We start from the raw sequence: 56,703 nt of genomic DNA on the forward strand, positions 1-56,703 counted from the left end.
CGCTGGAGCGAACCAGGGAACTGCAGGCCGCCGCGGCGGAGGATGTCGCGGAGGCGGTCGACGCGGGGGACGGCCCGGGCGCGGCCGCGAGCACCGGCGCCGACCGGCCGGTGTAGGTGGCACACTTTCCGGTCATGGGCTACCCGGACGATGCGCTCGCCGCCGACGAGGAACTGCTGCTGCACCGGCATCCGCACTGGAAGATGCTGGTGCTCCCGGCGGTCACGCTGGTCGTCGCGACGGCCGTCGCCGGCTTCGTCGGCGGGATGGCGCAGGACCGGCTCGACGGCACCGCCCGCACCGTGGTGCTGCTGCTCGTCCTGGTGGCGTGGCTGGCCGTGCTCGGTTGGCGGTGCGCCGCGCCGCTGATCCGGTGGAAGTCCACCCATTTCATCGTCACCGACCGGCGGGTGCTGATCCGGCAGGGCGTGTTCACGCACAGCGGCATCGACATCCCGATGGGCCGGATCAGCAACGTGCAGTTCCGGCACGGGCTGATCGACCGGATGATGCGCACCGGGACGCTGGTGATCGCGTCGGCCGCCGACGATCCGCTCGAATTCGACGACATCCCCGACGTGCAACGCGTCCATTCCCTGCTGTACCACCAGGTGTTCGACGCGATGCAGCTGCACCGCGACGGTGGCGCCGTCGACTTCGGCGGGAACCCGGGCCCGGGCGGCCGGGACGACAGGCGACCACGCCGCGGCTGGCGGCACTGATCGCCGCGGCGCGGCGGGGGATTCACCGCGTGCCGCGGCGCACCCACCCGCGGGTCGCTCCGTACTGTGGTGACGTGACTGCCGTACTTCTCGCCGAGGACGATGAGGCCATCGCCGCGCCGCTGTCGCGGGCACTGAGCCGCGAGGGCTACGAGGTGACCGTCGAGGAGGCGGGCCCGTCGACCCTCGAGCTGGCGCTGAGCGGTTCGTTCGACCTGCTGATCCTCGACCTCGGTCTGCCGGGGATGGACGGGCTGGAGGTGTGCAGGCAACTGCGCGCCAGCGGATCCGAACTCGCGGTCCTGATGCTCACCGCCCGCACCGACGAGGTGGACTTCGTGGTCGGCCTCGACGCGGGCGCGGACGACTACGTCGGCAAACCGTTCCGGCTCGCCGAGCTGATGGCCCGGGTCCGCGCGCTGCTGCGGCGCCGCGGCGGGCCCGAGGACTCGACCGTCGAGGTCGGCGACATCCGGCTCGAGCCCGCCGCGCGCCGGGTCCTGGTCGGCGGCAGCGAGATCTCCCTCGCCAACAAGGAATACGAACTGCTCAAGGTGCTGATGGACCGCGCGGGCGAGGTGGTCTCCCGGGACGTGATCCTGCAGGAGGTGTGGGGCGACGCCGACCTGCGCGGCTCGAAGACACTGGACATGCACATGTCGTGGCTGCGTCGGAAGATCGGCGACGAGGGCCCGGTCGGGGAGCGGCGCATCGCGACCGTGCGCGGCGTCGGGTTCCGCCTGAACACCTGACCGCGCGACCACCTGACCGGGAGGGCCGACCGTGCGCCGTCGCATCCAGCTGTCGATCATCGCGGTCGTCCTGGTCACCGGGCTGCTGCTCGGCCTGCCGCTGACCTACACGGCGTGGCTGTGGGTGGAGGACTTCACCCGGAGCGACCTGCAGGCCCGCCTCGACCGGATGTCCGCCGAGATCATCGCCCAGGAGGGGCAGACCGGGCTCGTCGAGGGCACCCTCGACGTCGGGTCGCTGCGGGTCGCGGTCCCCGACGGGGGCAGGCTGACGGTGATCTATCCGACCGCGGAGAACCCGAACGCCCGGATCGACATCGGCGCGGACCGGGTGGATGCGCCGCTCGTCGAGGCGATCTCGATGGGCCGGTCCGGGGCGCTGCGGCTGGAGACCCCGTCCGCGTCCATGCGGATCCTGCAGCAGCAGGCGATCGGTGCGGTCGTCCTCGTGGTGCTGGCCTCGCTCGCGGCGGGCACCGCGGTCGCCACGGTCACCGCCCGCAGGCTGGCCGACCCGCTGCAGGACGTCGCGGACCGCGCGGCCCGACTCGCCAAGGGCGACTTCCGGACCGATGCCCGCCGCTACGGGATCCCGGAACTGGACCGGGTGTCCGACGTCCTCGATTCGGTGACCGTCGAGATCGCGGGCAGGCTGCAGCGCGAACGCGCCCTCGTCGGTGACGTGTCCCATCAGCTGCGGAGCCGGTTGACGGCGGTGCGGCTGCGTCTCGACGAACTGTCGGTGCATCCGGATCCGGATGTCGTCGACGAGGCGAACGCGGCGATGGCGCAGGTGGACCGGCTGACCGCAGCGATCGACGACCTGGTTCGCTCCTCGCGCAGCGACGGCGCGGACCGCAGGTCGCTGGTGGTGATGCCCGAACTCGCCACCGTCGTCGCCGAATGGCAAACCCAGTACGAGCAGCTCGGGCGGTCGCTGGTGCTGCGCGGTGACCGGGAGGTGCGGACCGCGGCGACGCCGTCCCGGCTGCGGGAATCGGTCGCGGTCCTCGTCGACAACGCCTTGATGCACGGGAAGGGCACCTGCACGGTGGTGGTGCGGCTGGTGCCGGGTGTCGGCCCGCGGCGGGAGGCGATGGTCTGCGTCGAGGTGGGTGACGAGGGCGGCGTCAGCGACAAGTTGGCGCCGCACATCTTCGCCCGCGGGTTCTCGGCGGGCGGATCCACCGGTGTCGGGTTGGCGTTGGCGCGGGCGTTGGTGGAGGCCGACGGCGGCCGCCTCGACCTGCAGCGGCGTCGTCCGGCGCTGTTCGCGCTGTTCCTGCCGACCGAGCGGCACCCGGACATCGGGCGGGAGGCGGAGTCGGGGGCCGCGACCGAGCCGCGCTGATCGGGCTCGGTTGGGGCGGTCAGGAACCGCTGTGTTCGGGGTGGGCGAGTTCGTCCGGGGTCGGGTCGAAGCCGTCGTCCCCGCGGACGTTCTCCTCCGGGAAGGCGAACCGGCGCAGCGCCCAGAACCGGAACACCATCTGCATCAGATTGCCGATGATGTAGTTGAGCACGAAGTCGATGATCACGACCGTCGTCACGCTGGACTGGTCGGCACGGATGGCGAAGATGTTGTTCGCGATCCACATCGGGGCCGCGGCGATGCCGACCCCGATCAGGCTGATCGCGAAGAAGAGGAGTGCCTCGTGGTGGCGTTCGCGTCCGCCGCGGTTCTTGAACGCCCACTCGCGGTTAAGCACGTAGCTGAGGATGGTGGCCATCACGCCGGAGATGATCTTGGCGACGGTCGGCTTCTGTTCGAGCACCGTGAAGGCCAGCGAGTAGAAGATGGCGAGGTCGAAGACCATTGTGGTGCCGCCGACGATCGCGAACTTGATCAGCTCCCGATGACGCAGCACCACGTCCCGTAATCGTGTGGGTACGCGGCTCAGCGCCTGATCGACAATTGACACAGCAGACTATTCTACGAACTCCGTCGCGCGAGTCCCGACCGGACACTCCGAACGGTGTCCGCCCGCGGCTCCGCGGTGACCTGCGACACCCCGCGTCCGACGGCGGCACCTGCGGCGCGGTCGGGGTGCCGGTCGTGACACCATGGACACTCGTGAGCGTCGATTCCGGATCCCAGCCCCGCCCAACGACCCCCCGCGGCCCGAACGCCGCGATGCCGGTGGTCGCGATGATCGGCGGTGGCCAGCTGGCCAGGATGACGCACCAGGCGGCGATCGAACTCGGGCAGTGCCTTCGGGTGCTCTCCGGCGGACCGGACGAGCCCGCCGCGCAGGTCAGCGCCAACGTGGTACTCGGCAGCCACACCGACCTTGAGGCCCTGCGCGCGGCGGCCGTCGGGACCTCCGCGCTGACGTTCGACCACGAGCACGTCCCCACCGAGCACCTCGACACCCTCGTCGCCGAGGGGGTCAACGTGCAGCCGCCGCCGCAGGCGCTGATCTACGCGCAGGACAAGCTGGCGATGCGCCGCAAGCTGGCCGAGCTCGGCGCGCCGGTGCCCGCCTTCGCGGAGGTCACCTGGGCGGGTGACGTCGAGACGTTCGCGGCCGAGCACGGCTGGGACATCGTGCTCAAGGCGGTCCGCGGCGGCTACGACGGCCGCGGCGTGTGGATGCCCGCGGACGCCGAGGAGGCGGAGGCGATCGTCGCCGAGCAGCTCGACAAGGGCGTGACGCTGATGGTCGAGCAGAAGGTCCCGATGCGCCGCGAACTGTCCGCGATGGTGGCCCGCTCGCCGTTCGGGCAGGGTGCGACCTGGCCGGTCGTCGAGACCGTGCAGCGGCAGGGGCAGTGCGCGGTGGTGATCGCGCCCGCACCGGACCTGCCTGCGGACCTGGCCGCGCAGGCCGAGCAGATGGCGTTGCGGATCTCGTCGGCGCTCGGCGCGACGGGCGCGATGGCGGTCGAACTGTTCGAAACGGTCGACGGCAGGCTGATCGTCAACGAGTTGGCGATGCGCCCGCACAACTCCGGGCACTGGACGCAGGACGGCGCCCGCACCTCGCAGTTCGAACAGCACCTGCGGGCGGTGCTCGACTACCCGCTCGGCGATCCGGCGCCGATCGCGCCGGTCACCGTGATGGCGAACGTGCTCGGTGCGCTCGAGGCGCCGGAGATGAGCATGGACGAGCGGGTGCACCACCTGTTCGCGCGGATGCCCGACGCGAAGGTGCACCTGTACGGCAAGGGTGAGCGCAAGGACCGCAAGATCGGGCACGTCAACATCGTCGGCGGCGCGTCCGGTTCCCTCGACGACCCCGCATACGTTGCCGCGGTCCGGGAACGGGCGGAGCGGGCGGCGCACTGGCTCTCGCACGGGGTGTGGACTGATGGCTGGGACCCGCACGCAGGCAACTGACCGACCGACCCGACACTTTTCAGGAGAGAGATGACGCAGCAGCAGGGACCCCAGGTCGGCCTGATCATGGGCAGCGACTCGGACTGGCCGACGATGGAGGCCGCCGCGGAGGCGCTCGCCGAGTTCGGTATCCGTTTCGAGGTCGGGGTCGTGTCCGCGCACCGCACCCCGCAGCGCATGCTCGACTACGCGAACGCCGCGGCGGGGCGGGGCCTGAAGGTGATCATCGCGGGCGCCGGCGGCGCCGCGCACCTGCCCGGCATGGTCGCCGCCGCGACCCCGCTGCCGGTGATCGGGGTTCCGGTTCCGCTCAAGTACCTCGACGGGATGGACTCGCTGCTGTCGATCGTGCAGATGCCCGCCGGGGTTCCGGTCGCGACCGTCTCGATCGGCGGCGCCCGCAACGCGGGGCTGCTCGCGGCCCGGATCATCGGCGCCGCCGACCCGGCCGTTCGGGCGGCGATGGAGAAGTTCCAGGCCGGGCTGGAGACGATGGTGTTGGAGAAGGACGCGGCGCTGCGCGCGACGCTGCTCGGCTGACCGAATCGTCGGACACGCCGGGGTGGCCGGGGCTAGATTCGCAGGGCAACCGATTGCGTAACGCCCTGTAACGGAACATGCCCTGTTGCCGTATGAGCCCCGGAGTGCCGCCATGCCAACACCGCTCGACGAGTACCCGATCCACCAGACTCCGCTGCCGATGGACCGTGTGGTCAGCAGCGACAAGAACTTCTACGATCGCTCGTACTTCAACGCCGTCGACACGGCCGGTGACCTGTTTCTGGTCACCGGGTTCGGGGTCTACCCGAACCTCGGCGTCACCGACGCCTTCGCCACCGTCCGCACCGGCGACCGGCAGGTGTCGGTGCGGTTCTCCGACGCGCTCGAGCACCGATCGCTCGACCTGGCGGTCGGCGGCTACCGGATCGAGGTGCTCGAGCCGCTGCGGCGGCTGCGGGTGGTCTGCGACGGCGACGACGCGGGCGGCCTCGGCTTCGACCTCACCTGGGAGGGCACCTGCCCCGCTGTCCAGGAGCAGCCGCACCTGCTGCTGAACGGGCTTCGGCCGCAACTGGAGTCGAGCCGGTTCGCGCAGACCGGGGCCTGGTCGGGGGTGCTGTCCGTCGACGGCCGCGACATCGCCGTCGACCCGGACCGCTGGATGGGCACCCGTGACCGGTCCTGGGGGATCCGTCCGGTCGGGGACCCGGACCCGGCTGGCCGGTTGCTCGAGCGGCCGTCCGAGGGGTTCTGGTGGTTGTACGTTCCGCTGCGGTTCGACGGGTTCTCGGTGATCGTCATCGTGCAGGAGAACCCCGACGGGTTCCGCACCCTCAACGACGCCACCCGCATCTGGGACGACGGTCGGATCGAGCAACTCGGCTGGCCGCGGGTCGAGTTCGACTACAAGTCCGGCACCCGGCAGGCGCTCGCCGCAACCCTGCACCTCACCGCGTCCGACGGCAGCCCGGTGACGATCGAGGTCACCCCGCGCACCGGGATCGCGTTGCACGTTGGCGCAGGCTACGGCGGCGACCCGGAGTGGACGCACGGGCAGTGGCGCGGCCGGAACTGGTCGGCGCGGTCGGTGTACGACCTCACCGACCCGGCGATCGCGGGCCGAATCCCGTTCGGCGTCAGTGATTTCTCCGCCTCCGCGACCTGTAACGGCCTGCCCGGTGCCGGCCTGTTCGAACACGCGAGCATGGGCAGGCACGACCCGACCGGCTTCGCGGACTGGACCGCCGTCGCGCCGTAGCGGATCGCGCGAGCCGGCTCGGAGGCCGGCTCGCATCGGCTCGGTCACCGTGTGGCTACCTCGCCGGTGCCCGGGCAACCCGTATCGTCGTTACCCGTGCGAAGTAGCCCCCGGTCCGTCGTCGATGACCGCACGCTGTCGTGGCCCGTGCTCGCCGGGGCGGCGGTCGTCGCGGTCGGCGTGGTGATCTGGCACCTGGTCGCGGTGCCGATCGGCAACCCGTTCTACGGGCTGTTCGTCAACTACGCGGATCTGGCGATCTACCGGGCGGGCGGGGACGCGATCGTGCACCGAACCGGGCTGTACGACGGCCCGATCCTGTTTGGGATGCAGTTCACCTACACCCCCTTCGCCGCCCTGGTCTTCGCGCCGTTCGCCCTGATCGGGCAGTCGCTGACCAACGTGATCTGGTGGGTGGCGACGTTTGTCGCCCTCGTCGCGATCGTGGCGCTCAGCCTGAAGAGCCTGCGCTACCGGCTCACCCCGCGGGTCTGGGTGTTCAGCGCCCTGCTCGCGGTGGTCACGACCGCCTTCGAACCGGTCCGCACCACCATCTGGCTCGGCCAGATCAACGTCTTTCTGGTGTTGCTCGTGGTGTGGGACCTGACCAGGGCCGACGGGTCGCGACTTAAGGGCCTCGGTGTGGGGATCGCCGCGGGCATCAAGCTGACCCCGGCGTTCTTCCTCGCCTACCTCGCGCTGACCCGGCAGTGGCGCACCGGTGTGACCGCGCTGTCGGTCTTCGCGGCGACGGTGGCGCTCGGCTTCGCGATCGTGCCCGCCGACGCGTGGTCGTACTGGACGCATCGGATCACCCAGGCCCAGCGGGTCGGCCCAGTCGACGCCCCCAGCAATCAGTCGGTCAACGGCTTCTTCTCGCAGCTGCTCCGCTTCTACGACATCACCCGCTACCGCGATCCGGATACCGGTGTCTTCGCGGCACCGACCTGGATGTGGCTGCTCGGCGCCGCCGTTGCCGCCGCCGTCGGCCTGTCCGCTGCGGTGCTCGCGCACCGCCGCGGACAGGAACTGCTCGCCGTCACCCTGACCGGCATGACATCGGCGGCGGTGTCCCCGTTCTCGTGGGGGCATCACTGGGTGTGGTTCGTTCCGCTGCTGGTCCTCGCCCTGCATTACGCGTTGACCGCCACCGCCCGGCTGCGCTGGCTGGTCCCGACGGCGCTGCTGATTCCGGCGTTCGCCTGGTGGTGGAACTATCCCGACGGTCCGCCGCTGCACGGGGCCGATCACCCGATCGGGATCGGCCTGTTCATGCTGCCCCGCGACGACGCCGGGTGGTCGGCGCAGATCCTGGTGCCGATCTACGCCGGCTGCTACCCGCTGGTCCTGGCGATCACCGCGGCGGGCACCGTGTGGTGTCTGCGCGGCGGCGACGCCGATCGCCGCGACCTGCCCGCCATGCCGGAGCCCGCGGTCGTTCGTGCCGTCCCGCCCCCGACGCAGGTGGTCCGCTGACGTCCCGGCGTCAACGCGCCGACGCACCGCGGGGTTCGATCGGTCCGCACCGCCCTTACGCTTGGCGCATGCCCGACGATTCAGACCGCTTCCGACTCCAGGTGGTGTCGGAGGCGCTGCGCCTGTTCTCCGAGCAGGGGTACGAGGCCACCAGCGTCGACGAGATCGCCGACGCCGCAGGCATTTCGCGCCGGACCTTCTTTCGGCAGTTCCGTTCCAAGGAGGATGTGGTCTTCGCCGACCACGAGATCCTGCTCGAGCAGGCCTCGCAGTTCCTCGGCGCCGACCACCCGGACCCGTGGGGTGCGGTGTGCGACGCCGCGACGATCGTGTTCGAGCGGTTCGCGGACTGGGAGGACGTGGCGACCCGGCGGTACGCCGTCGTGCACCGGGTGCCCGCATTGCGGGACCGGGAGATCGTCACCGGCTACCGCTACGAACGACTCTTCGTCGAGTACCTGCGACGCGCGCTGCCCGACTCGGCGGACCTGGCCCGGGTGCAGTTCGCCGCGTCGGTGATCGCGACCCACAACTATCTGCTGCGGCGGATGGTCCGGGATGGCGTCGAGACCACCTCGCAGGAACTGCGGACCGCGCTCGCCGAGATCCGGCACGGCATCGACCGGGCGGGCGTCGACGGCGGGCGGGACGAGGACGTGGTGGTCGCGGTGTTCCCGCGGGGTCTTGCGCCGCGCCGGGTGGCGGACCTGGTCCAGCGCCGGTTGGAGGCCCGCGACCACGGGCGGTGACACTCAGTGCCGCATTGGTGGCACGTGGTACCCGAGTGGGCGGTCGTCCCTGCGCTATGATGGTCGGCGAATGGCACTGAGTGCCGTGACTCGACTTCCTCTAGGAGCGACTGATGGCTGGAAACCCGGACTTCGACCTGTTCAAGCTCGCCGACGAGCACGACGAGCTGCGGGCCGCGATCCGCGCGCTGTCGGAGAAGGAGATCGCCCCCCACGCCAAGGACGTCGACGAGAAGTCGCGCTTCCCCGAGGAGGCGCTCACGGCGCTGGTGAACTCCGGCTTCAACGCCGTGCACGTCCCCGAGGAGTTCGGCGGCCAGGGTGCGGACTCGGTGGCGACCTGCATCGTCATCGAGGAGGTTGCGCGGGTGTGCGGGTCGTCCTCGCTGATCCCCGCGGTCAACAAGCTCGGCACGATGGGCATGATTCTCAACGGCTCCGAGGAGATCAAGGCGCAGGTCCTGCCGACGCTGGCCGCCGGTGAGGCGATGGCCTCGTACGCGCTGTCCGAGCGGGAGGCAGGCTCCGACGCCGCGGCCATGCGCACCCGGGCCAAGGCGGACGGCGACGACTGGATCATCAACGGCTCGAAGTGCTGGATCACCAACGGCGGCAAGTCGACCTGGTACACGGTGATGGCCGTGACGGACCCCGACAAGGGTGCCAACGGCATCTCGTCGTTCGTCGTGCACAAGGATGACCCCGGCTTCTCGGTCACCGGCCTCGAGCACAAGCTCGGCATCAAGGGCAGCCCGACCGCGGAACTCGCGTTCGAGAACTGCCGGATCCCCGGCGACCGGATCATCGGCGAGCCCGGCACCGGCTTCAAGACCGCGCTGCAGACCCTCGACCACACCCGGCCGACCATCGGCGCCCAGGCCGTCGGCCTCGCGCAGGGTGCGCTCGACGCGGCCATCGCCTACACCAAGGACCGCAAGCAGTTCGGCACCTCGATCGCGTCGTTCCAGAACACCCAGTTCATGCTCGCCGACATGGCGATGAAGATCGAGGCCGCCCGGCTGATGGTCTACACCTCGGCCGCCAAGGCGGAGCGCGGCGAGAAGAACCTCGGCTTCATCTCCGCGGCAGCCAAGTGCTTTGCCTCCGACGTCGCGATGGAGGTCACCACCAACGCGGTGCAGCTGTTCGGCGGCGCGGGCTACACCACCGACTTCCCGGTCGAGCGGATGATGCGCGACGCCAAGATCACCCAGATCTACGAGGGCACCAACCAGATTCAGCGCGTCGTGATGTCGCGCGCACTGCTCAAGTGAGCTGACGGGCGGCACCGGCCCGCGTTCCCCAATGTCACATCGGCTGTCGTGAAGTGATCCGATGTGACATTGGGGAACAGGTGTTTTCGGGGGAGGTGGCTACGCTGGTGCGCATGCCCCGATTTCCGCTGAGCGAGCGGTGGTACCGCTGGAGCGCCGAGCACGTCGCAGGCATCGACCGCGCCATCGCGGCCCCTCTCGTGCTCCTCGGTGTTGCGGCGTCGGTTGGCGTCGGGTGGGTTGACGTGGTGATCGCGCTGGGACTGACCGTGCCGCTTGCCTGGCGTCGCATCCGACCGGTCGCTGCCGCGGCGGTGGTTGCGCTGTCCTCGGTGGCGTATCTGATCGTCACGACTGACCAGACCAATCTGCTGATGCCCGGGATCTGCGTGCCGATCGCGCTGTACGCACTCGCGGCATACGGGCCGAGGTGGGCGAGCGGATGGGGTCTGGCGGCGGCCATCGTCGGGGTGACCGTGGCGGGTGTCCGGTATTTCGGCGGCGAGCAGTCCACCTGGCAGGCGCACGCGTTCCTCATCGCGTTCCTGATCGTCTATATCGTCGCGGTGTGGGCGTTCGGCGATCTCCGCAGGGTGCGTAACCAGGAGTTTGAGGGACTGACCGAACGGGCCCGGCTGCTCGAGCTCGAGCGAGCGCAGGAGGCGGAGCTGGCCGCGCTGGGGGAGCGCACCCGGATCGCCCGCGAAATGCATGACATCGTCGCGCATTCGCTCACCGTGGTGATCGCGCAGGCCGACGGCGGACGCTACGGTGCCAAGGCGGACCCGCAGGCGGCGATCGCCGCGCTGGAGACCATTGCGGAGACGGGGCGGCAGGCGCTCGCCGACATGCGTGCCCTGCTCTCGGTGCTGCGGGAGGACACGCCCCGGGAGACGCGTTCCACCCCACAGGTTTCCGACATCGAGCAGCTCGTCGAGGACCTACGGGCCGGTGGCCTGCTGGTGGACCTGCATGTCGAGGGCGAGGCACGGGACCTGTCGCCCGGTGCCGGGCTGACCGCCTACCGGATCGTGCAGGAATCGCTGACCAACGTGCTCAAGCATGCCGGGCCTGCGGCGCGGGTCGTGGTGACCGAGCGGTGGACGGAGCGCGGCCTGCTGCTCTCGATCGTCGACGACGGACGCGGCGCCGCTGGCGCGCTGGTGCCTGCCACCGGGGGCGGGCAGGGCGTGCTGGGAATGCGGGAACGGGCCGAACTGCACGGCGGAACGCTGCACGCCGGCCCGGTCGTCGGTGGCGGCTATCGGGTCCGGGCCGAACTGCCCTACGAGCGAAGGATGTGAGCGTGACGATGACGGACGACGGACGCCCGATTCGGGTGGCCCTGGTCGACGACCAGCAACTCGTTCGGGCCGGGTTCCGGATGGTGATCGACTCCCAGGACGACATGACCGTGCTGGTGGAGGCGTCCGACGGCGCGCAGGCGCTGCGGGAACTGGCCCAGGTGCCGGTCGATGTGGTGCTGATGGACGTGCAGATGCCGAACCTGGACGGCATCGAGGCCACCCGGACGCTCACCGCGCTCGACTCGGCCCCGCGGGTGGTGGTGCTGACCACGTTCGACAACGACGAGTACGTGGTCGGGGCGATCTCGGCGGGGGCCAGCGGATTCCTCCTCAAGGATGCGCAGCCGGAGGAGTTGCTGTCGGCCGTGCGGACGGTGCACCGCGGGGACGCCGTGATCGCGGCCAGGTCCACCCGGCGCCTTCTCCGGCACGTCGGCCCGATGCTGGAGGGGGCGGTGGCCCGGCCCGCGCTGCCGGATCTGACGCCCCGCGAGGTCGAGGTGCTCGAGGCGATGGCGCATGGGCTGTCCAACACCGAGATCGCAGGCAAGCTCATCGTCTCCGAGGCGACCGTGAAAACTCATGTTGGACGGGTCCTTTCGAAGACCGGGTCGCGTGACCGGGTGCAGGCGGTGGTATTCGCCTATCGGTGCGGCCTGGTGCGACCGGAGGATCTGCTCGGCGGGGAGCATCCCGGGGGATGACCGACCGTCATCCCTCAGGATGACCCGACAGCCCGCGCAGATCGCTCGCCGCTCCGATGTGCGACCCCGGCGTGATCCCTACCGTCGAAGCCATGACGAGACCGAACATTTCGGCGGCCCGTGCGGTCGCGTTGAGCAAGCGGTACGGGGACGGTGACGCGGCGGTCCGCGCGCTCGACGCCGTGGACGTCGACTTCCGCCGCGGCGCCTTCACGGCGATCATGGGGCCGTCGGGTTCCGGCAAGTCGACGCTGATGCACTGCCTGGCCGGCCTGGACACGCCGTCCGGGGGTCGCGTGTACCTCGGCGACACCGACCTGACCGGGCTCGACGACCGTGGCCTGACCGAGCTGCGCCGCGACCGGATCGGGTTCGTGTTCCAGGCGTTCAACCTGCTGCCGGTGCTCACCGCGGAGGAGAACATGCTGCTACCGCTGCGGCTCGCGGGCGTCGAGGCGGACCGGATGTGGATGCATCAGATGGTGGCCCGGCTCGGCCTCGCGGACCGGTTGGGCCACAAGCCGCATGAGCTGTCCGGCGGGCAGCAGCAGCGGGTCGCGGTGGCCCGGGCGCTGCTGCCGCGTCCCGACGTGGTGTTCGCCGACGAACCCACCGGGAACCTGGACTCCCACGCGGGCGCGGAGGTGCTGGACCTGCTGCGGGCCAGCGTGCGGGAGGTCGGCCAGACGGTGGTGATGGTGACCCACGACCCGGTCGCCGCGTCCTACGCCGACCGCGTCGTGCTGCTCGCCGACGGCCGCGTCGCCGGGGAAATCATCAGTCCGACACCGGATTCGGTGCTTGAGACGATGCGCGATCTGGTGGCGCGCGCGTGCTGAGGCTGACGCTCGCGCAGGCACGGGCACACGCGGGCCGCTACCTGGCGTCCGGCGCCGCGATCCTGATTGCGGTGGCCTTCGTGGTCGCGACCCTGGTGTTGGGCGCAACCACCTCGGCGAGCGTGACGAATTCGCTTGCCGGTCAGTACCGGTCGTCGGCGGTGGTGGTCGACGGCCTCGCCGACGACACGCAGGCGCGGACGGTTGCGGCGACCGTTGCCGGCCTTCCCGGGGTTACGGCGGTGAGTGTCGACGCCGCGGCGCCGGTGAAGGTGGCGGCCGCGGGCCGGGGCAGGCTGTTCGGCACCCTCGCCACGCTGGCCGAGCAGGCGGAGCTCCGATGGCAACGACTGGCGGAGGGCAGGTTCCCGGCCGCGCCCGGCGAGATCGCGGTTGGATCCGACGCCGGACTCGTCGTCGGGGACACGGTCGCGGTCACCGTGCGGGGCGCCCGCGACGACGAGTCGACGGAGGCGAGCACCGGCACCGCGACGGTCGTCGGTTCGATCGACCTGTCCGGCAGCGCCCAGCGACTCGGCGGCGTCTCCGTCTACACCACCGGGCCGCAGCTGCGGGCGTGGGCGGGCGCCGCCGCCGATCACGAGCTGCGGGTCGCCGGGGACGGTGATCCGGAGCTGCTGCGGCAGGCCGTCACCGCGGCGCTCGGTCCGGACCTGGGGGTGCGGACCGGCGCCGAGCAAGCCGAGCGCGTCTCGGCGAGCTACCTCGGCGACACCGACACCATCCGCAACGTGCTGCTCGCGTTCGCCGCGGTCGCGGTGGTGGTGGCCGGGCTGGTCATCGCGAACACGTTCGCGGTGCTGCTCGCCGCGCGGACCAGGGAACTGGCGCTGCTGCGGTGCGTCGGGGCCACCGCACGCCAGATCCGCCGGGGCGCCCGGATCGAGGCCCTCCTCGTCGGCGCCGCCGCATCGATCGCCGGGGTCCTCGTCGGAATCGGGTTGGCGTCGGCGGTGACCCTGGCGGCGGAGGCGGTCGACGCCCCGGTGCCGCTGGACACCCTCGCGGTCACCCCGACCGCGGTCCTCGCCGGCCTCGCGGTCGGAATGGTCGTCACCTACCTGGCCGCGGTTGCGCCGGCGCGGGCCGCGACCCGGGTGTCGCCGCTGGCCGCGCTTGCGCCCGCCGAGGCCGTCGTCGAACCCGCCGCCGCCTCGCGGGCCCGCCGCGTCGCCGGACTGACCGGGCTCGTCGGCGGGGTCTGCGTGCTTTGGTTCGGGGCGTCCGCCGAGCAGGTGCTGCTCGCCTGCGCGGGCGGGATCGTGACCGCGCTCGGCGTCGTGCTCCTCGGCCGCAGCATCGTGCCGCCGCTGGTGGCGGCGGTGGGTCGGGTGCCCGCACGGCTGATCGGGCCGCTGGGGGAGGTGGCCGTCGGTAACGCGCTGCGCAATCCGCGCCGCACGACGGCGACCGCGACGGCGCTGCTGGTCGGCGTGACGGTCACCGCGACGATGGTCGTCGGCACCGCGACGGTCGGGGCGGCGGCGCCGCGAGAGTTGAACGAGCAGTTCCCCGTCGATGTGACGATCGACGCCGATGGCGGCCTGCCGCCGGGCCTCGACGCGGGGGTGCGCGGCATCGACACGGTGACGGCCACCGCGCCGCTGCTCGGGACCGAGGTGGTCGCCGAGGAGGGCACCCGGCTCACCGTCCTCGGTGTCGACCGGGTCGACGGCGCGGCGACGCTGCGGATCCCGCTGGTGTTGCCCGCGGACGGGGAGATCTCGCTGTCGCCCGAGCAGGCGGACGCGGTGGGTGTCGTGCCCGGCGGCAGGCTGGACGTGGAGCACGCCGGTACCCGCCGCTCCCTGACCGTGGTCGCGGGCCGGGAGGGACAGCCCGCGTTGGTCGGCCCGGCCGACGCACTCGCCCTCGCCGCGGTTCCGCAGTCCCTGTGGATCCGGCTGCTCGACGGTCTCTCCGACGGCGAGCTGGCCGCGGCACAGAACGAGATTGCCGACGTGGCAGAGGAATTCGCACCAATGGCCGAGGTGAGCGGCGCGGTGTCGATGCGCGCGGCGATCGACTCGATCCTCGATGTCCTGCTATTGGTGGTGGTCGGGCTGCTGTCGGTGGCGGTGCTGATCGCGCTGATCGGGGTCGGCAACACGATGGCGCTGTCGGTGATTGAGCGTCGCCGCGAGTCGGGCCTGCTGCGGGCGCTCGGCGTCACCCGGTCCGGCCTGCGGTCCGTGCTGATCTGCGAGGCGGTGCTGGTCGCGGTCGTCGCGTCGGTGCTCGGGGTGTTGCTTGGGTCGATCCTCGGTGCGGCGGGGACTGCGTCGGTATTCGGTTGGGACGGACTGACATTCGGAGCGATCCCCTGGCTGCAGCTGATGCTGATCGTGCTGGTCGGCGGAATCGCCGGGGTGCTCGCCGCGGTCCTGCCCGCCCGGACCGCCGCTCGCGCCGTCCCGGTGGCGGCGCTGGCCGGGTGAGGTGACCGCGAGGCGGGCGGGGACCGGGACGTCGTCAGCGCAGCACGAGCAGCGTGACGACGGAGTCCTCGCCCGCCTCGAGCCGGTGCACGATCCCGGCGTCGACGTGCACGGCGGTGCCGGCAACCAGGGTGACGGTGCGGTCCGCGGTGGCGAAGGTGACGGACCCGGTCTGGCCCTGCACGAGGATCGGGAATCGTGCCTGATGGTCCTCCATGGTCTGTCCGGCGCGAAAGCTCAGCCGCACCACGGTGACTCCCGCCTGCGCGCCGAGCCGCTCGATGCGCGGTGAGGACCCGTCCTGCGGATTGCTCTGCCGCAGCCCGGTGATCTCGGTGAGGTTTCCGGTGTTCGGTTGGGTGCTCATGTTGCCCTCCTGTGGCGATCGCTGCACACGACGCGGCCCGTCACGGACGCCGCGCGGTGACCTTCTCCGACTCGACGCGTCGATCCATCCGACCGGCGTCCGGGCTGCTCACCTGAACCAGCGACGCGCCAGCGGCCAGCACCGCAAGCAGCCCGTCGACGAGTTCGCCCGCGGTGGTCCAGTCCGACGTCGACAGGACCCGATCCTCGCCGGTGAACCCCTGTGCTGCCGCGGACCCGGTGGCGGCGTCGAGCACCTCGCTGATCGTCCGTCCGTCCAGCGCCGGGGCGTCGGCGGATGCGGGGTCGGGGCGGAACTGGTCGCCGTGCACCCGCACCGACGTCGCATAGTCGGTGACCCCGACCGGGAGGTTGTCGGCGGGACGGCCGAACGCGTCGAGGGAGAGGACCGCGACCTCGGCGGCATCGGACGCCTCGTCCAGCCGGTCCGCCGTGATCAGTGCCAACTCCGCATCCGGGTCCGGCTCAAGCACCACCTCCGTGCCCGCCCACCAGCAGCCGAGCAGCACCGCAGCGGTCTGCCAGTGCGCGGGTAGCAGGACGCAGACGCGGGACCCCGGGACCAGGCCGAACTCGTCGCGAATCAGGTTGGCGGTCTTGGCCGCCCAGTTCGCGAGGGTCAGCGCGGACAGCTCGATCCGGGCGCCCGACAGGTCGTCGTACCAGGTGACGCGGGGTCCCGCCGGGTCGCGCTGCAGGATCGGGTCGAGCAGTGCCGCGGTGAGAGTGGGTGCTGCTGCCATGGTGTCGCGGTACTCCCTCGGTTCGCCTGCGCGGGTCGCGCAGGCTCCTGCTGTTGACGTGGTCGGTCGGCCCGCCCCGGTCAGTTCACGCACTGCGGTCCGGAGCGTCCCGCATCGATCGGCGGCCCGGGCGGGACCGGTGTCGGGCTGGTCCCCAGGTCGAGGATGTCGGATGTCGGCTCGGCCGAATCCCTCGTGGATTCGGACCCAGGTCCGTCGTAGTCCGCGGCGAGGACCACCCGAACCGTGTTCCGCGCCAAGGAGGAATCCTGCACCACCGGCAGTCCGCCCAGTGCGGCGGCCGCCGACGTGGCTGCGTCGGAGTCCGGGTCGGCGGCCAGCAGCTCGCTCGCCGACACCGACTCGCCGGTGTTGTTCCCCACGACACCGACCCGATACCCCTTCGCGGACACCGCGTCCGAGACCCGGCCCGCGAGACCCCCGATGGCGCTGTCGTTGACCACGTCGACGGTGACGGTGGCGGGATCCACGGTCGGCACCGGATCGGACTCTCCGGCGGATGCCTCGGTGTCGGCCTCGCCCGCGAGCTCGGCGACGTAGCGGCGGACGGCCTTCGGCTCCACCTGCACGATCGACTCGCCGTAGTCTGTCATCGCGTTGATGTCCACCACCGGGATCGTCTCGAACCTCACCTGACCACCGGCCAGGCTCTGCAGTTCCTTCGCGAAACCGATGACGTCCCAGTCCTCGTCGAGCACAACGGACCGCTGGACGGCGGACGTCAACTGCGACAGTTTGCCGGGGTTGCTCAGGGTTTTCGCGCTGATCACCTCGTGCACCAGGGAGGCCATGAACACCTGCTGTCGCACGATCCGGTCCAGGTCGCCGCGCTGCAGGCCGTGCCGTTGGCGCACGAACGACAACGCCTGCGCGCCGGACAGGGTCTGCTCGCCTGCCGGGAAGTTCGCGCCGGACAGGGGTTCGTCGACCGCCTGGTTCAGGCACACGTCGACGCCGCCGACCGCGTCGGTGAGCAGGACGAACCCGAGCAGCCCGATCTCGGCGTAGTGATCGACGGTGACCCCGGTCAGGTCGGCGACGGCGGTGATCAGCGCCTCCCGGCCTACCTGGGTGGACTCCTTCTCCGCGGTTGCGTCGTCGGTGCCCTCGTCGATGAGCTGTTGCTTCTCGGTGGCCTTCGTCGCACCGAATGCCGCGTTGATCTTCGACATCCCGACGCCGGGAACCTTGACGTACGAATCACGCGGAATGGAGATCGCGGTCGCGGACTCGCCGTTGTTGGGGATCCGCACGAGCACGATCGTGTCGGTGTTGTCGGCCTCGGCGTCACCGGCGCGCAGCGCCTCAAGTTCCTGGGTGCTGAGCGGGTTGCCGTGCGCGTCGGTCCGGCTGTCCGTGCCGACCAGCAGCAGGTCCAGCGCGCCGTCCTTGGTGCCGCCGAGACCGAGTCGGGCGGTCGCGAGGCTCGACTCCAGCGCGTCGACGCTGCGCCACGCAAAGCCCGTCACGACCAGGACCAGGGCAGCGACGATGGCGACCCCGACCTGCACCGGCCGGGCCCGGGCCGGGCCGGGGTCGGGCCGCCGCTGGTCGCCGCGCCCACCCCCGACGCTCCTCGCTCGCGGTCCGCTCGCGGCCGACCGGCGTGCCCGCCGCTCGCCCGCCGCCCTGTTGTCCGGCAACACTGCCCCTCACCGTTCTCCGTCAATCCGTCGTCCAGGCTAACGGCGAACACCCGGAGACCCGGTGACCCGAAACCGGCGTGCCAGACTTTGTGCTGTGACGAAGATCCTTGTGACCGGTGCAGGCGGGCAACTGGGCAGGCAGGTGCTGCGCCGGTGGTCCGCGGGCGCCGGGGACGGTCTCGACGTCGTCGGGGTGACCTCGCGCGAGCTGGACATCACCGATGCGGACGCGGTGCGGGACGCGGTCCGACCCGGAACCGTCGTCCTGAACTGCGCGGCCTACACCGCCGTCGACGCCGCGGAGGCCGACGAGGCGGCGGCCGCGGACGCCAACGTGACCGGCCCGCGGATCCTCGCCGAGGCCACCGCCCGCGTCGGCGCCCGACTGATCCACCTGTCGACCGACTACGTGTTCCCCGGGGACGCGTCGGAGCCGTACCAGGTGGACGACCCGACCGGCCCGCGCACCGTGTACGGGCGCACCAAACTCGCGGGGGAGCGGGCGGTGCTGGCCGCGGACCCGACCGCGGCGGTGGTGCGGACCGCGTGGGTGTACACCGGGACCGGGACCGACTTCGTGGCCACGATGCTTCGGCTGCAGCGTGAGCGCGACACCGTCGACGTGGTCGACGACCAGGTCGGGTCGCCGACCTACGCCGCGGACCTGGCGGACGCGCTGCTTGAGCTCGCGGCCCGCCCCGATGTCACCGGGCGGGTGCTGCATGCGACGAACGCCGGGCGGGCGAGCTGGTTCGAGTTGGCGCGGGCCGTGTTCGCCGCCGTCGGGGCCGATCCGGCGCGGGTCCGCCCGTGCACCAGCGCCGCGTTTCCGCGGCCTGCCGCGCGGCCCGGGTACTCGGTCCTTGCCCCCGCCGCGTGGGTCGGGGCGGGTCTGACCCCGCTCCGGCCGTGGGGTGATGCCCTGGCGTCCGCCCTGACCGAACTCCCCGACTAGGGTGGCTGGCGTGAGTTCGCAGCTGGCCGTGGTGACGGTGACCTATTCGCCAGGCATTCATCTCCAGGAGTTCCTGGACACCCTCGAGGACGCGACCGAACTGTCGACGCAGGTCATCCTCGCCGACAACGGGTCGACCGACGGTGCGCCCGAGGCAGCCGCCGAGACGCGCGAGCACGTCCGACTCCTGCGGACCGGCGGAAACATCGGCTACGGCGGTGCGATCAACCGGGCCGTCGCCGAGCTCGATCCGGCGGCCGAGTTTGTGGTGATCGCCAACCCGGACATTCGGTGGGACGCGGGGTCGATCGACGAACTGCTCAAGGCCGCGGCCCGGTGGCCGCGGGCCGGCGCGTTGGGGCCGCTGGTGCGGGAACCGGACGGCAGCGTCTACCCGTCGGCCCGGCACGTGCCTGGCCTGGTGTCCGGGGCGGGGCACGCGGTGCTCGGCACGGTGTGGCCGTCGAATCCGTGGACCACCCGCTACCGGCAGGAGGACGAGGAGATCTCGGAGCGGTCGGTCGGCTGGCTGTCGGGGTCGTGCCTGTTGGTGCGGCGGGCCGCGTTCGACTCGATCAACGGTTTCGACTCCCGCTACTTCATGTACATGGAGGACGTGGATCTCGGTGACCGCCTCGGCCGGGCGGGATGGCACAACGTGTTCGTGCCGTCGGCGGCGGTGACCCACGCGAAGGGGCACGCGGCCGGACGTCATCCGGAGCTGATGCTGCCCGCACATCATGCGAGTGCGTACCGATTCCAGGCCGATCGCCACCCGCACTGGTGGCAGGCGCCGCTGCGGTGGGCGCTCAAGGGGGGCCTTGCGGTGCGATCGAGAGTGGCCGTCTCGGCGGCCGTACGGAGCAGGGCGAAGGACGAGGGGAACTGACAGATGACGAACGACGGTGCGGTGACGGGTGATGCCGCTGTGACGCCGGACGCCGGGTCCGTGGACGCGGTGGTGCTGGTCGGGGGGAAGGGGACCCGGCTGCGGCCGCTGACCCTGTCGGCGCCGAAGCCGATGCTGCCGACGGCGGGGCTGCCGTTCCTGACCCACCTGCTGGCCAGGATCAAGGCGGCGGGCATCACCCACGTGGTGCTCGGCACCTCGTTCAAGGCGGAGGTCTTCGAGGAGCACTTCGGGGACGGGTCCGATCTTGGACTCGAGATCGAATACGTCACCGAGACCGAGCCGCTCGGCACCGGCGGCGGCATCCGCAACGTGCTGCCGAGGCTGCGTGCCGACAACGTCGTCGTCTTCAACGGCGACGTGCTGGGCGGGATGGACCTGCGGGACGTGCTCGATGCGCACCGCACCAACGAGGCCGATGTCACCCTGCACCTGGTGCGGGTGTCCGATCCGCGCGCGTTCGGCTGCGTCACCACCGACGCCGACGACCGCGTGACGCACTTCCTGGAGAAGACGCAGGACCCGCCGACCGACCAGATCAACGCCGGCTGCTACGTCTTCAAGCGCGAGATCATCGAGAAGATCCCGTCGGGCCGGCCGGTCTCGGTCGAGCGTGAGGTGTTCCCGAACCTGCTCGCCGACGGTCGCCGGGTGTTCGGATTCGTCGACAACTCGTACTGGCGGGACATGGGCACCCCCGAGGACTTCGTCCGCGGGTCCGCCGATCTGGTGCGGGGCATCGCCCCCTCGCCCGCGCTGGACGGACAGCGCGGCGAATCGCTCGTGCACCCCGGTGCCGGTGTCGCGCCCGGCGCGGTGCTGATCGGCGGCACCGTGGTCGGTCGCGGCGCCGAGGTCGGTGCCGGGGCCCGGTTGGACGGTGCGGTGCTGTTCGAGGGTGCGGTCGTCGAGGCCGGTGCGACCGTCGAGCGGTCCATCATCGGATTCGGTGCCCGGATCGGGCCGCGGGCGCTGGTGCGGGACGCGGTGATCGGTGACGGCGCCGACGTCGGCGCCCGCTGCGAGCTGCTGCGCGGGGCGCGGGTGTGGCCGGGGGTGACCCTGCCCGACGGCGGGGTGCGGTTCTCCACCGACGTCTGACGACGAGTGTTGCGGGATGCAACCCGGTCGCGTGTGACCGCCCACACGCTGGCAGGATGGCATCGCGTGACTGCGTCCGCACCCGTCTTCCATCGATACGTCGCCCTCGGTGACTCCTTCACCGAGGGGCTCGGTGACCCGGCTCCCGCACGCCCCAACGCGCTGCGGGGCTGGGCGGACCGGGTCGCCGAGCAGCTCGCCGCCCGCACCGACGACTTCGGGTACGCGAACTTGGCGATCCGGGGCAAGCTGCTCGGCCAGGTGCTCGACGATCAGCTGGACGCCGCCCTCGCGATGTCACCGGACCTGGTGACGGTGTACGCGGGCGGCAACGACATGATGCGCCCGTCCGTCGACATCGACGCGCTCGTCGCCCGCTACGACGACGCCGTCGGCAAGCTCACCGCGGCGGGCGCGACCGTGGCGATCTGGACCGCCTACGACGCGGGCTGGGACGCGGTGTTCCGGATGTTCCGCGGGCGCACCGCGATCTACAACGAACTGGTCCGTGGGGTCGCCGACCGGCACGGCGCGACGCTGATCGACTTCTGGCGGTTCGACGGCTATGACGACGACCGGATGTGGGACTGGGACCGGCTGCACATGTCCACCGCCGGGCATCAGCGGATGGCCGTCGAGGTGCTCGATGCGCTCGGGGTGCCGCACGAGCTGACGCCGCCCGACCTCGGCCCGGCGCCGGTCCGGTCCAGGGCGGAACAGAAGAAGATCGACTCGACCTGGCGGCGCGAGTTCCTGATGCCGTGGATCGGGCGCAGGCTGACCGGGAGGTCGTCGGGCGACCACGTCACCGCCCGCAGGCCCGTCCTCGCGCCGATCGCCGTCACCGACTGACGCCCCGCCGCCGCGCGCGCGGGCGGTGAACGCCCGTGTGCACACAGATGCCCGCATCGCCGTGCACGTGTGCGGTGAATGCCCGTGTGCACAGGGGTGGTGTGGTGTGCGCGGGGGTGTTCGGCGTGTAGTGGGGGTGTTGGTGCGGGATCGGGTGTGTGTACAGGGGTGTTGTTGGCGGGGTGCGGCCGGCCGTCGCGGGCCGGTCTAGGGTCGACGAGTGCAGCAGAACCCACAGCAGGACCGCTTCGACCCGATCCGGGATCCGCGTCCGGGCGACACGCCGTGGCCGCAGATGACCTGGCCGATCCCCGCCGGAACGACGCTGACCGGGCGCGTCGTCGAACTGACGCCGACGGATCCGACGGCGGACGCGGCCGAACTGTTCCGCGCGCTCGACCACGACGCCGTGTGGGCGCACGTCCCCGGCCGACCGCGCGATCCCGCGCACTTCGCGGAGATCCTGGCCGCTCGCTGCGCGCTGCCGGACTGGCAGCCGTGGACGGTCCGTGCCCGCGGGCCGCTCGGTGACCTTCCCGCCGGCGCGGCGGTCGGCGTCACCTCCTACCTCGATGTGAGTGCACACGACGCCCGAGTCGAGATCGGGTTCACCCTGTACACACCCGCGGTCTGGGCGGGCGCGGTCAACCCCGAGACGAAGCTGCTGCTGCTCGGGTACGCCTTCGACACGTTGGGGGCGGGACGGGCCCAGCTCAAGACCGACACCCGCAATCACCGCTCGCAGCAGGCGATCGCGCGCCTGGGCGCCACCTATGAGGGCACGCTGCGCCGCCACTTCCGTCGGGAGGACGGCACGATCCGGGACTCGGTCATGTTCGCCGTCACCGTCGACGACTGGCCGGACGTCCGCAGCGGACTCGAGTCGCGGCTCGGCGCCTGAACCGCTCAGCCGCGCAGGCGGGCCAGCGCGACGAGGTGGTCGACGGTCTCCCGCTCGGCGTCGGGAGGGAGGGCGTCGACCGGCCACCAGCGCAGGTCGTCCGACTCGTCACTGCGCACCGGCCGCGCGTCCACCGGTGCCCACACCAGGAATCGCAGGTCCAGATGACGGGTCGGCTTCCCGAGCGAGCAGGTGATCGGGTGGGTGTGCGCGGACAGCAGCGCCGGGTCGATGCGCAGGCCGTCGATCCCGGACTCCTCGGTCGCCTCGCGCAGTGCCGCGTCGACCACCGTCTCGTCCCCCGGCTCGCAGTGGCCACCGAGCTGAATCCACCTGCCCACCTTGGGATGCAGGGTTAGTAGCACCCGCGCGCCGTCCTCGGTCAGCACCAGCGACGACGCGGTGATGTGCCCCGGTTCGTGCTCGCGCAGGCAGCCCAGCGGCGCTGCGTCGAGGAACGCGAGCATCGTGTGCCGCAGCGACTCGTCGGCCGCGCTCGGGGTCTGCCATCCGGTCAGGGCGTCCCGCGCGGAGCGGTGTAGCGACGCCGCGCTCACAGTTCGACCAGCAGGTCGCCGGGGACGACCGGCTCGCGCGGGGACAGCGGTTCGGCAGGGTGCCCGATAGCAACCGAGCCGAGCGGGGCCCAGTCCGGCGCCAACCCGAGTTCGGCTCGCACCACGCCGGGCGCGAAGATCGTGGACCCGATCCAGCAACTCCCGACCCCCCGGGTGGCCAACGCGACCAGCAGTCCCTGCACCGCGGCACCGGCGGCGACCGTGAACATCGTCTGCTCGGCCGCGGTGCGCGCCGGGTCCGGGTAGCTGTGCGCGCCGTCCGGAACGCAGAACGGGATCACCAGTTCCGGGGCGTCGAACAGGATGGTGCCGCGGTCGAGTCGCCGGGCAATCGACTGCTCGCTCCACCCGTCGGCGGTGAGGTCTGCCCGCCACTTCTCGCGCATCGCCGTCAGCAGGCGCGTGCGTACCTCCGGGGTGCGGATCCAGACGAACCGCACCGGACGGGTGTGGTGCGGCGCAGGCGCCGTCAGGGCCTCGGAAATCGAGTCCCGGATCAAGTGGGGGGCAACGGGTTCCGGTCCGAAGGCGCGGATCGACCGCCGCAGCAGCAGCGCCTCCCCGCGGCCCCGGTCGATCGCCTCGTCGGCGCCGAGCCAGAACAGGTCCTCTTCGCCGCGCCGGATCAGATCCACTGCCCGCGACCCGTCGTCGGGCAGGGCAATGCCGCGCACGATGGCGACCGGCATGCTGCCGGTCTTACCCTTCACCAGATCGCCCGCCGCGGCGAGCTCGTCGGCGACGGCCACCGAGGTGACCATCAACTCGTTGCCCTGGGCGTCGACGGATCCCGCGTAGCCGTGCAGGACCGGGACCCCGGCCGACCCGATCGCGGCATCGGTCTGCCCGTTCCGCCAGGCGCGGCCCATCGTGTCGGTGATCACGACCGCGACCTGCACCCCCAGCAGGTCCGCGATCCGCTCCCGCAGTGCGCGGGCGCTCGCATCCGGATCCTCCGGCAGCAGCGCCAGTTCGGTCGGGTGCACGTTCGAGCCGTCGATCCCCGACGCAGCCTGCACGATGCCCAGCTTGTTCTCGGTGATCAGGGTGCGGCCCTTCCTGGCGAGCACCCGCACCGCCTCCTGGTCGACCAGCCGTCGGCGCAGGGCATCCCGTTCCTCGGGATCGGTGGGGGAGGCGACGATGCGACCCTCCACCTTCGAGACGATCTTGCTGGTGACGACGAGTACGTCGCCGTCCGTCAGCCACGGCGCCGCCGCCGCGATGGCGGCTGCGAGATCGTCCCCGGGCCGGAACTCCGGCAGGCCGGGGATCGGCAGGATCTCGATCCCGCCGACCGCGCCGTGATCGTCCACACCGGTCCCGGCGCCGGGACCGGTGGAGAAGCCTGCGCTCACAGGTCGATCCCGGCCAGGTGCAGCGCGGCGCGGGCCATCGCGGCGGTGGCGTCAGGGTCGGTCATCAGCAGCGGCACGGCGCGGACCTCCACCCCGGGTACGTCGGCGGTATCGGTGTCGTGGATCAGCCAGCCGTCCAGGATCCCGGTCGCTGAGCGCGCACCGTAGTGCCTGCCGACGGCCTCCGCCGACGTCTCGACCCCGATCACCTCGAGGCATTCGTCGGCCATGCCGCGCAACGGCTTTCCGTCGACAACCGGGGACAGCCCAATCACCTTCGCGCGTCCGGTCCGCAGGGCACCCCGCATGCCGGGCACCGCGAGGATCGCGCCGATGCTGACCACAGGATTGGATGGCGCAAGCAGGACCACGTCGGCGTCCTCGATGGCCTCCAGCACGCCGGGGGCCGGCGTCGCGGTCTCCGCGCCGACATGCGCGAAGCCGTGGGTCGGGACCTGGGCGCGATGCCGGACCCACCATTCCTGGAAGTGGATGGCGCGCTGCTCGTTGTCGGCGGGATCGGTGATCACGACGTGGGTTTCGCTGCGGTCGTCGGTCACCGGAAGCAGACGGACCCCGGGCTGCCAGCGGTTGCACAGTGCCTCGGTGACCGCGGACAGCGGATATCCGGTGCGCAGCATCTGGGAACGAATCAGATGGGTCGCGGTGTCCCGGTCTCCGAGCCCGAACCAGTCCGGCTTCGCGCCGTATGCGGCGAGTTCCTCCTTCACGTTCCAGGTCTCCCCGGCGTGGCCCCATCCGCGTTCGGGATCGATGCCGCCGCCGAGGGTGTACATGCAGGTGTCGAGATCGGGGCAGATCCGAAGCCCGTGCATCCACACGTCGTCGCCGACGTTGACCACCGCGGTGATCTCGTGGGCGTCGCTGCCCGTGTCCGACTGCGCGAGCAGGCCGCGCACCCCCATGAGGAAGCGGGCGCCGCCGACGCCGCCGACCAAAACTGTGACCTTCACGAGAGAGAAGCCTAGGCGTCCGAATCGGCGGGCAGGCGGGCACACCCCGCGCCGGTCCGCGCGGGTCCGGCGCATGCCGGTCGATGGCGCGACGGGAGATCGTTCGACACGCTCTTGACAGGCAGGAATGCGCGTTGTGTCACGAATTGGGAACAGAGGTGCTAGCAAACCTTTCCTCGGCTTGACCGGACCGGAGGGTCCGTGTCTAATCACGTGTATGTCATTTCGCGGTAACCACTTGAGAACGATTGTGGTTAATCCGATTTCGAACATGCGTTCTCGCAGCTCGGGGCGTATGCGCGCGGGGCGGAACGACATTGTCGGGGAGGACAATTCAACAGCCCAGAAAATTCTGGGCTATCACAGGTGAGGAGGCGGAACGGATGGCCAACCAGCACGGAGGATCGATTACTCGATTGAGCGCGCTTGGCGACGAACCGCAGACCGATTCCATGGCAGACGTAATGGGGGACGTCCGCGAAAACGAGGGTGAGCGGCTTGCCGACCGCCCGATATTGAGCCTGATCACCGGCGGCGTCGACGAGATGTTCGACGACATGGAGGATCAGTGGCAGGACCGCGCGCTGTGCGCGCAAACCGATCCCGAGGCGTTCTTCCCGGAGAAGGGTGGATCGACCCGGGAGGCGAAGCGCATCTGCCTCGGTTGCGAGGTTCGCGACGAGTGCCTCGAGTACGCACTCTCGAACGACGAACGCTTCGGAATCTGGGGCGGACTCTCGGAGAGGGAGCGCCGCCGCCTCAAGCGAGGCATCGTCGTCTAACGCGCCGAAATCTCGAAGAGGTTCGGCGCGTATGCTTTTCGGCGGATCATCGCATCGTCAATCGTCATTCCGTCCGAGAGGTCCCCGCCCGTGTGACCGCCGACCGCGGTGAGGTCGGCGTTCGCCGCGGAGCGTCAATCGTCCTGGTCGTCGGCCAGGTCGGGATCGATCACCTCGGGTTCCACGCCGAGGTACGTCGCGACCTGCCGCACCAGCACCTCGTTCAGTAGATCGACCAGGTCGTCGGGCCGCTTCGCCCGCAGCTCCAACGGTCGACGGAACAGCACCAGCCGTGCCCGGGTGGCGTTGCCGTGCCGGTCGACGCCCGCAGGCACCAGTCGGGACAGCGGCACGGGGCCCTCGGCGACGACCTCGGGCGGCCAGGTCACCGAATCCGGGTCCAGCGCACGGATTTTCGGCACCTCGTCGACGGCGATGTCGAGTTTGGTGATGCGGTCCCGCCACCGTGCGTCGATGGGCGCGAACGCCTCGAGGACCAGCGTGTCGAAGTGTTCCGCCCGACTCTGCCACGCGGGCACGCTCGGCGGCAGAACCGGGCCGCGGATGCCGCGACCCCGTCGAGCCGCGGAACGGGACGTTAGTGGTCGGGCTCTGTGCATGACCGTCAATGTTACCGGCGTCGAGCCGTCACCGGTGTGTCCGAGTAGGCGCCGTGGCGGCGGGGCGCTACCCTCTCATTCGTGAGAGGACTGCGTCGATGCTGCCGGCCCGGGTGCAAGAACCCCGCCGTTGCGACCCTGACGTACGTCTATTCCGATTCGACCGCGGTGGTCGGCCCGCTCGCCACGGTCGACGAACCGCATTCCTGGGACCTGTGCGAGGCGCACGCATCCCGGATCACCGCGCCGAAGGGTTGGGAGCTCGTTCGCCACGAGGGCGGATTCTCCAGTTCCACACCCGACGAGGATGACCTGACGGCGCTCGCCGAGGCGGTGCGCGAGGCCGGACGCGGCGAGACGCCAAGTGCGGATCGGTCGGCCCCTGCCGCAACGGTGGCCCGGACCGGCCGCCGTGGTCACCTGCGGGTATTGCCCGATCCGGGCAACTGATCGCCGCACGCCGACCGGATTCCCGTCACCTCTCGTCAATGACGGTGGGGCGGAAGCGGCAACGGGGGCACTAGGGTGAGCGGGGTACGGCGTCGGCACCGATCCGCGCGACCACGTACCGGATGACCGAACACCGTGCGACACGCGGTGGCTGAACGAGGAGAACTTGCAGTGGCACGAACCGCCGAATCCGTCCATGCCCTCATCAAGGCATACGACGTCCGCGGTGTCGTCGGGGAGCAACTCGACAGCGACTTCGTGCGGGACGTGGCAGGCGCGTTCGCCCGGCTGATGCGGGAGGACCCGACCCAGCAGGCGACCCGGATCGTGGTCGGGCACGACATGCGTGCCTCGTCACCGACGCTGGCCGCGGTGTTCGCGGACGGCGTGACCGCGCAGGGACTCGACGTGGTGCTGATCGGCCTGGCGTCCACCGACGAGTTGTATTTCGCGTCCGGACTGCTCGACTGCCCCGGCGCGATGTTCACCGCCAGCCACAACCCGGCCCAGTACAACGGGATCAAGCTGTGCCGCGCAGGCGCCAAGCCCGTCGGTCAGGACACCGGGCTCGCGGCCATCGCCGCCGAGGTGATCTCCGGGGTGCCCGCGCACGACGGTGCCGCGGGCGCCGTCACCGAGCAGGATGTCCTCGGCGACTACGCGGCCTTCCTGAACGGTCTCGTCGACCTGTCCCGGATCCGGCACCTCACGGTCGCCGCGGACGCCGGGAACGGCATGGGCGGCCACACGGTGCCCGCCGTGCTCGGGTCGCTGCCGCTGACGATCGAGCCGCTGTACTTCGAACTCGACGGCACCTTCCCGAACCACGAGGCGAACCCGCTCGACCCGAAGAACCTCGTCGACCTGCAGGCGCACGTGCTCGCGACCGGCGCCGACATCGGCCTGGCCTTCGACGGCGACGCGGACCGCTGTTTCGTCGTCGACGAGAAGGGGCAGCCGGTGTCCCCGTCGGCGGTGACCGCCCTCGTCGCGCAGCGGGAGCTGGCGAAGGAACCGGGCGCGACCGTCATCCACAACCTGATCACCTCGCGGGCGGTCCCGGAGTTGGTCGCCGAGCTCGGTGGCGTCCCGGTGCGTACCCGGGTCGGGCACTCCTTCATCAAGCAGCAGATGGCGGAGACCGGTGCGGTGTTCGGCGGCGAGCATTCCGCGCACTACTACTTCCGCGAGTTCTGGGGCGCCGACTCCGGACTGCTCGCCGCCCTGCACGTGCTCGCGGCGCTGGGGGAGCAGGACCGCCCGCTGTCCGAGCTGATGTCGGTCTACCACCGGTACGAGGCGTCCGGGGAGATCAACTCCACCGTCGCCGATGCAGCCGAGCGCACCGCAGCGGTCCTCGAGGCCTTTGCCGCGCGCACCGTGTCCGTCGACCGACTCGACGGGGTGACCGTCGACCTGGGTGACGGTGCCTGGTTCAACCTGCGTGCCTCGAACACCGAGCCGCTGCTCCGCCTCAATGTCGAGGCCCGCACCCGCGCCGAGGTCGACGCGCTCGTCGCGGAGGTGCTCGCGGTGGTGCGCGCCTGAGCGGCGTCGTGTCCAGAGACTGCGCGGTCACGGGGACGTCCCGGCGGCCCCGGCGGTGCGAGAATGGTCGAACCGGGGTGTGTACGTCGGCGCATGTCCGATCCAACGGGCCGCGTCCGACGTGCGGTTGCGAGAAAGGAAGGTTGCCATGACGGCTCCGTCACCTCTTCTCGATCTCGATGACGCCGCGAGCGTCGCTGCCGCCGACACCGAGGGCGCGATGCGCGCCGCGGCGCTGGGGGGAGCCCAGGTCAGGTCCGTTGCCGAGGCCGTCGCCGAGGGCATGGTCGACCGCCTCCGTGAGCTGCGTCCGCGCAGCGTGGTGATCGTGACGTCGGGGGGACGGGCGGCGCGGGCGGCGTCGGTCCTCGGTGCCGCCATCGGCCCGCGATACGGGCTGCCCGTGCTGTCGACGTCCGCGGTGCCGCCGTGGGTCGGTCCGCTGGACGTGGTGGTCGTCGCCGGCGACGATGCCGGTGATCCGGGGTTGGTCGACGCCGCGGACTCCGCGCTGCGCCGCGGCGCCGAGCTGGTCGTGGTGGCCCGCGACGAGGGTCCGCTCGGCGCGGCCGCGACACGGGGATCCCTGCTGGCGCCGCGGGTCCCGGTGCCGGACCGGCAGGGGTTCCTCCGGTACCTCGCCGCCGGGCTCGCGGTGCTCGGGACGCTCGACGCGGGCCGCGGCGCTCGGATTCCGGACCTGGTTGGCCTCGCCGACCGGCTCGACGCCGAGGCCGCCCGCAATCATCCCTCGGCGGAGGTATTCCACAACCCGGCGAAGTCGCTCGCTGTTCGCATGCAGGGCCACCGGGTGCTGGTCGCCGGTGACGGCCCGGCTACCGCCGCGTTCGCCGGCCACACCGCGGACATGCTGTTGCGCACGGCCGGGGTGACCGCGGCTGCCGCGGATCTCGCCGACGCGCTGGCGTCGGCCGTCGTGCTGTCCGGGGCGCATGCCGCCCCGCCCGGATACGATCCGCTCTTCCACGACGAAGAGTTGGACGGACCGCTGCCGGTCACCCCGGCACGGGTGTTCGTCCTCGCGACAGCGCAGTCGCGGAACGTGACCATGCGGCGCATCGTGGCGCTGCCCGACGCGGAGCTGCTGTCGACAGCGGACGGCGTCGACGAACTCGGAACAGGTGGTCGTGAGATGACGGGGCGGACCCCGGGGGGCCCCGATCAGGGGGACCGTACCGAAGCGGAGCAGCTGGCGGTGCTCGCCGTCCGGTTCGAGATGGCGGCGGTGTACCTGCGGCTGATCGGTGGGCGATAAGTGCATCCGCTGCAGGGCGCGCTCCGCACCTACGCCTGGGGGTCGCGGACCGCGATCGCCGAACTGTGCGGCCGTCAGGTCCCGTCCAACCATCCCGAGGCCGAGCTGTGGCTCGGTGCCCACCCCGCGAATCCATCCCGCCTTGCCGTCGGTGACGCGACGGTGTCGCTGCTGGACACGATCGCCGACGACCCCGTCGGGCAACTCGGCCCCCGCGCCAGGGCCGGGTTCGGGGACCGGCTGCCGTTCCTGCTGAAGCTGCTCGCGGCGGAGGAAGCGCTGTCCCTGCAGGCCCATCCGAGCGCCGAGCAGGCGAAGGAGGGGTTCGGACGCGAGGAGGCGGCGGGGATACCCCTGGATGCGCCGATCCGGAACTACCGCGACGACAGCCACAAGCCCGAGCTGGTGGTTGCCCTGACCCGGTTCGAGGCGCTTGCCGGGTTCCGCGATCCACACCGCACCGTCGACCTGCTCCGGGCGTTGCGGGTGCCCGCCCTCGACAACTACGTGGCCATGCTTGCGGGGCAACCGGATTCGTCGGGCCTGCGGGCGCTGTTCACCACCTGGATCACCCTGCCCGCACCCGCGCTGGCGTCCCTGCTGCCGCAGATCCTGGAGGGCTGTGTGCGCTACCTGTCCGACCCGGGCGGGGACCGGCGGTGGACCAGGGAGGTGCAGACGGTGCTCGGCCTCGGCGAGTCCTATCCCGGCGACGCCGGTGTGCTTGCGTCGATGCTGCTCAACCGGATCACCCTCGAGCCCGGCGAGGGCTTGTACCTGGCGGCGGGCAACCTGCATGCCTACCTGCACGGGCTCGGGGTCGAGGTGATGGCCAACTCCGACAATGTCCTGCGCGGAGGGCTCACCCCGAAGCACGTCGACGTGCCGGAACTGCTCCGGGTGCTGGACTTCGAGCCGCTGACCGGCCCGATCCGCACCGCGTCCGCGGCGACACCGACGGACCCGGTCCTGGTGTACGACACTCCCGCGCCCGAGTTCGCCCTTGCTCGAATCGAATTGACCGCGGACGCGCCGGGAGTCGAACTGCGGCAGGGTGGCCCCCGGATCTTGCTGTGCACGTCCGGATCCGTCACGCTGCACTGTGGCGGCGAGCGACTCGACCTGGCCCGCGGCGAGTCGGCCTGGATCGCGGCATCGGACCCGGCGGTGACGGTGCGGTCGGCCGCGGCGGGGGAGTCGGCGCAGGTGTTCAGTGCCACCGTCGGCTGAGCCTGCCGCGACGGCGGGCCGACCCGGCAGCCGCGGCGATGCCGAATCGACGCGGTACGCGGCGTGGAAATTCGCGGCACCGGCCCGTCGGCGCAATAGGCTCGACCCGGTACCCCTGTCGAGGAGGCAGCGATGACGATGCACGAGGGGCCGGGCGCGAACGCCGGCCGATCCGGGATCTTCCGGACGAAGTCGGTCGAGCAGTCGATCGCCGACACGGACGAACCGGACAGCAAACTCCGGAAGGACCTCACCGCCTGGGACCTGACGGTCTTCGGTGTCGCCGTCGTCGTCGGTGCGGGCATCTTCACCCTCACCGCACGGACCGCGGGCAACGTGGCTGGGCCGTCGGTGTCACTGGCGTTCGTGATCGCCGCGATCACCTGTGGCCTCGCCGCCCTCTGCTACGCGGAGTTCGCGTCGACGGTGCCGGTCGCGGGTAGCGCCTACACGTTCTCGTATGCGACGTTCGGCGAGTTCGTCGCGTGGATCATCGGCTGGGACCTGATCCTTGAGTTCGCGCTCGCCGCGTCGGTGGTCGCGAAGGGGTGGTCGCTCTACCTCGCGGATGTGATTGGCGTCGAGTCGACCGTCGTGCAACTCGGCGGGCTGAAGTTCGACTGGGGCGCGGTCCTGCTGATCGCCGGGCTGACCGTGTTGCTGGCGACCGGAACGAAGCTGTCGTCCCGGGTATCGGCCGCGATCACCGCGATCAAGGTCGGCGTCGTGCTGCTGGTCATCATCGTCGGCGCCTTCTTCATCACCGGATCGAACTACTCGCCGTACATTCCGCCGTCGCAGCCCGGTGACACCGGTGAGGGCATCCACCAGTCCCTGTTCTCCTTCCTGACCGGGGCGGGCGGCAGCACCTTCGGGTGGTACGGGCTGCTCGCCGCCGCGTCGCTGGTGTTCTTCGCGTTCATCGGATTCGACGTGGTCGCGACGACCGCCGAGGAGACGAAGAACCCGCAGAAGGCGTTGCCGCGCGGCATCCTCGGGTCGCTGGCGATCGTCACCGTGCTGTACGTGGCAGTGACCCTCGTCCTGACCGGGATGGTCCCGTACACCGCGCTGGCAGGTGAGGGATCGACGCTGGCGACGGCGTTCGAGGCCCACGGCATCACCTGGGCCCAGTGGGTGATCAACCTCGGGGCCCTCGCCGGTCTCACCACCGTGGTGATGGTGATGCTGCTCGGTCAGACCCGGGTCGCGTTCGCGATGTCGCGGGACGGGCTGCTGCCGCGGACCCTGTCGCACACCGGCAAGCGCGGCACGCCGGTCCGGATCACGGTGATCGTCGGCATCGTGTCCGGTGTGCTTGCCGCCTTCTTCCCGATGGGCACCCTTGAGGAGATGGTGAACATCGGCACGCTGTTCGCCTTCGTGCTGGTCTGCATCGGCGTGATCATCCTGCGCCGGACGCGACCCGACCTGCCGCGCGGATTCCGGGTGCCGCTGGTGCCGCTGATCCCGATCGTGGCGGTCCTCGCGTGCCTGTGGCTGATGCTGAACCTGTCGGTGGAGACGTGGATCCGGTTCGTGGTCTGGATGGCGATCGGCGTCGTCGTGTACTTCGCGTACGGGCACCGGCATTCCCTGCTCGGCAAGCGGCAGCGCCCCGAACCGGGCCTGGAGTCGCGGGCACTTGACCGGCTCGGTGGTCCCGACGAACCGCGACACCGCGGCAAGTAGCGCCGCGACACCAACGGCCCCCCGGCTCACTGCCGGGGGGCCGTTGTCGTCCGGCGCCCACAGCAAGGTTTACATATAGGCCGAAATGTATAGACATGGGACAACTCCAGGCGTACTGTCCAATCGTAAGTGGTGTGGATCACATCTGGTCGGTGGGTGGGAGGCAAGGGTGAGGACGTACAGCGCAACCGCGGACGGGCGGACCACCGTGCAGTGGCGGGACGGCAAGAGGCGCCTGTGGTTGCTCGGGCTGATCCCGCCGACGGCGATCTTCCTGGCGGCAGGACTGGTCTGGGGGCTCAACGAGCTCGGCGCGACCGCGGTCTCGCCGGTGTTGTGGTGGATCGGCCCGATCCTCGTCTACGCGCTGCTCCCGATCCTGGACATCTTCTTCGGACCGGATGGGCAGAACCCGCCGGAGGAGGTGATGGAGCAGCTCGAGAACGACCGCTACTACCGGTACTGCACGTACGCCTACATCCCGTTCCAGCTCGCGAGCCTCGGGTTCGCCTGCTACCTCTGGACCGCCGACAACCTCGCGTGGCTCGGCGTCGACGGTGGCCTGAGCCTGGTCTCGAAGATCGGGTTGGCGTTGAGCGTCGGCGTGATGGGTGGCATCGGCATCAACACCGCGCACGAACTGGGGCACAAGAAGGATGACATGGAGCGGTGGCTGTCGAAGATCACCCTCGCCCAGACCTGCTACGGGCACTTCTACATCGAGCACAACCGCGGCCACCACGTCCGGGTGTCCACCCCGGAGGACCCGGCAAGCGCGCGGTTCGGCGAGAGCTTCTGGGCCTTCCTTCCGCGCAGCGTGTTGGGCAGTCTGCGATCCTCCTTGGCGTTGGAGGAGGCGCGCCTGCGGCGACTCGACAAGGGTCCGTGGACCATTCGCAACGACGTGCTCAACGCCTGGCTGATGTCGGTTGCGCTCTGGGCCGCGCTGGTCGCCGCCTTCGGCTGGGGGGTGCTGCCATTCCTGGTGATTCAGGCGGTGTACGGGTTCTCGCTGCTCGAGACCGTCAACTACCTCGAGCACTACGGGCTGCTCCGCCAGAAGACTGCGAGCGGTCGCTACGAGCGCTGCACACCGGAGCACAGCTGGAACTCCGACCACATCTGCACCAACATCTTCCTGTACCACCTGCAGCGGCACAGCGACCACCACGCCAACCCGACGCGGCGCTATCAGACCCTGCGCAGCATGGACGGGGCGCCGAACCTGCCCAGCGGCTACGCCAGCATGATCTCGCTCGCGTACTTTCCGCCGGTCTGGCGTCGGGTCATGGACCACCGCGTCCTCGCCCACTACGAGGGTGACATCACCCGAGTCAACATCGCGCCGGGCAAGCGTGAGCGCATCTACGCGAAGCACGGGGTTGCATGATGGCCGCGTATCGATGCCCGGTGTGCGCGTACGTCTATGACGAGACGAGAGGAGCTCCGCGCGAAGGCTTCCCGGCCGGCACGGAGTGGGGGGCGGTGCCGGACGATTGGTGCTGCCCGGATTGTGGGGTCCGCGAGAACCTCGACTTCGAGGAGATTGCGTCATGAGGCTCTACCGCTGTGCCCAGTGTGGATTCGAGTACGACGAGGAACTCGGATGGCCCGACGACGGGATCGCTCCCGGTACCCGCTGGGACGCCATCCCCGACGACTGGAGCTGCCCCGACTGCGGCGCGGCCAAGGCGGACTTCGACATGGTCGAGGTCGCGCGACCGTGAACGCGGCGGTGAACGTCGACCCGGACTCGACATCACCGCCGGAGCGTGGTCCCGATCACGGTGGGGCGAGTCGTCGTTGACGGCCCGGCCGGCAGGTGCCACCCTCGCGGACATGCCGCCCTCGACCCGAATCCCGTATCCGCAGGCCGCCCGCGCGCTGCTGCGAGATTCGGTGCTCGACGCGATGCGGGACCTGCTGACCGAGAAGGATTGGTCCGAGGTCACCATGTCGCAGGTCGCGGCCGCGGCTGGCGTGAGCAGGCAGACCGTGTACAACGAGTTTCAGTCCCGTCCCGGGCTGGCGCAGGCCTACGCGCTGCGCCTGGTCGACCGGTTCGTCGAGGTCGTGGACGCCGCGATGTACCGGCATCCTGGCTCGGTCCGGACCGCCCTCGTCGACGGATTCACCGGCTTCTTCACCCTCAGCGCCGCGGACCCGCTAGTGAAGTCGTTGCTCACCGGAATAGCCAAGCCCGACCTGCTGCGCCTGATCACCACGGACAGCGCCCCGATCCTGGAGCGCGGTGCCGCACAGCTGTCGGAGACGTTTCGGCGCAGTTGGATACAGGCCGGACCGGTGGAGGCCGGGATTCTCGGCCGGGGGATCGTCCGGCTCGCGCTGAGCTACATCTCGATGCCGCCCGCCGCGCACGCCGATGTCGCCGAGGACCTGGCCGCGCTGATCGGTCCGTTCGGGGAGGAGATCACCGGGACCGGCGATTAGCCGGTGTTTCGTCGGGCTCGCCTCCCGGTAGCCTCTACCGCAGCTATTGCCAACCAGGAGAGGCAGATGACGACCTCAGTGTCTGAGAACAAGTGTGTCGCGGAGACCCGCAACGGGATCGACTTCAAGGTGGCGGACCTTTCGCTCGCCGAGTTCGGCCGCAAGGAGATCCGCCTCGCCGAGCACGAGATGCCCGGCCTCATGGCGCTGCGCCGCGAGTACGCCGAAGTGCAGCCGCTCAAGGGCGCGCGGATCTCCGGCTCCCTGCACATGACCATCCAGACCGCGGTGCTGATCGAGACCCTCACCGCGCTCGGTGCGGAGGTGCGCTGGGCGTCGTGCAACATCTTCTCCACTCAGGACCACGCCGCCGCCGCGATCGTCGTCGGCCCGCACGGCACCCCCGAGGAGCCCAAGGGCACCCCGGTCTTCGCGTGGAAGGGCGAGACCCTCGAGGAGTACTGGTGGGCGGCCGAGCAGATGCTCACCTGGCCCGACCAGCCGGCGAACATGATCCTCGACGACGGCGGCGACGCCACCATGCTTGTGCTCAAGGGTGCGCAGTTCGAGAAGGCCGGCGTCGTCCCGCCGACCGACGACGCGAACGACTCCGACGAGTACAAGGTGTTCCTCGCGCTGCTGCGCACGTCCCTCGAGGCCGACAAGTCCAAGTGGACGACCGTCGCGGAGTCCGTGCAGGGTGTCACCGAGGAGACCACCACCGGCGTGCTGCGCCTCTACCAGGTTGCCGCGGCCGGTGAGCTCGTGTTCCCGGCGATCAACGTCAACGACTCGGTCACCAAGAGCAAGTTCGACAACAAGTACGGCACCCGGCACTCGCTGCTCGACGGCATCAACCGCGGCACCGACGTGCTGATCGGCGGCAAGGCCGCCCTCGTCTGCGGTTACGGCGACGTCGGCAAGGGCTGCGCCGAGGCGCTGCGCGGCCAGGGCGCCCGCGTCACGGTCACCGAGATCGACCCGATCAACGCGCTGCAGGCCATGATGGACGGCTACGACGTCAAGACCGTCGAGGAGTTCATCGGCCAGGCCGACATCGTCATCACCTCGACCGGCAACAAGGACATCATCTCCTTCGAGCACATGAAGCAGATGAAGCACCAGGCCATCCTCGGCAACATCGGTCACTTCGACAACGAGATCGAGATGGCGACGCTGGAGCGTTCGCCGGAGGTCACCCGGGTCAACATCAAGCCGCAGGTCGACGAGTTCACCTTCGCCGACGGGCACAGCATCATCGTGCTGTCCGAGGGTCGCCTGCTGAACCTGGGCAACGCCACCGGCCACCCGTCGTTCGTGATGTCGAACTCGTTCGCGAACCAGGTCATCGCGCAGATCGAGCTGTGGACCAAGCCCGACGAGTACGACAACGAGGTGTACCGCCTGCCCAAGCACCTCGACGAGAAGGTCGCGCGGATCCACGTCGAGGCACTCGGCGGTTCGATCACCAAGCTGACCAAGGATCAGGCCGAGTACATCGGCGTTGACGTCGAGGGCCCGTACAAGCCCGAGCACTACCGCTACTAGCGGCTCCGCCGCCTGTGAGTCCTTTTGGCCCCGTCCGGGGCCAAAAGGACTCACAGGCGCGGCAGCGCCTAGGCTGGGCGACCGTGGGAATCCTCATCGCACTCGAGGGGCTCGACGGCGCTGGCAAGCGCACGCTGTCGAACGCGCTGGTTGACGCCTGGCGCGGCGCCGGACTGAGCGTCGCAACGCTGGCCTTTCCGCGGTACGGGGTGTCCGTGCATGCGGACCTCGGCGCCGAGGCGCTGCACGGCGGGCACGGGGACACCGCCGAAAGCATCAGCGCGATGGCGCTGCTGTGGGCGCTCGACCGCCGCGACGCGGCAGCCGACCTGCGCGAGATGATCGCCACCCACGACATCGTCCTGCTCGACCGCTACGTCGCGTCCAACGCCGCCTACACCGCCGCGCGGCGGCACCAGAGCGCGCAGGGCCCCGACGTCTCCTGGATCGAGGACCTCGAGTTCGGCCGGTTCGGGCTGCCGCGGCCCGCACTGCAGATCCTGTTGAAGGTTCCGGTGGAGTTGGCCGCCAGCCGGGCGCGCAGCCGCGCGGGCATCGAAGCGGACCGGCAACGCGACGCCTACGAGCGCGATTCAGGCCTGCAGGCCAGGACCGGCGAGGTCTACGACGGGCTTGCGGTGCGGCAGTGGATCTCGCCGTGGACGGTGGTCGGACCGGACGTCGACCCGGCACAACTCGCCGCCGATGTCACCAATCAACGTCGGGCGCGCCTCGGAGTGACACGATAGAGACATGAAGCCACGCATTCTGGTTGTCGACGACGACACGGCACTCGCCGAGATGCTCACCATCGTGCTGCGCGGGGAGGGATTCGAGCCCTTCGTGGTGGGTGACGGCACCCAGGCGCTGTCCGCGGTCCGGGAGATCCGCCCCGACCTGGTGTTGCTCGACCTGATGCTGCCCGGCATGAACGGGATCGACGTCTGCCGGGTGCTGCGCGCCGACTCCGGGGTGCCGATCGTGATGCTCACCGCGAAGACCGACACCGTCGACGTGGTGCTGGGCCTCGAGTCCGGGGCGGACGACTACGTGATGAAGCCGTTCAAGCCGAAGGAACTCGTGGCGCGGGTGCGGGCCCGGCTGCGGCGCACCGAGGAGGAGCCTGCGGAACTGCTGTCGATCGCCGACATCGACATCGACGTTCCCGCCCACAAGGTCACCAGGGACGGGGAGTTGATCTCCCTGACCCCGCTCGAGTTCGACCTGCTGGTGGCCCTCGCCCGTAAGCCGCGGCAGGTGTTCACCAGGGAGGTCCTGCTCGAGCAGGTGTGGGGCTACCGGCATGCCGCCGACACCCGGCTGGTCAACGTGCACGTGCAGCGGCTGCGTGCGAAGGTCGAGCGCGATCCCGAGAATCCGCAGGTCGTTCTCACCGTCAGGGGGGTCGGCTACAAGGCCGGACCGCCGTGATCCGTAGCACCCGGATGCGGCGTCGGATCAACGGCACGTTCACGCCGCTGCTCCGACGGTTCCGCAACACGAGCGTCGCGCTAGCGCACTTGTGGCGGCGGTCGCTGCAGCTGCGGGTGGTCGTGTCGACGTTGACGTTGTCGTTGGTCGTCATCACCATCCTCGGCGTTGTCCTGACGAGCCAGATCACCGACCGCCTGGTCGAGGCGAAGCTGTCGGCGGCCACCGAGGAGATGGACCGGGCGCGGGGCACCGTGCAGAGCTACCTCGCTGGCACCGACGAGACCGCCTCGATCAGCACCCGCCTCGAGGGGGCGCGGTCGTCGCTGACCGCCCGCAGCTCGGACTCCGGTCCGGCGTCCGGTGCGGCTGGCACCTTCGACCCGGTGCTGATCGCCCGCGGCGACCCGGCGGCGGAGCCGTCGGCGGGGGCCGGTCGATCAGATTCCGCACAGTCTGCGCGAGTTCGTCCTCAACGGTCAGGTCAGCTACCAGTTCTCGACGGTCAGCGATCCCGACGGCTACACGGGGCCCGCGTTGATCGTCGGCAGCCCGGTGATCGCCGACGTCCCCGACCTCGAGCTGTACCTGGTGTTCCCCCTCGCGGGTGAGGACCGCAGCCTGTCACTGATGCGCAGCACCCTGCTGATCGGCGGCGCGGTGCTGCTGGTGCTGCTTGCCGCGATCTCGCTGATCGTGGCACGTCAGGTGGTGCTGCCGATCCGGTCCGCGTCGCGGATCGCCGAGCGGTTCGCGGAGGGCAAGCTGCGGGAACGGATGCCCGTGCGCGGTGAGGACGACATGGCCCGGCTGGCGATGTCGTTCAACGACATGGCCGAATCCCTGTCCAAGCAGATCACGCAGCTCGAGGAGTTCGGCAACCTACAGAAGCGGTTCACCTCCGACGTCAGCCACGAGCTGCGCACTCCGCTGACGACGGTCCGGATGGCCGCCGACCTGATCCACGACGGCAGCGCCGACCTCGACCCCGCGTTGCGGAGATCGTCGGAGCTGCTGGTCGCCGAGCTTGACCGGTTCGAATCGCTGCTGGGTGACCTGCTGGAGATCAGCCGCCACGACGCCGGGGTCGCCGAGCTCGCCGCCGAGAAGCTGGACCTGCGGATGAGCGCCCGCGCCGCGGTGTCGACGATCCGGCACCTGGCCAGGGAGACCGGGACCGAACTGATTCTCGACCTGCCCGAGGAACCGGTCGACGCGACGGTCGACCCGCGTCGGGTCGAGCGGATCCTGCGTAACCTGCTGGCGAACGCGATCGACCACGGCGAGGGCAGGCCGGTGCTGCTGCGGCTGCGCGCCGACGCGGACGCGGCGGCGTTCATCGTGCGCGACCAGGGCATCGGGTTGCAGCCGGGGGAGGAGAAGCTGGTGTTCAACCGGTTCTGGCGGTCGGACCCGTCCCGGGTCCGCCGGTCCGGCGGCACCGGACTCGGGTTGGCGATCAGCGTCGAGGACGCCCGGCTGCACGACGGCAGGCTCGACGCGTGGGGTGCGCCCGGCGTCGGCGCGTGCTTCCGGCTGACGTTGCCGCTGGTCCGCGGGCACAAGGTGACCAGCAGCCCGCTCCCGTTGCGCCCGCCGACCATCAAGCGGGTGCAGGGCCGCGACCCCGACGGGGACACTGAGACCAGCGACACGGAGTCGGGGGAGTCCGAGCCGCTCGACCCCGACGAGACGGCCAGCCTGCCGATGCTCCGGGAGCGACGGACATGAGGCGGCGGCGGTGGGCTGGCTGCGCGGCGGCGGTGGTTGCCGCCGTCCTGCTCGGCGGCTGCGCCAGCCTGCCCGACTCGTCCACCCCGCAGGCGATCGGCACGATCGCGCAGGAGCCGGCGAACCCGGTGGTGCCCGCGCCCGCTCCGGGACGGGAACCGAACCTGCTGCTGCGGGACTTCCTCGCGGCCAGCACCGACCCGACCGACCGGCACGCCGCGGCCCGCAAGTTCCTGACCACCTCGGCGGCCGCGACCTGGGACGACAGCGTCGAGACGACGATCGTCGACAAGGTGGACGTGCTGCCTGAGTCGCAGCGATCCGACGACCAGGCCGGATACACGATCCGGGCGAACCGGGTCGGGCAGCTCGGACAGGGCGGCGTGTACCAGGCGGTCGAGGGAACCTACGAGGCGACGGTCCGGTTGGTTCGGGAGAACGGGGAGTGGCGGATCGATCAGCTGCCGCCGGGTGTCATCCTGGACCGGCCCCAGTTCCTCAAGACCTACCAGCGCAAGGCGCTGTACTTCCTCGACCCGACCGGGTCGACCACGGTCCCCGACCTGCGGTGGATCTCGACGAACCCGCAGGACCTGGCCGACACGCTGATCCGGATGCTGATCGCGGGCCCGAAGCCGTCGCTGCAGGGTGCGGTGTCGAACCAGCTCGCCGACGTGCGGCTGGCGGATCCGATCACCAAGGCGGACGGCCGCAGCGCCGGGGTCGGTATCGGCTTTGGTGGGCTGCGGATCCAGTTCGAGGGCACCGGACCGCTGGACGTGGTGAGCCGGGACCGCCTCGCCGCGCAGGTCGTCTGGACGCTCGCCAACGCCGAGATCCCCGGCCCGTACGTGCTGATCGGCGACGGCAAACCGCTCGACGAGCGGCTCCCCAACGGCTGGACGACGGCGGACGTGTCGTCGACGAACCCGGCGGCGTCGGGGGCGGCCGCGGTCGGCCTGTACGCGCTGCGGGACGGCGCCCTCGTCCGGGTCACCGACGAGGGTATCGATCCGGAGCCCGGCTACTTCGGGTCGGGATCGGACCTGCGGTCGGCCGCGCTGTCCCGGGACGGCAGATCCGCGGCCGCGGTGGCGGCGCCAGCCACCCGGCCCGGCACCGAGTCGGTGTCGCCGCCCGAGGCGGTGTCGACGCTGATGGTCGGGCCGGTGGACGGGCAGGCGTCCCGGGTCGCCGAGGGTGGCACGCTGACCCGGCCGACCTGGGCGCTCGGGGACACCGCGGTGTGGACGGTCGTCGACGGCGCGCGGGTGCTGCGGACGGCGCCGGGACCGGCGGGTGAGTGGACCGTGGAGCAGGTGGACACCGCCGACATCGCCTCGCTCGGCACCACGATCACCGAGTTCCGGCTGTCCAGGGACGGCACCCGCGCCGCGGCGATCATCGACGGCAAGGTCTATGCCGTGACCGTGATCCCCCGACCGGAGGGCGGCTACCGGTTGACCGGCGCGCAACCGATCGCGGTCGGTCTCGGCAGCCCCGCCGTCACCCTCGACTGGTCGACCGGCGACGCGATCGTGGTGGTGCGCGCTGCCTCGGACATCCCGGTCGTCAGCGTCTCCGTCGACGGGTCCCGGATGGACGCGCTGCCGAGCCGCAACCTCACCCCGCCGGTGACCGCGGTCGAGGCAACCCCGTCCATGACGTACGTCGCGGACGCGCTCGCGGTTTTCCAGCTCAACAGCACGGACCCGGCGGGGGACCGCTATTGGCGTGAGGTCCCCGGCCTGACCGGGGTCAGGGCCGTCCCGGTGCTGGCGGGCTGACCCGCCCGACTCCTCGTCGCCGGTGTTGTCGGTGGGCCGGGGCACACTGCCGGGCATGCGCGCACTGCTCGACCTGATCCTCCCCCGCGAGTGCGGTGGCTGCGGCGTCGCGGGCACCCTGTGGTGCGCGCGCTGCGCGACACAGCTGGCTGGACCGCCGGTCGCGGTGTCGCCGCGGATCGATACGGGGGTCCCGGTGTGGGCGGTGGGAGCACACGGCGGGGCGCGGCGGGCGGCGGTGATCGCGGCGAAGGAACGGGGCCGCCGCGACCTCGCCCGCCCCCTCGGCGCCGCGCTGGCCGGTGCGGTGCGACAGTTGCGCGCACTCGGCGAGATCGATCCCCCCGAGCTGGCCGGGCTGACGGTCGTTCCCGCGCCGACCCGGCGGCGAGCGGCACGGGCCAGGGGCGGCGATCCGGTGCTGGCGATGGTGCGATGCGCGGCCGAGCGGTTGGCCCCGGAGGCGGTGCGGGTCGAGCGTGCCCTGAGTTTCGGTGCTGGCGTTCGGGATTCGGTCGGGCTCTCGGCGCACGCCCGAGTCGCGAACCTGGCGGGACGGGTCCGGGCCACCCCGCCGGTGGGGACCGTCCGGTCGGATTGCGTGGTGTTCGTCGACGACGTCCTGACCACCGGGGCGACCGCGGCGGAGTCCGTTCGCGCGCTCGCGGGGGTCGGTGTCCGGGTCGACGCGGTGCTGGTGATCGGGGTCGCATGACGCGTTCGACCCGAATGCTGGCACTTGTGTCGAACTCGTACTACCGTCGCCAGCACAGCCGACGACACGGGTGGGAGGTGATAGTTCCAAACCCTGACGCCGGGCGGTCCCCTTCCCGGCGTAGCTCATCCGCCGCAGGTCAAATTCTTGGCTCGGCCGTATTCGGGAGGTACGCGTGACGACCCCTTCGACAGCATCTGTCTTCGTTCAGGACGCTGCAGAATCCACCGGGCAATCCGATGCCCCACGCTCCGAGATCGTGGTGAAGGGCCGCAATGTCGAGGTCCCGGACCATTTCCGGGTCTACGTTTCCGAGAAGCTCGCTCGTCTTGAGCGCTTCGATCCGACGATCTACCACATCGACGTCGAACTCCAGCACGAACGAAACCGCAGGCAGGCGAAGAACTGCCAGCGGGTCGAGATCACCGCCCGAGGTAAAGGGCCCGTGGTTCGCGCCGAGGCCGCCGCCGACAGCTTCTACGCCGCCTTCGAGAGCGTGACCGCCAAGCTCGAGGCCCGGCTGCGTCGGACCAAGGATCGCAGGCGCGTCCACTACGGAGACAAGACCCCGGTGTCGGTCGCGCAGGCGACCGCCGCGCTCGCCGAGGACGATTCGCTCGGCATCTCCCCGGACCTGTCGCTCGAGCCGGAACAACCGGAGGGCCCCGGCCAGATCGTGCGGACGAAGGTGCATTCCGCCGCCCCGATGGCCGTCGACGACGCGCTGTACGAGATGGAACTGGTCGGACACGACTTCTTCCTGTTCCACGACAAGGAGACCGACCGACCGTCGGTCGTGTACCGGCGTCACGCGTTCGACTACGGACTGATCCGGCTCGCCTGACCAGGCAGACCCGCGCTGGCCAGCGGCAACCTGACCGCAACACCGACCCGGATCGGTTGAGGACGTCGCGGCGGAAGCCTGAGTAACCGACAAGAATGAGTGGTCGATCGACTCGAGCGGCGGCCGCAGCGCCTACCATGGGATCCGGTCGAGGGGTTCGCTCCTCTCGACCGGATCCTGCTGCGATGCCTGCCGGATCGCACACCCGCCCGCCGAGACCCTAGGACGTTCACACCCGTGCCCTCGCTGTCACTGTCCAAGCTGCTCCGTGTTGGTGAAGGTCGCATGGTCAAGCGGCTTAAGCACATCGCCGAGCACGTCGATACCCTCTCGCCCGAGTACGAGGCGCTGTCCGACCAGCAGTTGCGGGACAAGACGGGGGAGTTCCAGCAGCGGTTCGCACGCGGGGAATCCCTCGACGACCTGCTGCCGGAGGCGTTCGCGGTGGCCAGGGAGGCGTCCGCGCGGGTGCTCGGCCAGAAGCACTACATCGTGCAGATCATGGGCGGTGCCGCGCTGCACTTCGGCAATGTCGCGGAGATGAAGACCGGCGAGGGCAAGACCCTGACCTGCGTCCTTCCCGCCTACCTCAACGCCATCGCGGGCCGGGGCGTGCACGTCGTCACCGTCAACGACTACCTGGCCAAGCGTGACTCCGAGTGGATGGGGCGGGTGCACCGCTCGCTGGGCCTCGAGACCAGCGTGATCCTGTCCGGGATGACCCCGGCGCAGCGGCGGGAGGCATACGCCGCCGACATCACCTACGGCACCAACAACGAGTTCGGTTTCGACTACCTGCGCGACAACATGACGCACACCCTCGACGACCTCGTCCAGCGTGGGCACAACTTCGCGATCGTCGACGAGGTCGACTCCATCCTCATCGACGAGGCCCGCACCCCGCTGATCATCTCCGGTCCGGCGGACGCGTCCAGCAAGTGGTACGGCGAGTTCGCGCGGATCGCGCCGCTGCTGAAGCGGGACGTGCACTACGAGGTCGACATCAAGAAGCGCACCGTCGGCGTGCACGAGGCCGGGGTCGAGTTCGTCGAGGACCAGCTCGGCATCGAGAACCTGTACGAGGCCGCGAACTCGCCGCTGGTCAGCTACCTGAACAACGCGATCAAGGCGAAGGAGCTGTACCAGCGGGACAAGGACTACATCGTCCGGGACGGCGAGGTGATCATCGTCGACGAGTTCACCGGACGCATCCTCGTCGGCCGCCGCTACAACGAGGGCATGCACCAGGCGATCGAGGCCAAGGAGAAGGTCGAGATCAAGGCCGAGAACCAGACCCTCGCCACGATCACGCTGCAGAACTACTTCCGGCTCTACGACAAGCTGTCCGGCATGACCGGTACCGCCGAGACGGAGGCGGCGGAGCTGCACCAGACCTACGAGCTTGGCGTCATCCCGATCCCGACGAACCGGCCGATGGTCCGCGTCGACCAGGGCGACCTGATCTACAAGACGGAGGAGGCCAAGTTCGATGCCGTCGTCGACGACGTCGCCGAGCGGCACGCGAAGGGGCAGCCGGTCCTGATCGGCACCACCAGCGTCGAGCGGTCCGAGTACCTGTCGAAGCAGTTCACCAAGCGCGGGATCGCGCACAACGTGCTCAACGCCAAGTTCCACGAGAAGGAGGCGCAGATCGTCGCGGAGGCGGGCCGCACCGGCGCGGTGACCGTCGCCACCAACATGGCGGGCCGCGGCACCGACGTCGTGCTCGGCGGCAACCCGGACATCATCGCCGACGTGCTGCTGCGCAAGCAGGGCCTTGACCCGGTGGAGACCCCCGACGAGTACGAGGCGGCCTGGGAGGGCGCGCTCGCGCAGGTGCAGGCGCAGGTGAAGGCGGACGCCGACCAGGTGCGGGACGCGGGTGGCCTGTACGTGCTCGGCACCGAGCGGCACGAGTCGAGGCGCATCGACAACCAGCTCCGCGGTCGGTCGGGTCGTCAGGGCGACCCCGGCGAGTCCCGGTTCTACCTGTCGCTGGGCGACGAGCTGATGCGCCGCTTCAACGGCGCGGCGCTGGAGTCGATCATGACGCGGCTGAACCTGCCGGACGACGTGCCGATCGAGGCGAAGATGGTCTCGAAGGCGATCAAGAGCGCGCAGACCCAGGTCGAGCAGCAGAACTACGAGATCCGCAAGAACGTCCTCAAGTACGACGAGGTGATGAACCAGCAGCGCACCGTCATCTACGAGGAGCGCCGCCAGATCCTCGAGGGCGAGGACATGGAGGGCCAGGTCGAGACGATGATCACCGACGTGGTCACCGCCTACGTGGACGGGGCGACGGCCGAGGGGTACGTCGAGGACTGGGATCTCGACCAGCTGTGGACCGCGTTGAAGACCCTCTACCCGGTCGGTGTCGAGCATCGGGCCCTCACCGGTGAGACCGAGGACGGTGACCGCGGCGACCTGTCCCGCGAGGAACTGCGCGATGCGCTGCTCGCGGACGTCCGCTCGGCCTATGCGCAGCGGGAGCAGCAGATCGACGCCATCGCAGGCGAGAACGGCATGCGGGAGCTTGAGCGCCGGGTGCTGCTGTCCGTGCTCGACCGCAAGTGGCGCGAGCACCTCTACGAGATGGACTACCTCAAGGAGGGCATCGGGCTGCGGGCGATGGCCCAACGGGATCCCCTCGTCGAGTACCAGCGTGAGGGCTACGACATGTTCACCGCGATGCTCGAGGGCCTGAAGGAAGAGTCGGTCGGGTTCCTGTTCAACCTGCAGGTCGAGGCGGCGCCCGCGCCGGAACAGTCCGGCTGGACCACTGCGGCCGCCGCCGCGCGCAGCGAGTCGGTTGCTCCGGCCCGGACCGCGACCCCGCCGCCGAGCCAGGGCGGGCAGCAGCAGGCACCCACCGCGCAGGCCGCGCCTGCCGCGCTGCGGGCGAAGGGGCTCGACGATCAGGAGGAGGGTGCGTTGACCTTCTCCGGACCGGCCGAGGACGGGACCGCGTCGGTCCGTACCAGCGGGGATCCCACGTCCGTGGTCGGGCCGACCCGACGCGAGCGCAGGCAGGCCGAGCGGGACACCAAGAAGAAGAAAAAGCGCTAGCCGCGGCCGGCGTCAGCCGACCTGAAGTGACGTGAACCTCCAGGCGCCCCCGGCGTCCGCGGACCGCCGGCGGGCGGCTGGTGCGCGTTCGAGGCGTCCCGCGATGGCGAACGTGCGGCCGCCGCGGACGTAGCTGCCGAAGACCTCGGCCCGGTCCTGGTCCAGCGGTCGCACGTGCACCCGACGCAGGTGCGCGGTGCCGAGCCCGCGCCCCGGTGCGCCCGCCCTGACGACCGCGGTCACGAGGTCGAACGGGGTCGACCCCAGCAGCGGACGCAGGGTGGACAGGTGGCGACGGCGGTCGAGTGCCTCGAGGACCATCCGCAGGGCCATCTCGCCGAATCGTCGACATCCGAGGTCCGGGACGCCGGGTGCCTCGCCGTCGCCCGCTGGGTGCCGGTCGGCGGCGGCGGCGTGCCGCGGGGTGAGGGTGCGATGCGGGAGGGGTCGCGGGGTGCGGAGTGCGAGCCGGTGCGTGTGCCTCGGCGGTGTTGGCTCGGTGGGCGGTTCGGGGCTGGGGGCGTCGGTGACGTAGGTCCTCAATGGTGCTCTCCTCGTCGACGGGCTGCCGGTGCGGCGGCGGCGATTCCGCCGACACCGCGGTACGGGGTCGATCCCGGGGAGAGTCCGGACGGTGCGAGGATGGCACGAATTGCCATCGCCCGCACGGTTTCCGGTATTCCGGCGCGGCGCCAGGGCGGGCCAGCCCTAGGGTGGGGGCCGTGCGTGGGCTGATCCTCGACTTCGGTGGAGTCCTTGACGGGCCGGGTTCCGACCCGGAACGGCTGGTGGCCGTGGTCGCGGACCTGCGGGCCCGCGGGGTGCGGACCGCGATCCTCAGCAACGACCCCGGTGGTCCGGGCGGTGCCGCGCTGCGGGGGCTCGGCGGCCGCGTCGTCGACGAGGTGGTCCTCTCGGGTGATGTCGGCCTCGCGAAACCGGATCCGCGCATCTTTCTGCATGCCGCCCGACTGCTGGGCGTCCCGCCAGCGCGCTGCGTGTTCGTCGACGACCTGATCGGCAACGTCCGAGGCGCAGTCGCGGTGGGGATGGTCGGTGTCCACCATGTGGGCGCGGACGCCACCGTCGAGGAACTGCGGATACTGTTCGATTCCGAGCCCGGCGGGGCGGGCGGAGACGGCCCGGCGTCCCCCGATGCGGGGGACGGATGAACACGGGGGCGGCATGGACACCAGGCTGACGACGCAGGACGCGTCCTTCTACTTCCTCGAAGCGAGCAGCACCCCGATGCATCTGGGGTCCCTGGCGATCCTGCGGGCCCCCGACGGCGGCCTCGACCACGAGGATCTGCTCAGCCACGTCGAGCACCGGCTTCCGCTCGTTCCCCGCTACCGGCAGCGGGTGCGGGAGGTGGCGCTCGGGTTGGCGCGGCCGGTGTGGGTCGACGACCGGGACTTCGACATCACCTATCACGTGCGCCGGTCGGCGCTGCCCAAGCCGGGCTCCGACGAGCAGTTGTACGACCTCGTCGCCCGACTGACGTCACGACCGCTGGACCGCAGCAGGCCACTGTGGGAGATGTATCTCGTCGAGGGGTTGGCCGACGACCGGATCGCGATCTTCACCAAGTCGCACACGGCGCTCGTCGACGGTGTCGACGCGCTTGAGATCGGGCAGGTGATCTTCGATCGATGCGACCATCCGCGCGAGGTCCCCGCGGAACTATGGATGCCCGCGCGGGAGCCGCGGGAGGCCGAGCTGGTGATGAACGCGGTCGCCGAGATGATCACCCGGCCCGCGGAGGGCGTCGCGACGGTCCGCATGCGGGTGGGTGACGTCGCAGGAACGGCGGCGGCCGCGATCGGCAACGTGGCGGCGCTGCTGCGCACCGCGGCGTCGACGGCGCCCGCCACCCCGCTGAACGCCACCATCTCGCGGAACCGGCGGTTCGCGACCGCGAAGACGTCGCTCGACGACTACCGGACGGTGCGCCGCCGCTTCGGGTGCGCGGTGAACGACGTGATCCTCGCGGTGTTGACCGGGGCGTTGCGGAACTGGCTGCTGTCCAGGGGCGAACCGGTCACCGCGTTCTCGACGGTCCGGGCGATGGTGCCGATGGCGATCGACGCGCCGGGCAGCGACGAGCGGCGGGCGTCGTCGCTGCTGATCGATCTGCCGGTCGGGGAGCCCAATCCGGTTGTCCGGCTGTCCCACATCGCGCACGCGACCGAGGCACACACCCAGCAGAACCGGACGGTGGCGGCCCAGACCCTGGTTCGGGTGTCGGGGACCGCCCCGGCGACCCTGCACGCGATGGGGCTGCGGATGGCGAGTGGGCTGTCGCAGCGGATGTTCAACGTGATGATCACCAACGCGCCGGGCCCGCAGTCGACGCTGTGCCTCGGGGGCGCGCAGCTGCTGGAGACGTATCCGGTGTCGCCGCTGATCCGCAACCAGGCGCTGAGCATCGGCCTGACGTCGTACGACGGCCACGTCTACTACGGTTTGAACGGTGACCGGGACGCGATGTCCGACGTCGACGTGATCACCGGGTTGCTGTACGAGGCGCTCGACGAGTTGGTGGAAGTCTGCCGGTGAAGGGGAATGCATGAGGGTTTACGTGCCCGCGACGATCGCAATGTTGCAGCGGTTGGTCGCCGAGGAGGAGCTGAACCCGGTCAGCCGGACCGCGTTCGCGGTGACGCCCGCGTTGCGGGAGTCCTACGCGACCGGTGACGATGACGAGCTCGCCGAGGTGGCGATGACCGAGGCGGCCCGGGCATCGCTGCGGCTGATCGCAACCGAGGCGGGGGAGCGTGAGCGACCCGAGGCCGCCGAGGGCGAGCACCCGGCGGGGTCGGTGATGTATCGGCGGGCGGTGATCGCCGCCGACGTGGACGAGGTGGCGCTGCGCCCGGACCTCGACGACGCGGTGGTCCGGCTCGCGGCCCCGCTGCCGCTGTCCGCGGTGGCGTCGGTGCACGTCGACCTCTCCGATGCGGAGGCCGCGGTCGAGCGGGCCGCCGAGGTCGTCGACGCCGCCGACCTCGGTGACGCGGACGCCGAGTTCGTGCTCGGGGATGCGGAGGACCACGATCTGGCCTGGTATGCCACCCAGGAACTCCCCTTCCTGCTCGACCTGCTCTGAGCGTCCGGCGGAGTGCGTGACAGGCTGCCTCACCTGCGGGTAACCTACGGGCCCGTAACCTCTGCGAGTGGATGGAAGTTTGATGGGCTTGAGGAAGTGGCTCGAGGCGCCGGCGGCCGACGTGTCGGCACCGCGACGGCCGAGTGTGAACATGCTGCGCGGGGCGGTGACCCGGGTGACGACGCCGCTGCTGCCGGACGACTTCCTGCACCTGGCCAATCCGTTGTGGTCGGCCCGCGAACTGCGCGGCAAGGTGGTCGAGGTGCGGACCGAGACCGCGGACTCGGCGACCCTGGTGATCAAGCCGGGCTGGGGCTTCGACTTCGACTACCAGCCCGGTCAGTACATCGGCATCGGGATCCTCGTCGACGGCCGGTTCCACTGGCGCTCCTACTCGTTGACGTCGCCGCCGAGTCGTGAGCACCGGCTGATCACGATCGCGGTGAAGGCGATGCCGGAGGGTCGGCTGTCGAGCCACCTGATCAACGGCGTCCCCGCGGGCACCGTGGTCCGGCTCGCCGCGCCGCAGGGCAACTTCCTGCTGCCCGAGCCGCCGCCGGAGAAGATCCTGTTTCTCACCGCGGGCAGCGGCATCACGCCGGTGATGGCGATGCTGCGGTCGATGGTCCGGCGCGGCACCGTGCCCGACGTGGTGCACGTGCACTCGGCGCCGACCGAGCAGGACGTGATGTTCGGCGACGAACTGTCCGCGCTGCACGACGCGCACCCGAGCTTCGTCTCCCACGTGCAGTGCACGCGCGGCGGTGGCCGGTTCCGGCTCGCCGACCTCGACGAGCTGTACCCGGACTGGCGGGAGCGGCAGACCTGGGCGTGCGGGCCGGTCGAGATGCTTGACGAGGTGGAGCGGGTGTGGGCCGAGGCGGGCCTCACCGACCGCCTGCACACCGAGCGGTTCACGATCGCGCGGGCCGACACCTCCGGGCAGGGCGGCACGGTGACGTTCGCGAAGTCGGACCGCGCCACGGACGTTGACGGCGTCACCACGATTCTGGAGGCGGGTGAGAACCTCGGCGTGCAGATGCCGTTCGGCTGCCGGATGGGCATCTGCCAGACCTGCGTCGCGCCCCTGCTGTCGGGCCACGTCCGCGACCTGCGGTCCGGGCAGGAGCACGGCGAGGGCGAGCGGGTGCAGACGTGCGTCTCGGTCGCGGCCGGCGACTGCACCATCGATCTGTAGCGCCGACGATGGCCATCACGGACATCAGAGAGTTCTCGCACCTAACCGAGGGTGACATCGAGGAGCTCGGCCGGGAACTGGACCGGATCCGCAGGGACGTCGAGCAGTCGCGGGGCGCCGCGGACGCCCGGTACGTCCACAACGTGATTCGGGCCCAGCGGGCACTCGAGATCGGTGGCCGGGCGATCCTGTTCGGCAGCAGGTACCGGCCCGCGTGGATCGCGGGGACCGCGATGCTCGGCCTCGCGAAGATCGTCGAGAACATGGAGCTCGGGCACAACATCGTGCACGGCCAGTGGGACTGGATGAACGACCCGGAGATCCACTCCACGACGTGGGAGTGGGATCAGACCGGGCCGTCGTCGCAGTGGAAGCGGGCGCACAACTACTCGCATCACACCTTCACGAACGTCGTCGGGATGGACGAGGACGTCCAGTTCGGAATCATTCGGATGACCAGGGACGTGCCGTGGCGGCCGATCAATCTGCTGCAGCCGGTCGCCAATGTGGTGCTGGCCGCCGGGTTCGAGTGGGGCATCGCGCTGCACGACTGGAAGATCACCAGGGAGGGGGAGGCGGCGCGGGGGCAGGAACACGTGCGCGCGGTCGACCGGGCGTTCCTGCGCAAGGCGACCCGGCAGGTGGTCAAGGACTACGTGCTGTTCCCGGCGATCACCGGGCCCGCGTGGCGAAGCACCCTGACCGCGAACGCGACCGCGAACCTGATCCGCAACGTGTGGGCGTACGCGGTGATCTTCTGCGGGCATTTCCCCGACGGCGCCGAGAAGTTCACGGTCGCCGAGCAGGAGCGGGAGACCCGACCGGAGTGGTACCTGCGGCAGATGCTGGGCAGCGCGAACATCTCCGGTGGGCGTGCGTTGGACTTCCTGACCGGGAACCTGAGCTTCCAGATCGAGCACCACCTGTTCCCGGACCTGCCCAGCAACCGGCTGCGCGAGGTGTCGGTGCGGGTGCGGGCGCTGTGCGACGAGTACGACCTGCCGTACACGACCGGGCCGCTGTCGCGGCAGTACCTGCTGGCGCTGCGCACCGTGCTCAAGCTGTCCCTCCCGGACCGATTCCTGACCGCGACGTCGGACGATGCGCCGGAAACGTCGTCGGAGCGCAGGTTCGGCGACGGGGGTGCCCCGCGGGTGGATCCGGCGACCGGACGCCGGGTCGGGCTGCGGTCCGCGCTGCGGCGGCTGCGCGGCAGGTGAGGGCGACGCCTGTGATTGACGTCACAGGCCGCCGACGGAAACCTACGCTGGCGTAACCTACGGTACGGTAGGCCGGTAATCGACGAGCAGGACCTGGAGAACGATGGCTATTTCGGACGTCAAGGAATACGCGCACCTCACCGAGGCCGACATCGAGGCCCTCGGTCGGGAGCTGGATGCGATCCGACGCGACATCGAGGCGTCCCGCGGCGAGCGGGACGCCCGGTACCTGCGTAACACCATCCGGCTGCAGCGCTCCCTCGAGGTCGGTGGCCGCGCGGTGCTCTTCGGCAGCCGCAAGCGCCCGTTGTGGGCGCTCGGTGCCGGCATGCTCGGGGTCGCGAAGATCATCGAGAACATGGAGCTCGGGCACAACGTGATGCACGGGCAGTGGGACTGGATGAACGACCCCGAGGTGCACTCGAGCAGCTGGGAGTGGGACGTGGTCGGCCCGTCCGCCCACTGGAAGCAGACCCACAACTACCTGCACCACAAGTACACCAACATCCTCGGCATGGACGACGACGTGGGATACGGGCTGCTGCGCGTCACCCGGGATCAGCGGTGGAAGCCGTTCAATGCGGGGAACCTCGTCTACAACACCCTGCTCGCGCTGTTCTTCGAGTTCGGCATCGCCGCCCAGCATGTCGAGCTCGGCAAGGTCGCGAAGGGGCGGGACGACCGCGAGGAAACCAAGCGCAAGCTGCGCGAGGTCCGCGACAAGATGGGCAAGCAGCTGCTCAAGGACTACGTCGTCTTCCCCGCGCTGACCGGCAGGGCGTGGAAGTCGACGATGAGCGCAAACTTCACCGCGAATGTGATCCGCAACGTGTGGACCAACGCCGTCATTTTCTGCGGGCACTTCCCGGACGGCGCCGAGAAGTTCACCAAGGCCGACGTCGACAACGAGACGCAGGCCCAGTGGTACCTGCGGCAGATGCTCGGCAGCGCAAACATTTCGGGCGGCCGCGCCATGGACTTCATGACCGGCAACCTCAGCTACCAGATCGAGCATCACATCTTCCCGGACCTGCCGTCGAACCGCTACGCGGAGATCGCGGTGCGGGTCCGCGAACTGTGCGACAAGTACGACCTGCCGTACACCACGGGGCCGCTGCTGGTGCAGTACGGGAAGGCGTGGCGCACCATCGCCAAGCTGTCGCTGCCGAACACGTACCTCACCGACACCACGGACGACGCGCCGGAGACCGCCTCCGAGCGCAAGTGGGAGGGACGCGAAACCGTCCTCACCCGGGATCCGGCGACCGGGCGTTCGCGCGGGCTCAAGACCGCGATCCGGGAGAGCAGGAAGCGGCGCGGGCTGCGGAAGCTGTTGCCCCGCTGACCATCCGGCGGGCTCGGCGGGCCGAGACGTCGACGCGTGCATGCGCAGGTGGACCCGCCCGTGACGGTGGGTCCACCTGCGCGTCACGACCACCCGGTGGATCCGGGGTCGCTCGCGGAGCCGGAGGTGGCTACTCGGGAGGCTCGTTGGAGGAGCCGACGATCGACGACCCGAGGTCGATGAGGGTGGCGAAGATGCTCCTGACATCGCCGAAGATGGCCGAACCTGCGTCGATGACGTCCTCGAAACTACCCATCTGAGTTACTCCTTGTCTCGTGACGGCGGGGAAATCCAGCCTGTGTCGTGACCTGAGCTGATTCGAATCAGATTGAGCTCGTACAGCGTAAACACAGGGACCGGGGTGTGGCATCCCGGGCGGGCCGCGGTGGCCGAATCGTGATCTCGCCCGGTGATGCCGCCGGTCTCACCAGGTTTCGTTCGACGACAGCGCCACCAGCAGCTGTCGGACCGCGCCGGCGCGGCGCGCTGCCTGCCCGTCGAGTCGGTCCAGCGCGCACTCGGGGTCCGCGGGTGGCCCGAGATGGGTGCACCCGCGGGGGCAGTCCTCGATCGCGGACGCCAGGTCGGCGAACGCGCCCATCACGTCGTCGGGCGAGATGTGGGCGAGGCCGAACGACCGGATGCCGGGCGTGTCGATCACCCAGCCGCGGGGCGCCCCCTCCGGGGCGCCGGCGCGGATCGGCAGCGGCAGCGCGACGGACTGCGTCGAGGTGTGCCTGCCCTTGCCCACCCCGGACACCACCCCGGTCGCCCGATCTGCCTCCGGGACAAGGCGATTGACGAGCGTCGACTTGCCGACACCGGAATGGCCGATCAGTGCGGTGACCGTCCCCGCCAGAATGCGCTCGACGGTGTCCAGTGGTTCCGAGGTTCCGGCCAATACCACCGGGACGTCGAGGTCCTCGAAGGCCGCCGCGAACTCGCGGTGGTCGGCGAGATCGCCCTTCGTCAGGCAGAGGATCGGATCGAGTCCGCCGACATAGGCGGCGACCAGTGCTCGCTCCACGAAGCCGGTCCGCGGCGGCGGGTCGGCGAGCGCGACCACGATCAGCAACTGCGAGGCGTTCGCGACCACGACCCGCTCGTACGGGTCGGTGTCGTCGGCGGTCCGGCGCAGCACGGTGGCCCGGTCCTCGACCCGCACGATCCGGGCCAGGGTGTCCACGCGTCCCGACACGTCGCCGACCACGCCGACCCGGTCCCCGACGACGATCGGGGTGCGGCCGAGTTCCCGCGCCCGCATCGCGACGACCGGGCGGTCGGGGTCGTCGTCCAGCACGCAGCCCCACCGTCCGCGGTCGACGGAGACGACCATCGCGGACTCGGCGGACCGGTGCTCCGGCCGCTTCTTGGTGCGGGGTCGTGAGCCCTTGCCCGGGCGGACCCGGACATCGGACTCGTCGTACCGGCGCGCGCTCAGGAGGATGCCCCGATGCGATCGGAAAGCATGTCCGCCCACAGCTTCTCGAAGCCGGGGAGGGTCTTCGCTGTGGTCTCCACGTCGTCGACGTGGACGCCGTCGACGACCAGCCCGACGATCGCACCCGCGGTGGCCATCCGGTGATCCGCGTACGAGCCCCACTCGCCCCCGTGCAGCGGTCGCGGGTCGATGTGCAGGCCGTCCGCGGTCTCGGTTGCCGCGCCGCCGAGGTTGTTGATCTCGGCGGACAGCGCTGCGAGCCGGTCGGTTTCGTGCCCGCGCAGGTGGGCGATGCCACGCAGCGTCGACGGCGAGTCGGCGAGCGCGGCGAGCGCGGCGACCGTGGGGGTGAGCTCGCCGACGTCGTGCAGGTCGACGTCGATGCCGTGCAGGCGGTCCGGTCCGGTGACCGTCAGCACCGAATCATCAAGGGACACGGCGGCCCCCATGTCGGTGAGGATGCCGCGGATCGCGTCACCGGGCTGGGTCGTCGACGCGGGCCACCGCGGCACGCTCACCACGCCACCCGTCACCGCGGCCGCCGCGAGGAACGGGGTCGCGTTCGACAGGTCGGGTTCGACCACCCAGTCCACCGCGGCGACGGGTCCCGGCTCGACCCGCCAGATCGCCTGCCCCCCCGCGGCGGGGGTGTGCACCCGCACCCCGGCGGTGCGCAGCATCTCCACGGTCATGTCGATGTGCGGCATCGACGGCACCGCCGCGCCCGCATGGCGGACCACGACGCCGTCGGTGAACCGCGCCGCGGACAGCAGCAGGCCGGACACGAACTGCGACGACCCGGACGCGTCGATCGTCACCTCACCGCCCGCGACGGCGCCGCGGCCGGTGACGGTGAACGGCAGTCCGTCGCCGTCGATCGACACACCGAGGCCGCGCAGCGCGTCGAGGATGGTGCCGAGGGGGCGGCTGCGGGCCTGCTCGTCACCGTCGAACGCGACCGCGCCGTCGGCGAAGGCCGCCACCGGGGGCAGGAATCGCATCACGGTGCCGGCAAGGCCGCAGTCCACGCCGGCGCCGTGCAGCGGCCCCGGCGTGACGCGCAGGGTGGTGGGGGAGTCGAGTTCGGTGATGTCGACGCCGAGCGCGCGCAGGGCATCGATCATCAGGTCGGTGTCGCGGCTGCGGAGGGTTCCGGTGACGGTGGACGGCCCGTCGGCGAGCGCGGCGAGGATCAGCGCCCGGTTGGTGATCGACTTCGACCCCGGCAGGGTCACGGTCGCGTGCACGGGCGATACGGCTCGGGGCGCTCTCCACAGACTCACGGCCACCATCTTCCCGCATCGGGCGGCACGCCGGTCGGCACGCCCCCTGCACGTGTCGGTGCGGGCGACCAGAATGGACGGCATGTGTGGGAGATATGCGACCACGGTCGACCCGGCCCTGCTCGC

At 70.5% G+C, this 56,703-nt stretch carries 55 protein-coding genes and 1 pseudogene (2 of these 56 cut by a window edge); 44 read left to right on the forward strand and 12 right to left on the reverse strand.

The features are described 5' to 3' along the window. The 4 genes from ACFWQG_RS07140 to ACFWQG_RS07155 all read left to right on the forward strand — a co-directional run. Positions 1 to 116 carry the 3' end of an AI-2E family transporter gene (locus ACFWQG_RS07140; protein ID WP_378506901.1) on the forward strand. It extends 1,081 nt beyond the left edge of the window, so the window shows 116 of its 1,197 coding nt (coding positions 1,082-1,197); its start codon lies beyond the left edge, outside the window; it ends in the stop codon at positions 114 to 116. An 18-nt stretch (positions 117 to 134) separates the two neighbouring features. Next, a complete protein-coding gene (locus ACFWQG_RS07145; RefSeq protein WP_378506902.1) occupies positions 135 to 722 on the forward strand; it encodes a PH domain-containing protein in 588 nt (195 codons plus the stop codon). Between the two features lie 74 nt (positions 723 to 796). Next, positions 797 to 1,474 carry a response regulator transcription factor gene (locus ACFWQG_RS07150; protein ID WP_378506903.1) on the forward strand — a complete coding sequence of 226 codons (678 nt, stop codon included), beginning with the start codon at positions 797 to 799 and terminating at the stop codon, positions 1,472 to 1,474. 31 nt (positions 1,475 to 1,505) lie between these two features. Continuing rightward, positions 1,506 to 2,825, forward strand: coding sequence for a sensor histidine kinase (locus tag ACFWQG_RS07155; RefSeq protein WP_378506904.1), 1,320 nt, complete (start codon positions 1,506 to 1,508; stop codon positions 2,823 to 2,825). Positions 2,826 to 2,844: 19 nt separating this feature from the next. Here the strand turns inward: ACFWQG_RS07155 and ACFWQG_RS07160 are convergent, their stop codons facing one another. Beyond that, entirely contained in the window at positions 2,845 to 3,396 is a 552-nt protein-coding gene (locus ACFWQG_RS07160) for a GtrA family protein (RefSeq protein ID WP_378506905.1), read from the reverse strand. A 212-nt stretch (positions 3,397 to 3,608) separates the two neighbouring features. Here ACFWQG_RS07160 and ACFWQG_RS07165 point away from each other — a divergent pair, with 212 nt between their 5' ends. The 10 genes from ACFWQG_RS07165 (at position 3,609) to ACFWQG_RS07210 (ending at position 15,381) form a co-directional block, all read left to right on the forward strand. Further along, entirely contained in the window at positions 3,609 to 4,814 is a 1,206-nt protein-coding gene (locus ACFWQG_RS07165; protein WP_378507042.1) for a 5-(carboxyamino)imidazole ribonucleotide synthase, read from the forward strand. A gap of 30 nt (positions 4,815 to 4,844) precedes the next feature. Further along, the gene (gene purE, locus ACFWQG_RS07170; RefSeq protein WP_378506906.1) at positions 4,845 to 5,354 is read left to right on the forward strand and encodes a 5-(carboxyamino)imidazole ribonucleotide mutase; all 510 of its coding nucleotides are present in this window, start codon (positions 4,845 to 4,847) and stop codon (positions 5,352 to 5,354) included. Positions 5,355 to 5,466: 112 nt separating this feature from the next. After that, positions 5,467 to 6,573, forward strand: a complete 1,107-nt coding sequence (locus ACFWQG_RS07175; protein ID WP_378506907.1) for a hypothetical protein — start codon at positions 5,467 to 5,469, stop codon at positions 6,571 to 6,573. Positions 6,574 to 6,669: 96 nt separating this feature from the next. Further along, positions 6,670 to 8,049 carry a glycosyltransferase 87 family protein gene (locus tag ACFWQG_RS07180; RefSeq protein ID WP_378506908.1) on the forward strand — a complete coding sequence of 460 codons (1,380 nt, stop codon included), beginning with the start codon at positions 6,670 to 6,672 and terminating at the stop codon, positions 8,047 to 8,049. 68 nt (positions 8,050 to 8,117) lie between these two features. Continuing rightward, the gene (locus tag ACFWQG_RS07185; RefSeq protein WP_378506909.1) at positions 8,118 to 8,798 is read left to right on the forward strand and encodes a TetR family transcriptional regulator; all 681 of its coding nucleotides are present in this window, start codon (positions 8,118 to 8,120) and stop codon (positions 8,796 to 8,798) included. 113 nt (positions 8,799 to 8,911) lie between these two features. After that, the gene (locus ACFWQG_RS07190) at positions 8,912 to 10,072 is read left to right on the forward strand and encodes an acyl-CoA dehydrogenase (protein WP_378506910.1); all 1,161 of its coding nucleotides are present in this window, start codon (positions 8,912 to 8,914) and stop codon (positions 10,070 to 10,072) included. A 113-nt stretch (positions 10,073 to 10,185) separates the two neighbouring features. Continuing rightward, entirely contained in the window at positions 10,186 to 11,376 is a 1,191-nt protein-coding gene (locus tag ACFWQG_RS07195) for a sensor histidine kinase (RefSeq protein ID WP_378506911.1), read from the forward strand. Positions 11,377 to 11,384: 8 nt separating this feature from the next. Then, positions 11,385 to 12,083: a response regulator gene (locus ACFWQG_RS07200; RefSeq protein ID WP_378507043.1), complete on the forward strand. Its 699-nt coding sequence runs from the start codon at positions 11,385 to 11,387 to the stop codon at positions 12,081 to 12,083. 92 nt (positions 12,084 to 12,175) lie between these two features. Then, complete coding sequence (locus tag ACFWQG_RS07205; RefSeq protein WP_378506912.1) at positions 12,176 to 12,922, forward strand: ABC transporter ATP-binding protein; 747 nt, start codon at positions 12,176 to 12,178, stop codon at positions 12,920 to 12,922. Further along, the gene (locus ACFWQG_RS07210; RefSeq protein WP_378506913.1) at positions 12,916 to 15,381 is read left to right on the forward strand and encodes an FtsX-like permease family protein; all 2,466 of its coding nucleotides are present in this window, start codon (positions 12,916 to 12,918) and stop codon (positions 15,379 to 15,381) included. Before ACFWQG_RS07205 ends, ACFWQG_RS07210 begins: the two co-directional genes overlap by 7 nt. A 34-nt stretch (positions 15,382 to 15,415) precedes the next feature. On the opposite strand, the gene ACFWQG_RS07215 is transcribed toward ACFWQG_RS07210, so the two are convergent. From ACFWQG_RS07215 to ACFWQG_RS07225, 3 genes are all read right to left on the reverse strand, one after another. Beyond that, positions 15,416 to 15,748 (reverse strand): cupin, encoded by a 333-nt coding sequence (locus tag ACFWQG_RS07215; protein ID WP_378506914.1) that lies wholly within the window; start codon positions 15,746 to 15,748, stop codon positions 15,416 to 15,418. 40 nt (positions 15,749 to 15,788) lie between these two features. Further along, positions 15,789 to 16,511: a TIGR03089 family protein gene (locus ACFWQG_RS07220; RefSeq protein WP_378506915.1), complete on the reverse strand. Its 723-nt coding sequence runs from the start codon at positions 16,509 to 16,511 to the stop codon at positions 15,789 to 15,791. An 80-nt stretch (positions 16,512 to 16,591) separates the two neighbouring features. Next, positions 16,592 to 18,043 (reverse strand): LCP family protein, encoded by a 1,452-nt coding sequence (locus tag ACFWQG_RS07225; RefSeq protein WP_378507044.1) that lies wholly within the window; start codon positions 18,041 to 18,043, stop codon positions 16,592 to 16,594. Positions 18,044 to 18,272: 229 nt separating this feature from the next. Here ACFWQG_RS07225 and rfbD point away from each other — a divergent pair, with 229 nt between their 5' ends. The 5 genes from rfbD to ACFWQG_RS07250 all read left to right on the forward strand — a co-directional run bounded on the left by rfbD (position 18,273) and on the right by ACFWQG_RS07250 (position 22,897). After that, entirely contained in the window at positions 18,273 to 19,133 is an 861-nt protein-coding gene (rfbD, locus tag ACFWQG_RS07230; RefSeq protein WP_378506916.1) for a dTDP-4-dehydrorhamnose reductase, read from the forward strand. 10 nt (positions 19,134 to 19,143) lie between these two features. Next, positions 19,144 to 20,022 carry a glycosyltransferase family 2 protein gene (locus tag ACFWQG_RS07235; protein ID WP_378506917.1) on the forward strand — a complete coding sequence of 293 codons (879 nt, stop codon included), beginning with the start codon at positions 19,144 to 19,146 and terminating at the stop codon, positions 20,020 to 20,022. 3 nt (positions 20,023 to 20,025) lie between these two features. Further along, on the forward strand, positions 20,026 to 21,144 hold the full coding sequence (locus tag ACFWQG_RS07240) for a sugar phosphate nucleotidyltransferase (protein ID WP_378506918.1): 1,119 nt from the start codon (positions 20,026 to 20,028) through the stop codon (positions 21,142 to 21,144). Between the two features lie 66 nt (positions 21,145 to 21,210). Further along, entirely contained in the window at positions 21,211 to 21,996 is a 786-nt protein-coding gene (locus ACFWQG_RS07245; protein ID WP_378506919.1) for an SGNH/GDSL hydrolase family protein, read from the forward strand. A gap of 220 nt (positions 21,997 to 22,216) precedes the next feature. After that, entirely contained in the window at positions 22,217 to 22,897 is a 681-nt protein-coding gene (locus ACFWQG_RS07250) for a GNAT family N-acetyltransferase (protein ID WP_378506920.1), read from the forward strand. A gap of 5 nt (positions 22,898 to 22,902) precedes the next feature. Here ACFWQG_RS07250 and ACFWQG_RS07255 read toward each other — a convergent pair whose 3' ends face one another. The 3 genes from ACFWQG_RS07255 to cofD are packed head-to-tail and all read right to left on the reverse strand — an operon-like array spanning position 22,903 to position 25,807. After that, a complete protein-coding gene (locus ACFWQG_RS07255) occupies positions 22,903 to 23,454 on the reverse strand; it encodes an NUDIX hydrolase (protein WP_378506921.1) in 552 nt (183 codons plus the stop codon). Further along, positions 23,451 to 24,833, reverse strand: a complete 1,383-nt coding sequence (locus tag ACFWQG_RS07260; RefSeq protein ID WP_378506922.1) for a coenzyme F420-0:L-glutamate ligase — start codon at positions 24,831 to 24,833, stop codon at positions 23,451 to 23,453. The genes ACFWQG_RS07255 and ACFWQG_RS07260 overlap by 4 nt, the downstream gene beginning before the upstream one ends. Further along, a complete protein-coding gene (gene cofD / locus ACFWQG_RS07265; protein ID WP_378506923.1) occupies positions 24,830 to 25,807 on the reverse strand; it encodes a 2-phospho-L-lactate transferase in 978 nt (325 codons plus the stop codon). Before cofD ends, ACFWQG_RS07260 begins: the two co-directional genes overlap by 4 nt. Positions 25,808 to 26,352: 545 nt before the next feature. On the opposite strand from cofD, the gene ACFWQG_RS07270 reads away from it, so the two are divergent. Further along, positions 26,353 to 26,589 (forward strand): WhiB family transcriptional regulator, encoded by a 237-nt coding sequence (locus tag ACFWQG_RS07270; RefSeq protein WP_378507045.1) that lies wholly within the window; start codon positions 26,353 to 26,355, stop codon positions 26,587 to 26,589. A 134-nt stretch (positions 26,590 to 26,723) separates the two neighbouring features. Here ACFWQG_RS07270 and ACFWQG_RS07275 read toward each other — a convergent pair whose 3' ends face one another. Further along, on the reverse strand, positions 26,724 to 27,209 hold the full coding sequence (locus ACFWQG_RS07275) for a metallopeptidase family protein (RefSeq protein ID WP_378506924.1): 486 nt from the start codon (positions 27,207 to 27,209) through the stop codon (positions 26,724 to 26,726). Between the two features lie 81 nt (positions 27,210 to 27,290). Between ACFWQG_RS07275 and ACFWQG_RS07280 the strand changes: the two genes are divergently transcribed. The 17 genes and pseudogenes from ACFWQG_RS07280 (at position 27,291) to secA (ending at position 46,981) form a co-directional block, all read left to right on the forward strand. Continuing rightward, positions 27,291 to 27,659 (forward strand): DUF3499 domain-containing protein, encoded by a 369-nt coding sequence (locus ACFWQG_RS07280; protein ID WP_378506925.1) that lies wholly within the window; start codon positions 27,291 to 27,293, stop codon positions 27,657 to 27,659. Positions 27,660 to 27,830: 171 nt separating this feature from the next. Continuing rightward, positions 27,831 to 29,207, forward strand: a complete 1,377-nt coding sequence (locus ACFWQG_RS07285; protein WP_378506926.1) for a phosphomannomutase/phosphoglucomutase — start codon at positions 27,831 to 27,833, stop codon at positions 29,205 to 29,207. 148 nt (positions 29,208 to 29,355) lie between these two features. Continuing rightward, a complete protein-coding gene (locus ACFWQG_RS07290) occupies positions 29,356 to 30,483 on the forward strand; it encodes a tobH protein (RefSeq protein WP_378506927.1) in 1,128 nt (375 codons plus the stop codon). Further along, positions 30,484 to 31,713, forward strand: coding sequence for a mannose-6-phosphate isomerase, class I (gene manA, locus ACFWQG_RS07295; RefSeq protein ID WP_378506928.1), 1,230 nt, complete (start codon positions 30,484 to 30,486; stop codon positions 31,711 to 31,713). Between the two features lie 132 nt (positions 31,714 to 31,845). Next, entirely contained in the window at positions 31,846 to 33,405 is a 1,560-nt protein-coding gene (locus tag ACFWQG_RS07300) for an amino acid permease (RefSeq protein WP_378506929.1), read from the forward strand. A gap of 169 nt (positions 33,406 to 33,574) precedes the next feature. Then, positions 33,575 to 34,795, forward strand: a complete 1,221-nt coding sequence (locus ACFWQG_RS07305; RefSeq protein ID WP_378506930.1) for an alkane 1-monooxygenase — start codon at positions 33,575 to 33,577, stop codon at positions 34,793 to 34,795. Further along, the gene (locus ACFWQG_RS07310) at positions 34,795 to 34,962 is read left to right on the forward strand and encodes a rubredoxin (protein ID WP_378507046.1); all 168 of its coding nucleotides are present in this window, start codon (positions 34,795 to 34,797) and stop codon (positions 34,960 to 34,962) included. The genes ACFWQG_RS07305 and ACFWQG_RS07310 overlap by 1 nt, the downstream gene beginning before the upstream one ends. Continuing rightward, a complete protein-coding gene (locus tag ACFWQG_RS07315; RefSeq protein ID WP_378506931.1) occupies positions 34,959 to 35,132 on the forward strand; it encodes a rubredoxin in 174 nt (57 codons plus the stop codon). Before ACFWQG_RS07310 ends, ACFWQG_RS07315 begins: the two co-directional genes overlap by 4 nt. A 112-nt stretch (positions 35,133 to 35,244) precedes the next feature. Next, positions 35,245 to 35,856: a TetR family transcriptional regulator gene (locus ACFWQG_RS07320; protein ID WP_378506932.1), complete on the forward strand. Its 612-nt coding sequence runs from the start codon at positions 35,245 to 35,247 to the stop codon at positions 35,854 to 35,856. Positions 35,857 to 35,922: 66 nt separating this feature from the next. Then, on the forward strand, positions 35,923 to 37,404 hold the full coding sequence (ahcY, locus tag ACFWQG_RS07325; protein WP_378506933.1) for an adenosylhomocysteinase: 1,482 nt from the start codon (positions 35,923 to 35,925) through the stop codon (positions 37,402 to 37,404). Between the two features lie 83 nt (positions 37,405 to 37,487). Continuing rightward, on the forward strand, positions 37,488 to 38,153 hold the full coding sequence (locus ACFWQG_RS07330; RefSeq protein ID WP_378506934.1) for a dTMP kinase: 666 nt from the start codon (positions 37,488 to 37,490) through the stop codon (positions 38,151 to 38,153). A gap of 4 nt (positions 38,154 to 38,157) precedes the next feature. After that, positions 38,158 to 38,835 (forward strand): MtrAB system response regulator MtrA, encoded by a 678-nt coding sequence (gene mtrA, locus ACFWQG_RS07335; RefSeq protein ID WP_378506935.1) that lies wholly within the window; start codon positions 38,158 to 38,160, stop codon positions 38,833 to 38,835. Positions 38,836 to 38,849: 14 nt separating this feature from the next. Then, positions 38,850 to 40,566, forward strand: a pseudogene (mtrB, locus tag ACFWQG_RS07340) (MtrAB system histidine kinase MtrB). Continuing rightward, a complete protein-coding gene (gene lpqB, locus ACFWQG_RS07345; protein WP_378506936.1) occupies positions 40,563 to 42,353 on the forward strand; it encodes an MtrAB system accessory lipoprotein LpqB in 1,791 nt (596 codons plus the stop codon). The pseudogene mtrB and the gene lpqB overlap by 4 nt, the downstream one beginning before the upstream one ends. Before the next feature lie 55 nt (positions 42,354 to 42,408). Next, positions 42,409 to 43,068: a ComF family protein gene (locus ACFWQG_RS07350; RefSeq protein ID WP_378506937.1), complete on the forward strand. Its 660-nt coding sequence runs from the start codon at positions 42,409 to 42,411 to the stop codon at positions 43,066 to 43,068. A 175-nt stretch (positions 43,069 to 43,243) separates the two neighbouring features. Further along, positions 43,244 to 43,912, forward strand: coding sequence for a ribosome hibernation-promoting factor, HPF/YfiA family (gene hpf / locus ACFWQG_RS07355; protein WP_378506938.1), 669 nt, complete (start codon positions 43,244 to 43,246; stop codon positions 43,910 to 43,912). Positions 43,913 to 44,149: 237 nt separating this feature from the next. Then, positions 44,150 to 46,981: a preprotein translocase subunit SecA gene (secA, locus tag ACFWQG_RS07360; protein WP_378506939.1), complete on the forward strand. Its 2,832-nt coding sequence runs from the start codon at positions 44,150 to 44,152 to the stop codon at positions 46,979 to 46,981. Between the two features lie 12 nt (positions 46,982 to 46,993). Here secA and ACFWQG_RS07365 read toward each other — a convergent pair whose 3' ends face one another. Then, on the reverse strand, positions 46,994 to 47,524 hold the full coding sequence (locus tag ACFWQG_RS07365) for an Rv3235 family protein (protein ID WP_378506940.1): 531 nt from the start codon (positions 47,522 to 47,524) through the stop codon (positions 46,994 to 46,996). A gap of 179 nt (positions 47,525 to 47,703) precedes the next feature. Here ACFWQG_RS07365 and ACFWQG_RS07370 point away from each other — a divergent pair, with 179 nt between their 5' ends. The 6 genes from ACFWQG_RS07370 to ACFWQG_RS07395 all read left to right on the forward strand — a co-directional run bounded on the left by ACFWQG_RS07370 (position 47,704) and on the right by ACFWQG_RS07395 (position 53,853). Next, positions 47,704 to 48,153 (forward strand): HAD-IA family hydrolase, encoded by a 450-nt coding sequence (locus ACFWQG_RS07370; RefSeq protein WP_378506941.1) that lies wholly within the window; start codon positions 47,704 to 47,706, stop codon positions 48,151 to 48,153. Positions 48,154 to 48,166: 13 nt separating this feature from the next. Next, positions 48,167 to 49,540 (forward strand): wax ester/triacylglycerol synthase family O-acyltransferase, encoded by a 1,374-nt coding sequence (locus tag ACFWQG_RS07375; protein ID WP_378506942.1) that lies wholly within the window; start codon positions 48,167 to 48,169, stop codon positions 49,538 to 49,540. A gap of 10 nt (positions 49,541 to 49,550) precedes the next feature. Then, positions 49,551 to 50,090, forward strand: a complete 540-nt coding sequence (locus tag ACFWQG_RS07380; RefSeq protein WP_378506943.1) for a DUF6912 family protein — start codon at positions 49,551 to 49,553, stop codon at positions 50,088 to 50,090. Between the two features lie 82 nt (positions 50,091 to 50,172). Next, positions 50,173 to 51,288 carry a ferredoxin reductase gene (locus ACFWQG_RS07385; protein ID WP_378506944.1) on the forward strand — a complete coding sequence of 372 codons (1,116 nt, stop codon included), beginning with the start codon at positions 50,173 to 50,175 and terminating at the stop codon, positions 51,286 to 51,288. An 8-nt stretch (positions 51,289 to 51,296) separates the two neighbouring features. Beyond that, complete coding sequence (locus tag ACFWQG_RS07390; RefSeq protein WP_378506945.1) at positions 51,297 to 52,508, forward strand: fatty acid desaturase family protein; 1,212 nt, start codon at positions 51,297 to 51,299, stop codon at positions 52,506 to 52,508. Positions 52,509 to 52,611: 103 nt separating this feature from the next. After that, positions 52,612 to 53,853, forward strand: a complete 1,242-nt coding sequence (locus tag ACFWQG_RS07395; RefSeq protein ID WP_378506946.1) for a fatty acid desaturase family protein — start codon at positions 52,612 to 52,614, stop codon at positions 53,851 to 53,853. 130 nt (positions 53,854 to 53,983) lie between these two features. Here the strand turns inward: ACFWQG_RS07395 and ACFWQG_RS07400 are convergent, their stop codons facing one another. From ACFWQG_RS07400 to aroA, 3 genes are all read right to left on the reverse strand, one after another. Beyond that, a complete protein-coding gene (locus ACFWQG_RS07400) occupies positions 53,984 to 54,109 on the reverse strand; it encodes a hypothetical protein (RefSeq protein WP_378506947.1) in 126 nt (41 codons plus the stop codon). 168 nt (positions 54,110 to 54,277) lie between these two features. Continuing rightward, the gene (gene rsgA, locus ACFWQG_RS07405; RefSeq protein ID WP_378506948.1) at positions 54,278 to 55,333 is read right to left on the reverse strand and encodes a ribosome small subunit-dependent GTPase A; all 1,056 of its coding nucleotides are present in this window, start codon (positions 55,331 to 55,333) and stop codon (positions 54,278 to 54,280) included. Continuing rightward, the gene (gene aroA, locus ACFWQG_RS07410; protein ID WP_378506949.1) at positions 55,291 to 56,586 is read right to left on the reverse strand and encodes a 3-phosphoshikimate 1-carboxyvinyltransferase; all 1,296 of its coding nucleotides are present in this window, start codon (positions 56,584 to 56,586) and stop codon (positions 55,291 to 55,293) included. The genes rsgA and aroA overlap by 43 nt, the downstream gene beginning before the upstream one ends. A gap of 73 nt (positions 56,587 to 56,659) precedes the next feature. Here aroA and ACFWQG_RS07415 point away from each other — a divergent pair, with 73 nt between their 5' ends. Beyond that, positions 56,660 to 56,703: the 5' portion of an SOS response-associated peptidase gene (locus ACFWQG_RS07415; protein ID WP_378506950.1), read on the forward strand. 745 nt of this gene lie beyond the right edge of the window; the window shows 44 of its 789 coding nt (coding positions 1-44); the start codon lies at positions 56,660 to 56,662; the stop codon falls past the right edge of the window.

It is taken from the genome of Rhodococcus sp. NPDC058532 (genome assembly GCF_042719255.1).
In the GTDB taxonomy this organism is placed as follows: Bacteria; Actinomycetota; Actinomycetes; order Mycobacteriales; family Mycobacteriaceae; genus Rhodococcus_G.

What these genes read in the sequence shown, in the direction of transcription:
- ACFWQG_RS07275 (WP_378506924.1), bottom strand. Translation starts at nt 27,209, where the DNA reads ATGCACAGAGCCCGACCACTAACGTCCCGTTCCGCGGCTCGACGGGGT.
- ACFWQG_RS07195 (WP_378506911.1), top strand. Translation starts at nt 10,186, where the DNA reads ATGCCCCGATTTCCGCTGAGCGAGCGGTGGTACCGCTGGAGCGCCGAG.
- ACFWQG_RS07175 (WP_378506907.1), top strand. Translation starts at nt 5,467, where the DNA reads ATGCCAACACCGCTCGACGAGTACCCGATCCACCAGACTCCGCTGCCG.
- ACFWQG_RS07315 (WP_378506931.1), top strand. Translation starts at nt 34,959, where the DNA reads ATGAGGCTCTACCGCTGTGCCCAGTGTGGATTCGAGTACGACGAGGAA.
- ACFWQG_RS07240 (WP_378506918.1), top strand. Translation starts at nt 20,026, where the DNA reads ATGACGAACGACGGTGCGGTGACGGGTGATGCCGCTGTGACGCCGGAC.
- ACFWQG_RS07165 (WP_378507042.1), top strand. Translation starts at nt 3,609, where the DNA reads ATGCCGGTGGTCGCGATGATCGGCGGTGGCCAGCTGGCCAGGATGACG.
- ACFWQG_RS07190 (WP_378506910.1), top strand. Translation starts at nt 8,912, where the DNA reads ATGGCTGGAAACCCGGACTTCGACCTGTTCAAGCTCGCCGACGAGCAC.
- ahcY (WP_378506933.1), top strand. Translation starts at nt 35,923, where the DNA reads ATGACGACCTCAGTGTCTGAGAACAAGTGTGTCGCGGAGACCCGCAAC.
- ACFWQG_RS07395 (WP_378506946.1), top strand. Translation starts at nt 52,612, where the DNA reads ATGGCTATTTCGGACGTCAAGGAATACGCGCACCTCACCGAGGCCGAC.
- ACFWQG_RS07400 (WP_378506947.1), bottom strand. Translation starts at nt 54,109, where the DNA reads ATGGGTAGTTTCGAGGACGTCATCGACGCAGGTTCGGCCATCTTCGGC.
- ACFWQG_RS07390 (WP_378506945.1), top strand. Translation starts at nt 51,297, where the DNA reads ATGGCCATCACGGACATCAGAGAGTTCTCGCACCTAACCGAGGGTGAC.
- ACFWQG_RS07220 (WP_378506915.1), bottom strand. Translation starts at nt 16,511, where the DNA reads ATGGCAGCAGCACCCACTCTCACCGCGGCACTGCTCGACCCGATCCTG.
- ACFWQG_RS07385 (WP_378506944.1), top strand. Translation starts at nt 50,173, where the DNA reads ATGGGCTTGAGGAAGTGGCTCGAGGCGCCGGCGGCCGACGTGTCGGCA.
- ACFWQG_RS07270 (WP_378507045.1), top strand. Translation starts at nt 26,353, where the DNA reads ATGTTCGACGACATGGAGGATCAGTGGCAGGACCGCGCGCTGTGCGCG.
- ACFWQG_RS07205 (WP_378506912.1), top strand. Translation starts at nt 12,176, where the DNA reads ATGACGAGACCGAACATTTCGGCGGCCCGTGCGGTCGCGTTGAGCAAG.
- ACFWQG_RS07320 (WP_378506932.1), top strand. Translation starts at nt 35,245, where the DNA reads ATGCCGCCCTCGACCCGAATCCCGTATCCGCAGGCCGCCCGCGCGCTG.
- ACFWQG_RS07290 (WP_378506927.1), top strand. Translation starts at nt 29,356, where the DNA reads ATGACGGCTCCGTCACCTCTTCTCGATCTCGATGACGCCGCGAGCGTC.
- ACFWQG_RS07200 (WP_378507043.1), top strand. Translation starts at nt 11,385, where the DNA reads ATGACGGACGACGGACGCCCGATTCGGGTGGCCCTGGTCGACGACCAG.
- aroA (WP_378506949.1), bottom strand. Translation starts at nt 56,586, where the DNA reads ATGGTGGCCGTGAGTCTGTGGAGAGCGCCCCGAGCCGTATCGCCCGTG.
- ACFWQG_RS07300 (WP_378506929.1), top strand. Translation starts at nt 31,846, where the DNA reads ATGACGATGCACGAGGGGCCGGGCGCGAACGCCGGCCGATCCGGGATC.
- ACFWQG_RS07185 (WP_378506909.1), top strand. Translation starts at nt 8,118, where the DNA reads ATGCCCGACGATTCAGACCGCTTCCGACTCCAGGTGGTGTCGGAGGCG.
- ACFWQG_RS07380 (WP_378506943.1), top strand. Translation starts at nt 49,551, where the DNA reads ATGAGGGTTTACGTGCCCGCGACGATCGCAATGTTGCAGCGGTTGGTC.
- mtrA (WP_378506935.1), top strand. Translation starts at nt 38,158, where the DNA reads ATGAAGCCACGCATTCTGGTTGTCGACGACGACACGGCACTCGCCGAG.
- ACFWQG_RS07145 (WP_378506902.1), top strand. Translation starts at nt 135, where the DNA reads ATGGGCTACCCGGACGATGCGCTCGCCGCCGACGAGGAACTGCTGCTG.
- purE (WP_378506906.1), top strand. Translation starts at nt 4,845, where the DNA reads ATGACGCAGCAGCAGGGACCCCAGGTCGGCCTGATCATGGGCAGCGAC.
- ACFWQG_RS07375 (WP_378506942.1), top strand. Translation starts at nt 48,167, where the DNA reads ATGGACACCAGGCTGACGACGCAGGACGCGTCCTTCTACTTCCTCGAA.
- ACFWQG_RS07215 (WP_378506914.1), bottom strand. Translation starts at nt 15,748, where the DNA reads ATGAGCACCCAACCGAACACCGGAAACCTCACCGAGATCACCGGGCTG.
- lpqB (WP_378506936.1), top strand. Translation starts at nt 40,563, where the DNA reads ATGAGGCGGCGGCGGTGGGCTGGCTGCGCGGCGGCGGTGGTTGCCGCC.
- ACFWQG_RS07350 (WP_378506937.1), top strand. Translation starts at nt 42,409, where the DNA reads ATGCGCGCACTGCTCGACCTGATCCTCCCCCGCGAGTGCGGTGGCTGC.
- ACFWQG_RS07310 (WP_378507046.1), top strand. Translation starts at nt 34,795, where the DNA reads ATGGCCGCGTATCGATGCCCGGTGTGCGCGTACGTCTATGACGAGACG.